60 protein-coding genes and 1 tRNA gene (2 of these 61 only partly in view) are annotated in these 54,318 nt (G+C 65.4%); 32 read left to right on the top strand and 29 right to left on the bottom strand.

What is annotated here, in order from left to right; genetic code table 11:
• The 9 genes from FIU89_RS19185 to ttcA form a co-directional block, all read right to left on the bottom strand.
• Positions 1–127 carry the start of a histidine phosphatase family protein gene (locus FIU89_RS19185; protein ID WP_152494070.1) on the bottom strand. It extends 368 nt beyond the left edge of the window, so 127 of the gene's 495 nt are visible here — the first part of the coding sequence; its start codon is at positions 125–127; its stop codon lies off the left edge, out of view.
• Positions 124–762, bottom strand: coding sequence for a ferredoxin (locus FIU89_RS19180; protein ID WP_172978170.1), 639 nt, complete (start codon positions 760–762; stop codon positions 124–126). Before FIU89_RS19180 ends, FIU89_RS19185 begins: the two co-directional genes overlap by 4 nt.
• Positions 759–1,553: a sterol desaturase family protein gene (locus tag FIU89_RS19175; protein ID WP_152494069.1), complete on the bottom strand. Its 795-nt coding sequence runs from the start codon at positions 1,551–1,553 to the stop codon at positions 759–761. Before FIU89_RS19175 ends, FIU89_RS19180 begins: the two co-directional genes overlap by 4 nt.
• A gap of 75 nt (positions 1,554–1,628) precedes the next feature.
• Complete coding sequence (argB, locus tag FIU89_RS19170; protein WP_152494068.1) at positions 1,629–2,492, bottom strand: acetylglutamate kinase; 864 nt, start codon at positions 2,490–2,492, stop codon at positions 1,629–1,631.
• Between the two features lie 197 nt (positions 2,493–2,689).
• Positions 2,690–3,340: a ribosome biogenesis GTP-binding protein YihA/YsxC gene (gene yihA / locus FIU89_RS19165; RefSeq protein WP_152494067.1), complete on the bottom strand. Its 651-nt coding sequence runs from the start codon at positions 3,338–3,340 to the stop codon at positions 2,690–2,692.
• Complete coding sequence (locus FIU89_RS19160) at positions 3,340–4,086, bottom strand: MOSC domain-containing protein (RefSeq protein WP_172978169.1); 747 nt, start codon at positions 4,084–4,086, stop codon at positions 3,340–3,342. The genes yihA and FIU89_RS19160 overlap by 1 nt, the downstream gene beginning before the upstream one ends.
• On the bottom strand, positions 4,083–5,924 hold the full coding sequence (yidC, locus tag FIU89_RS19155) for a membrane protein insertase YidC (RefSeq protein ID WP_152494598.1): 1,842 nt from the start codon (positions 5,922–5,924) through the stop codon (positions 4,083–4,085). Before yidC ends, FIU89_RS19160 begins: the two co-directional genes overlap by 4 nt.
• A gap of 102 nt (positions 5,925–6,026) precedes the next feature.
• The gene (locus FIU89_RS19150) at positions 6,027–7,532 is read right to left on the bottom strand and encodes a putative bifunctional diguanylate cyclase/phosphodiesterase (RefSeq protein WP_368373272.1); all 1,506 of its coding nucleotides are present in this window, start codon (positions 7,530–7,532) and stop codon (positions 6,027–6,029) included.
• A 61-nt stretch (positions 7,533–7,593) separates the two neighbouring features.
• Positions 7,594–8,463 carry a tRNA 2-thiocytidine(32) synthetase TtcA gene (gene ttcA / locus FIU89_RS19145; protein WP_152494065.1) on the bottom strand — a complete coding sequence of 290 codons (870 nt, stop codon included), beginning with the start codon at positions 8,461–8,463 and terminating at the stop codon, positions 7,594–7,596.
• 153 nt (positions 8,464–8,616) lie between these two features.
• On the opposite strand from ttcA, the gene FIU89_RS19140 reads away from it, so the two are divergent.
• Both FIU89_RS19140 and FIU89_RS19135 read left to right on the top strand, forming a co-directional pair.
• Positions 8,617–9,651 (top strand): AraC family transcriptional regulator, encoded by a 1,035-nt coding sequence (locus FIU89_RS19140; RefSeq protein WP_152494064.1) that lies wholly within the window; start codon positions 8,617–8,619, stop codon positions 9,649–9,651.
• A gap of 104 nt (positions 9,652–9,755) precedes the next feature.
• Entirely contained in the window at positions 9,756–9,983 is a 228-nt protein-coding gene (locus tag FIU89_RS19135) for a hypothetical protein (RefSeq protein WP_152494063.1), read from the top strand.
• Here FIU89_RS19135 and FIU89_RS19130 read toward each other — a convergent pair.
• On the bottom strand, positions 9,980–10,564 hold the full coding sequence (locus FIU89_RS19130) for a TlpA disulfide reductase family protein (RefSeq protein ID WP_254701735.1): 585 nt from the start codon (positions 10,562–10,564) through the stop codon (positions 9,980–9,982). The genes FIU89_RS19135 and FIU89_RS19130 overlap by 4 nt on opposite strands.
• Here FIU89_RS19130 and argH point away from each other — a divergent pair.
• Genes argH through FIU89_RS19105 form a run of 5 tightly spaced genes read left to right on the top strand, consistent with a single transcriptional unit; the run spans position 10,563 to position 16,478 of the window.
• Positions 10,563–11,954 (top strand): argininosuccinate lyase, encoded by a 1,392-nt coding sequence (argH, locus tag FIU89_RS19125; RefSeq protein ID WP_152494061.1) that lies wholly within the window; start codon positions 10,563–10,565, stop codon positions 11,952–11,954. The genes FIU89_RS19130 and argH overlap by 2 nt on opposite strands.
• The gene (locus tag FIU89_RS19120) at positions 11,951–12,184 is read left to right on the top strand and encodes a hypothetical protein (protein WP_152494060.1); all 234 of its coding nucleotides are present in this window, start codon (positions 11,951–11,953) and stop codon (positions 12,182–12,184) included. The genes argH and FIU89_RS19120 overlap by 4 nt, the downstream gene beginning before the upstream one ends.
• Before the next feature lie 44 nt (positions 12,185–12,228).
• On the top strand, positions 12,229–12,486 hold the full coding sequence (locus FIU89_RS19115; RefSeq protein WP_368372964.1) for a DUF2834 domain-containing protein: 258 nt from the start codon (positions 12,229–12,231) through the stop codon (positions 12,484–12,486).
• A 43-nt stretch (positions 12,487–12,529) separates the two neighbouring features.
• Positions 12,530–13,795: a diaminopimelate decarboxylase gene (lysA, locus tag FIU89_RS19110; protein ID WP_152494058.1), complete on the top strand. Its 1,266-nt coding sequence runs from the start codon at positions 12,530–12,532 to the stop codon at positions 13,793–13,795.
• Positions 13,796–13,832: 37 nt separating this feature from the next.
• On the top strand, positions 13,833–16,478 hold the full coding sequence (locus tag FIU89_RS19105) for a TIGR02302 family protein (protein WP_152494057.1): 2,646 nt from the start codon (positions 13,833–13,835) through the stop codon (positions 16,476–16,478).
• A gap of 49 nt (positions 16,479–16,527) precedes the next feature.
• Here the strand turns inward: FIU89_RS19105 and FIU89_RS22640 are convergent, their stop codons facing one another.
• On the bottom strand, positions 16,528–17,463 hold the full coding sequence (locus FIU89_RS22640; RefSeq protein ID WP_254701734.1) for a zinc-ribbon domain-containing protein: 936 nt from the start codon (positions 17,461–17,463) through the stop codon (positions 16,528–16,530).
• A 163-nt stretch (positions 17,464–17,626) separates the two neighbouring features.
• On the opposite strand from FIU89_RS22640, the gene FIU89_RS19095 reads away from it, so the two are divergent.
• The 4 genes from FIU89_RS19095 to FIU89_RS19080 are packed head-to-tail and all read left to right on the top strand — an operon-like array spanning position 17,627 to position 20,532.
• Entirely contained in the window at positions 17,627–18,304 is a 678-nt protein-coding gene (locus FIU89_RS19095) for a cell division ATP-binding protein FtsE (RefSeq protein ID WP_152494597.1), read from the top strand.
• Positions 18,301–19,206, top strand: coding sequence for an ABC transporter permease (locus FIU89_RS19090; protein ID WP_152494056.1), 906 nt, complete (start codon positions 18,301–18,303; stop codon positions 19,204–19,206). The genes FIU89_RS19095 and FIU89_RS19090 overlap by 4 nt, the downstream gene beginning before the upstream one ends.
• Positions 19,203–19,943 (top strand): 1-acyl-sn-glycerol-3-phosphate acyltransferase, encoded by a 741-nt coding sequence (locus tag FIU89_RS19085; protein WP_152494055.1) that lies wholly within the window; start codon positions 19,203–19,205, stop codon positions 19,941–19,943. The genes FIU89_RS19090 and FIU89_RS19085 overlap by 4 nt, the downstream gene beginning before the upstream one ends.
• Positions 19,930–20,532: a pyridoxamine 5'-phosphate oxidase family protein gene (locus tag FIU89_RS19080; RefSeq protein ID WP_152494054.1), complete on the top strand. Its 603-nt coding sequence runs from the start codon at positions 19,930–19,932 to the stop codon at positions 20,530–20,532. Before FIU89_RS19085 ends, FIU89_RS19080 begins: the two co-directional genes overlap by 14 nt.
• A gap of 198 nt (positions 20,533–20,730) precedes the next feature.
• On the opposite strand, the gene FIU89_RS19075 is transcribed toward FIU89_RS19080, so the two are convergent.
• The 13 genes from FIU89_RS19075 to FIU89_RS19015 all read right to left on the bottom strand — a co-directional run bounded on the left by FIU89_RS19075 (position 20,731) and on the right by FIU89_RS19015 (position 33,639).
• The gene (locus FIU89_RS19075) at positions 20,731–21,336 is read right to left on the bottom strand and encodes a hypothetical protein (RefSeq protein WP_152494053.1); all 606 of its coding nucleotides are present in this window, start codon (positions 21,334–21,336) and stop codon (positions 20,731–20,733) included.
• A gap of 1 nt (position 21,337) precedes the next feature.
• Positions 21,338–22,726 carry a dihydrolipoyl dehydrogenase gene (gene lpdA / locus FIU89_RS19070; protein WP_152494052.1) on the bottom strand — a complete coding sequence of 463 codons (1,389 nt, stop codon included), beginning with the start codon at positions 22,724–22,726 and terminating at the stop codon, positions 21,338–21,340.
• A 63-nt stretch (positions 22,727–22,789) separates the two neighbouring features.
• Positions 22,790–23,179: a hypothetical protein gene (locus FIU89_RS19065; protein WP_152494051.1), complete on the bottom strand. Its 390-nt coding sequence runs from the start codon at positions 23,177–23,179 to the stop codon at positions 22,790–22,792.
• Complete coding sequence (locus tag FIU89_RS19060) at positions 23,176–23,571, bottom strand: MAPEG family protein (protein WP_152494050.1); 396 nt, start codon at positions 23,569–23,571, stop codon at positions 23,176–23,178. The genes FIU89_RS19065 and FIU89_RS19060 overlap by 4 nt, the downstream gene beginning before the upstream one ends.
• Positions 23,568–24,113 (bottom strand): hypothetical protein, encoded by a 546-nt coding sequence (locus FIU89_RS19055; protein ID WP_152494049.1) that lies wholly within the window; start codon positions 24,111–24,113, stop codon positions 23,568–23,570. The genes FIU89_RS19060 and FIU89_RS19055 overlap by 4 nt, the downstream gene beginning before the upstream one ends.
• 85 nt (positions 24,114–24,198) lie before the next feature.
• Positions 24,199–24,432, bottom strand: a complete 234-nt coding sequence (locus FIU89_RS19050; RefSeq protein ID WP_152494048.1) for a hypothetical protein — start codon at positions 24,430–24,432, stop codon at positions 24,199–24,201.
• Positions 24,433–24,524: 92 nt separating this feature from the next.
• Positions 24,525–26,132: a 2-oxoglutarate dehydrogenase complex dihydrolipoyllysine-residue succinyltransferase gene (gene odhB, locus FIU89_RS19045; protein WP_152494047.1), complete on the bottom strand. Its 1,608-nt coding sequence runs from the start codon at positions 26,130–26,132 to the stop codon at positions 24,525–24,527.
• 6 nt (positions 26,133–26,138) lie between these two features.
• Entirely contained in the window at positions 26,139–29,096 is a 2,958-nt protein-coding gene (locus FIU89_RS19040) for a 2-oxoglutarate dehydrogenase E1 component (protein WP_152494046.1), read from the bottom strand.
• Positions 29,097–29,102: 6 nt separating this feature from the next.
• A complete protein-coding gene (locus tag FIU89_RS19035; RefSeq protein WP_152494045.1) occupies positions 29,103–29,615 on the bottom strand; it encodes a hypothetical protein in 513 nt (170 codons plus the stop codon).
• On the bottom strand, positions 29,612–30,496 hold the full coding sequence (gene sucD, locus FIU89_RS19030) for a succinate--CoA ligase subunit alpha (RefSeq protein ID WP_152491346.1): 885 nt from the start codon (positions 30,494–30,496) through the stop codon (positions 29,612–29,614). The genes FIU89_RS19035 and sucD overlap by 4 nt, the downstream gene beginning before the upstream one ends.
• A 60-nt stretch (positions 30,497–30,556) precedes the next feature.
• Positions 30,557–31,750: an ADP-forming succinate--CoA ligase subunit beta gene (sucC, locus tag FIU89_RS19025; protein ID WP_152491347.1), complete on the bottom strand. Its 1,194-nt coding sequence runs from the start codon at positions 31,748–31,750 to the stop codon at positions 30,557–30,559.
• A gap of 364 nt (positions 31,751–32,114) precedes the next feature.
• Positions 32,115–33,077 carry a malate dehydrogenase gene (gene mdh, locus FIU89_RS19020; RefSeq protein WP_152494044.1) on the bottom strand — a complete coding sequence of 321 codons (963 nt, stop codon included), beginning with the start codon at positions 33,075–33,077 and terminating at the stop codon, positions 32,115–32,117.
• 274 nt (positions 33,078–33,351) lie between these two features.
• Entirely contained in the window at positions 33,352–33,639 is a 288-nt protein-coding gene (locus tag FIU89_RS19015; protein ID WP_152494596.1) for a hypothetical protein, read from the bottom strand.
• A 228-nt stretch (positions 33,640–33,867) separates the two neighbouring features.
• On the opposite strand from FIU89_RS19015, the gene FIU89_RS19010 reads away from it, so the two are divergent.
• The 14 genes from FIU89_RS19010 (at position 33,868) to FIU89_RS18950 (ending at position 43,428) form a co-directional block, all read left to right on the top strand.
• Positions 33,868–34,731, top strand: a complete 864-nt coding sequence (locus FIU89_RS19010) for a CoA ester lyase (RefSeq protein ID WP_152494043.1) — start codon at positions 33,868–33,870, stop codon at positions 34,729–34,731.
• Between the two features lie 3 nt (positions 34,732–34,734).
• The gene (locus FIU89_RS19005; protein WP_152494042.1) at positions 34,735–35,280 is read left to right on the top strand and encodes an NnrU family protein; all 546 of its coding nucleotides are present in this window, start codon (positions 34,735–34,737) and stop codon (positions 35,278–35,280) included.
• A gap of 4 nt (positions 35,281–35,284) precedes the next feature.
• Positions 35,285–35,488, top strand: a complete 204-nt coding sequence (locus FIU89_RS19000; protein WP_152494041.1) for a DUF1737 domain-containing protein — start codon at positions 35,285–35,287, stop codon at positions 35,486–35,488.
• A gap of 2 nt (positions 35,489–35,490) precedes the next feature.
• Positions 35,491–36,522: a MaoC family dehydratase gene (locus FIU89_RS18995; RefSeq protein WP_152494040.1), complete on the top strand. Its 1,032-nt coding sequence runs from the start codon at positions 35,491–35,493 to the stop codon at positions 36,520–36,522.
• Between the two features lie 71 nt (positions 36,523–36,593).
• Positions 36,594–37,037 (top strand): response regulator, encoded by a 444-nt coding sequence (locus FIU89_RS18990; protein WP_152494039.1) that lies wholly within the window; start codon positions 36,594–36,596, stop codon positions 37,035–37,037.
• 79 nt (positions 37,038–37,116) lie between these two features.
• The gene (locus FIU89_RS18985; RefSeq protein WP_152494038.1) at positions 37,117–37,818 is read left to right on the top strand and encodes a DUF1194 domain-containing protein; all 702 of its coding nucleotides are present in this window, start codon (positions 37,117–37,119) and stop codon (positions 37,816–37,818) included.
• 172 nt (positions 37,819–37,990) lie between these two features.
• Entirely contained in the window at positions 37,991–38,374 is a 384-nt protein-coding gene (gene sdhC / locus FIU89_RS18980) for a succinate dehydrogenase, cytochrome b556 subunit (RefSeq protein ID WP_152494037.1), read from the top strand.
• 14 nt (positions 38,375–38,388) lie between these two features.
• On the top strand, positions 38,389–38,760 hold the full coding sequence (gene sdhD, locus FIU89_RS18975) for a succinate dehydrogenase, hydrophobic membrane anchor protein (protein ID WP_152494036.1): 372 nt from the start codon (positions 38,389–38,391) through the stop codon (positions 38,758–38,760).
• A gap of 101 nt (positions 38,761–38,861) precedes the next feature.
• Positions 38,862–40,667, top strand: a complete 1,806-nt coding sequence (gene sdhA, locus FIU89_RS18970; protein WP_152494595.1) for a succinate dehydrogenase flavoprotein subunit — start codon at positions 38,862–38,864, stop codon at positions 40,665–40,667.
• Entirely contained in the window at positions 40,667–41,269 is a 603-nt protein-coding gene (locus FIU89_RS22380) for a hypothetical protein (RefSeq protein WP_172978168.1), read from the top strand. Before sdhA ends, FIU89_RS22380 begins: the two co-directional genes overlap by 1 nt.
• A complete protein-coding gene (locus tag FIU89_RS18965; protein WP_172978167.1) occupies positions 41,269–42,018 on the top strand; it encodes a class I SAM-dependent methyltransferase in 750 nt (249 codons plus the stop codon). Before FIU89_RS22380 ends, FIU89_RS18965 begins: the two co-directional genes overlap by 1 nt.
• A complete protein-coding gene (locus FIU89_RS18960; protein ID WP_152494034.1) occupies positions 42,015–42,335 on the top strand; it encodes a succinate dehydrogenase in 321 nt (106 codons plus the stop codon). Before FIU89_RS18965 ends, FIU89_RS18960 begins: the two co-directional genes overlap by 4 nt.
• A gap of 14 nt (positions 42,336–42,349) precedes the next feature.
• Complete coding sequence (locus FIU89_RS18955) at positions 42,350–43,129, top strand: succinate dehydrogenase iron-sulfur subunit (protein ID WP_152494033.1); 780 nt, start codon at positions 42,350–42,352, stop codon at positions 43,127–43,129.
• On the top strand, positions 43,129–43,428 hold the full coding sequence (locus FIU89_RS18950; RefSeq protein WP_152494032.1) for a hypothetical protein: 300 nt from the start codon (positions 43,129–43,131) through the stop codon (positions 43,426–43,428). Before FIU89_RS18955 ends, FIU89_RS18950 begins: the two co-directional genes overlap by 1 nt.
• On the opposite strand, the gene FIU89_RS18945 is transcribed toward FIU89_RS18950, so the two are convergent.
• Positions 43,398–43,850 carry a MarR family winged helix-turn-helix transcriptional regulator gene (locus FIU89_RS18945; protein ID WP_152494031.1) on the bottom strand — a complete coding sequence of 151 codons (453 nt, stop codon included), beginning with the start codon at positions 43,848–43,850 and terminating at the stop codon, positions 43,398–43,400. The genes FIU89_RS18950 and FIU89_RS18945 overlap by 31 nt on opposite strands.
• Before the next feature lie 144 nt (positions 43,851–43,994).
• On the opposite strand from FIU89_RS18945, the gene creD reads away from it, so the two are divergent.
• The 5 genes from creD to FIU89_RS18915 all read left to right on the top strand — a co-directional run bounded on the left by creD (position 43,995) and on the right by FIU89_RS18915 (position 50,019).
• A complete protein-coding gene (creD, locus tag FIU89_RS18940; RefSeq protein WP_152494030.1) occupies positions 43,995–45,419 on the top strand; it encodes a cell envelope integrity protein CreD in 1,425 nt (474 codons plus the stop codon).
• Positions 45,420–45,484: 65 nt separating this feature from the next.
• Positions 45,485–47,128: an FAD-binding dehydrogenase gene (locus tag FIU89_RS18935; protein WP_152494029.1), complete on the top strand. Its 1,644-nt coding sequence runs from the start codon at positions 45,485–45,487 to the stop codon at positions 47,126–47,128.
• A 215-nt stretch (positions 47,129–47,343) separates the two neighbouring features.
• Entirely contained in the window at positions 47,344–48,522 is a 1,179-nt protein-coding gene (locus tag FIU89_RS18930; protein WP_152494028.1) for a type III PLP-dependent enzyme, read from the top strand.
• Between the two features lie 278 nt (positions 48,523–48,800).
• Positions 48,801–49,643 carry a DUF1989 domain-containing protein gene (locus FIU89_RS18920; protein ID WP_152494026.1) on the top strand — a complete coding sequence of 281 codons (843 nt, stop codon included), beginning with the start codon at positions 48,801–48,803 and terminating at the stop codon, positions 49,641–49,643.
• A gap of 4 nt (positions 49,644–49,647) precedes the next feature.
• Positions 49,648–50,019: a GFA family protein gene (locus tag FIU89_RS18915; protein ID WP_152494025.1), complete on the top strand. Its 372-nt coding sequence runs from the start codon at positions 49,648–49,650 to the stop codon at positions 50,017–50,019.
• Positions 50,020–50,349: 330 nt separating this feature from the next.
• Here FIU89_RS18915 and ykgO read toward each other — a convergent pair whose 3' ends face one another.
• A complete protein-coding gene (ykgO, locus tag FIU89_RS18910; protein WP_025058716.1) occupies positions 50,350–50,475 on the bottom strand; it encodes a type B 50S ribosomal protein L36 in 126 nt (41 codons plus the stop codon).
• 69 nt (positions 50,476–50,544) lie between these two features.
• Positions 50,545–50,619 (bottom strand) — tRNA-Val (locus tag FIU89_RS18905).
• Between the two features lie 257 nt (positions 50,620–50,876).
• On the opposite strand from FIU89_RS18905, the gene FIU89_RS18900 reads away from it, so the two are divergent.
• On the top strand, positions 50,877–51,740 hold the full coding sequence (locus FIU89_RS18900; protein WP_152494024.1) for an N-formylglutamate amidohydrolase: 864 nt from the start codon (positions 50,877–50,879) through the stop codon (positions 51,738–51,740).
• 139 nt (positions 51,741–51,879) lie between these two features.
• On the opposite strand, the gene FIU89_RS18895 is transcribed toward FIU89_RS18900, so the two are convergent.
• Entirely contained in the window at positions 51,880–52,785 is a 906-nt protein-coding gene (locus FIU89_RS18895) for a hypothetical protein (protein WP_152494023.1), read from the bottom strand.
• Between the two features lie 119 nt (positions 52,786–52,904).
• Positions 52,905–54,158 (bottom strand): DNA polymerase IV, encoded by a 1,254-nt coding sequence (locus tag FIU89_RS18890; RefSeq protein ID WP_152494022.1) that lies wholly within the window; start codon positions 54,156–54,158, stop codon positions 52,905–52,907.
• 68 nt (positions 54,159–54,226) lie between these two features.
• On the opposite strand from FIU89_RS18890, the gene FIU89_RS18885 reads away from it, so the two are divergent.
• Positions 54,227–54,318, top strand: partial view of an NUDIX hydrolase gene (locus FIU89_RS18885; protein ID WP_152494021.1) — the beginning only. It continues 313 nt past the right edge of the window; the window shows 92 of its 405 coding nt (coding positions 1–92); it begins with the start codon at positions 54,227–54,229; the stop codon falls past the right edge of the window.

Raw genomic sequence — 54,318 nt, 5'->3', positions numbered from 1 at the left:
TGCGCAACCAGTCGCCAAGGGCATCGGCCGAGAGCTTGCCGCGCTTGTTCAGCGGGCGGTCATGGTCGTCGAGGCCGGGGTCGCCCCAGCTGGACTTGGCGTGACGCATCAGGACGAGACGTCTCATTTGAAGGCCCTCATGTGAAAGGCGGACTGGTAGTCCAGCCGCCCGTACGACTGGCTGACCGGGCAGGCCCGGCGCACAGCGCATCCTTTTGACATACAATCATTTTCCGGTCTGTCCAGGTCTGCCTTGCAGGCGGCGATGTCGTAGGTGCCGCTGGCGAAGGCATCGACGGGGCAGGCGGTGAGGCAGGGTTGTGCGCCGCAGCTGTTGCACGGGTTGGGCGGAGGTGCGGGCGTATCGAGCTTGTCGGCAAAGCCGAGCGCCCCGCGATACGAGACCATCAGCCCGGCGGTGTCATGCACCAAGAGCCCCACGGGAGAGGAATGCGCCCGCCCGCTGGCCTTGGCCCAGGCGATGAACGGCTGGAACGGTGGGCCGCCGAAAGGAAAGAACGCGGTCGCCTGAAGCGCGTGCGCAAGGCCGCCGATCACGCGCGACGACCAGCGATCCAGCGGGTCGGGCGCCGCGTCGGCATATTCCGGCGACGCGGTGAAGGCGGGCCAGAAGCCGGGCTCGCGCGGGCCGAGCAGCACGAGGGTGCCGATGCCCTCGGGTGTCTCTGGCCCGGTGACGGTACCGAAGACATCCAGGTGGTGCGGGGCGGCGGCCCGTGCGATGGTGTCGAGCGTCATCATTCGCGGAAGAACGGCAGGCCCAGCGACCAGCCAAGGCGCGTGGGGCGGTCATCCTGCCACTGAAGACCGATGGTCATGTCGTCGTGCCCCTTGGCCGGCTGCGCGATGTAGGTGCCGAACATACGATCCCAGATCGACAGGGCGAAGCCGTAATTGCTGTCATGTTCGCGGCGCTCGTCGGAATGGTGCACGCGGTGCATGTCGGGCGTCACCAGCACCTTGCGCAGGGCGGCGTCCAGCCCCAAGGGCAGCTTGATATTGGCGTGGTTGAACATGGCGGTGCCGTTCAGGATGATCTCGAACAGGATAATCCCCAGCGCGGGCGGGCCGAGCAGGTAGACCAGCCCGATCTTGAGCAGCATCGACAGCGCGATTTCCACCGGGTGAAACCGGATCGCGGTGGTCACGTCGATGTCGCGGTCGGCATGGTGGACCCGGTGGATGCGCCACAGGAGCGGCACCTTGTGGGTCACCAGATGTTGCGCCCATATGGCAAGGTCGAAGATCAGCACGGTCAGGACGACGGCGATCCAACCGGGCAGGTCGATGGCGTTCATCAGGCCCCAGCCGTTGGCCTCGGCATCCACGGCGGCGCCGACGGCCAGCAGGGGCAGGGCCAGCGCGAGGGCACGGAGGGTCAGCGTGTCGAGGAGGACGATGGCCCAGTTGGTGATCCAGCGCGTGTTGCGGGGCTGGGTGCGCACGCGTCGCGGCGCCCGGGCCTCGATCAGGGCCAGGACCGCGAAAAGCCCGATGAAGACGGACAGGCGGATCAGCAACTCGTTTTCCATGCGGTATATTTATTGCATCCGCATGTGTCCGCAAAGAGACGAAGGGTCACAACGCGGTGACGCGGTGTGCGGGCCTTATCCTGCCCGGATCAGCGAGCCGGAACCGTGTTCGGTGTAAAGCTCCAGCAGCACGGCGTTGTCTAGCCGCCCGTCGAGGATGACCACGCCGCGCACCCCGTAGGAGAGCGCATCGAGCGCGGTTTCGGTCTTGGGGATCATGCCACCCGAGATGATGCCTTGGTCGGTCAGGGACTTGATCTGCGAGGCGGTGAGTTCGGTCAGGATATTGCCCTCGCCATCGCGCACGCCGTCCACATCCGTCAGCAAAAGCAGGCGGTCGGCCCGAAGTGCAGAGGCGATGGCCCCGGCGGCGGTGTCGCCGTTGATGTTGAAGGTCTCGCCATGGTGGCCCGCGCCGAGCGGGGCGATCACGGGAATGGCATCGTCGTGAAAGAGCGTGTGCAGGATCGACGGGTCGACCTTGTCGGGCGTGCCGACGAAACCGAGCTTGGGGTCGGTGGGCACGCAGGTGATGAGGCCCGCATCCTTGCCAGAAAGACCCACCGCCTTGCCGCCCTGGGCGCTGATCGCCTGCACGATGCGCTTGTTGACGCGGCCCGAGAGGACCATCTCGACCACTTCCATCGTGGCCTCGTCGGTGACGCGCTTGCCATTCACGAAATCGGACTTGATGTTCAGCTTTTCCAGCATCTGGTTGATCATCGGCCCGCCGCCATGGACGATCACCGGGTTCACGCCGACCTGTCGCATCAGCACCACGTCGCGGGCAAAGGTGGCCATCGCGGCGTCGCTGCCCATGGCATGGCCGCCCAGCTTGATCACGACGATGGCGTCGTCGTAGCGCTGAAGATAAGGCAGGGCCTCGCTGAGGGTGCGGGCGGTGGTGAGGTTGTCGCGGGTCATGTCTCGGGTCTTCATCGGCAGGATCCTTGTTCGGAGGCGTTATCACCGGACCGGCGCTGGCGCGCAAGACTTTAGGTGACCCCCACCCTGGCCCTCCCCTCGGGGGAGGGAAGCGGGAGTGCGGGCCGACCGCGCCTGAAGAGCGGTGTCGCCTGTTGCGGCGGTTGTGTCGTGAGTATTTCCGGCAAGAAAAAGCCGGGGGCGATCCCGGATTATTCCAGCGTGGCGATGATGGCGCGCAGGGTGGCGATGCCGTTGCCCTTTTCCGAGGAGGTCAGGACGATCTCGGGGAATGCGGCGGCGTGGGTGGCAAGGCGGGTGCGCACCTGCGCCAGCATCCTGTCGCGCTCGGCGGGTTTGACCTTGTCGGCCTTGGTCAGCACGCATTGGAAGGTCACGGCCGAGCTGTCGAGCAGGGCCATGATCTCTTCGTCCACGGGTTTGATCCCGTGGCGGGCGTCGATCAGCACGAAGGCGCGGCGCAGGGTGGCGCGGCCCGACAGGTACTGTTTCAGCAGCGCCTGCCATTTCTCGACCTTGGCCAGGGGGGCGTTGGCGTAGCCGTAGCCGGGCAGGTCGACGAGATAGCTCTGCCCGCCGAGGTCGAAATAGTTGATTTCCTGCGTGCGGCCGGGCGTGTTGGAGGCGCGGGCCAGCGCCTTGCGCCCCGTCAGCGCATTGATCAGGCTGGACTTTCCGACATTGGACCGTCCGGCAAAGCAGACTTCGGGCCGATCGGCAGGGGGCAGTCCGGACATGGCGACCACGCCCTTGACGAAGGTGACCTCGCCGGCAAAGAGCTTGCGGCCCTGCTCGACGGAGGCCTCGCTGGCGGGCTCGGCCAGGGGGAACGGCAGCGCCATCAGACGGGCTCCACCCTGTCGCCGACACGGATGTCGCCCGAGCGCGTGACGGTGGCGTAGACGCCGAAATCCTGGTGCCCGAAGCGGGTGTTCAGCGTGCCGAGCGTGTCGGCGTCACGGTCGCCGGTCTGGGGGTTGGCGGTGGTGGCAAGGCAGCGCTTGATCGGTTCCCGTACACTCAGTTCGGCCTCGCCGATGCGCAGGGTCTGGCCGACCCAGTCGAACTCGGCCCATGCGTCCAGCCCGGACAGGTGGATATTGCCGCGCCAGCGCAGGGGGGAGATGTCCTGGTGCATCGCGTCGGTCATGGCGTCGTTGGAGCCGAGGTTGATGAGGCTGATCGAGGGGTAGTCGGTGTCGGTCATGCCGCGCCCGGGCACGCGCACGAGCCGCGCCGACTGGGCGCGGTCGGCGGGCATGAGCGGGCGCACCCAGTCGAGAAAGGCGTCCTGGTCCTGTTCGGGATCGAAGGTCAGGTCGGGCCGGTCCGGATGGGTAAGCGTAACGCTGCCCGACTGCGCGTCCACGCGCGCCGAGATGGCCATGAGCGTGCCGGTCTTCGCCCCGCGCGAGAAGTTCGCGCAAGGCGCCCATTCGGTGCCGTCGGCCCTGGACATTTCGTGGGCGACCGCCCAGCGGCGGTCCCACGGCATGGTCCGGCCTTCGGTCAGGGTGACGGTGTCCAGCGCTTCGCGGCCGTGCCCCTTGATAGGGTGACGCCAGAGCGCTGCAACCGTCGCGATCATTTCTTTCCGTCCTCGGATTTCTTCTCGGGCGGGGCCTTTTTCTTGAAGCTGGACTTGATGTTGCCGAAGACGTCCGGCTTGTAGCCTTGGCTGCGCATGATCAGGTATTGCTGGCTGAAGGTGATCACGTTGTTGGCGATCCAGTAGACCACGAGGCCCGACGCGAAGCTGCCCAGCATGAACATGAAGACCCACGGCATCCAGGCAAAGATCATCTGTTGCGTCGGGTCGGTGGGGGCCGGGTTCAGTTTCTGTTGCAGCCACATGGACACGCCGAGGCAGAGCGGCAGGATGCCGATGAAGATCAGCGCCAGGATCGAGCCCGGTTCGGGCGCGGCCCAGGGCAGCAGACCCCAGAGATTGTAGAGCGACGACGGGTCGGGCGCCGAGAGGTCGCGAATCCACCCGATCCAGGGCGCGTGGCGCAGCTCGAGCGTGACGAAGATCACCTTGTAGAGCGAGAAGAAGATCGGGATCTGCATCAGGATGGGCAAACAGCCCGAGGCCGGGTTGACCTTTTCCTTGCGATAAAGCTCCATCATCTCCTTCTGGAGCTTCTGGCGGTCGTCGCCGGCGTTTTCCTTGATCTTCTCCATCTGCGGCTGAAGTTCCTTCATCTTCGCCATGGAGACATAGGACTTGTAGGCCAGGGGCAGCAGGATCGCCTTGATGATCAGGGTCAGCGCGATGATCGCCCAGCCCATGTTGCCGATCAGTTGGTTGAGGTTGTGCAGCAGCCAGAAGATCGGCTTCGTCAGGAAGAAGAACCAGCCCCAGTCGATCGAGTCGAGGAACTTGGTCACGCCTTCCTCGTTCTGGTAGTTGCGGATGGTTTCCCATTCCTTGGCACCGGCGAAAAGGCGCGTCTGGATGGTCACTTCCTGTCCCGGCGCGACGGTTTCGGTGCGCTGCTTGATATTGGTCTGGTAGATGTTGCGATTGGTGTCCTGGAAGGTCGAGAAGGTCGATCCTTCGGCCTGGCCGGGGATCAGTGCGGTCATCCAGTAGTGGTCGGTGAAACCGGACCAGCCGGCCTCTTGCAGGGCGATGTTTTCATGTGCGCCGGCGGGTTCGAAATCATCGTAGTCGATCTCGCGCAGCTCGCCGTCGGTCAGGCTGATGCCGCCTTCGTGCAAAATGAAGAAGTTCTTGAGGTCCGGCGGCAGGCCGTGGCGGGCGAGGATGCCGTAGGGCGCGACCGAGGCGGCGCTGTCGCCGGTGTTTTCCACGGATTGCGCGACGTTGAACATCGAGCGGTCATCGACGGACATTTCGCGGCGGAACGTCAGGCCGGCGCCGTTGTCCCAGGTCAGGACCAGCGGGTTTTCGGGTGTCAGCGGACCATCGGATTCGACGTCCCAGACGGTGTTGGCGCCGGGAACCTGATCCGGGGTCAGGCCGCTGCCGGGCGCCCAGCCGAAGAGCGCGTAATAGGCCCGGTTGGTGCCGGCGGGCGACAAAAGCGTGACGATGGGCGCGTCCGGCTCGAGCGTCTCGCGATATTTCTTGAGTTGCAGGTCGTCGATGCGACCGCCGCGCAGCGAGATCGTGCCTTGCAGGGTGGGCGTGTCGATTTCGACGCGCGGCGTGTCGTCGGGCTCTGCTTCGGCCTGTTGCGCCTCGGGGGTCGCGGCGGTGTCGCCGGCCGTGCTGGGGACGGTGGCCGTATCGCCCGCAGGCTCTGACGGGGCGGTGCCGGTCTCGGTCGTGGAGGTGCTGGTGGTGGTTGCCTCGGGGGCCTCTTCCGGTTCCGGCGGTGGGAACACAAGGAACCAGACAAGGATTACCAACAGGCTGAGGCCCGTCGCCAGCAGAAGATTGCGGTTCTGTTCGTCCATCGTCGATGGCCACCCGTGCATGTTGTCTCGCTTGGGGCGTTCAACAGAGTGCGGGGGCAAAGGTCAAGGGGTCTGGAAAGATTCCTGACGCGGCGGAGCGTCCTATCCGGCGTTGCGCCCGATGGATGGAGGCGTCTGGACCCGGGCCATGTGGTCGGTGATCCAGCCGGCGGTCCGGGTGACGGGCATGGGCCGGGCGATGCCGAAGCCCTGGACTTGGCCGACACCCAGTTGGGCCAGCATCGCGTGCTCGCCGGCCGTTTCCACGCCTTCGGCGATGGTTTCCAGGTCGAGCTGTTCGGCCATCAACTGGATCGCGTTGACCAGGCGTTGCTGTTGCAGGTCGCAGTCCAGTCTCTTGACGAAGGAGCGGTCGATCTTGAGCCGATGGACCGCGAACCGGCGGATCGAGGAAATCGACGCATGGCCGGTGCCGAAATCATCGAGGTCGATCCGGCACCCGAGCTTGGCCATCTGGCTGATATTGCGCACGATCATGTCGTCGGGAGAGTAGGCGACGACCGTTTCGAGGATTTCGACGGTCAGCCGGGACGGGGCGATATCGTGGCGGTCCAGTTCCCAGGTCAGCCGGTCGACGAGTTTGGGATCGCGCAGCTCGTCCGCGCAGAAATTGACGCCGACCTGCGGGATGTCAAAGCCCGCGGCGTCCCAGGATTTGAGCGCATCGAGCGCGTCGCGCAGGATGCGCATCCCGAGAATGTCGGCCTTGCCCATCTTCTGCAGCACCGGCAGAAACTCTGCCGGGGGGATCAGGCCGCGCACGGGATGGTCCCAGCGGGCCAGCGCCTCGAACCCGGAAATGCCGCCCGTATCGGTGGAAATCTGCGGCTGGAACCAGGCGTTGATCTGTCCGTCGGCCAAGGCGGTCAGAACCTCTGTCGCGTGGGTTTCCGGCACGGCGGCAATGTGGCGCAGTTCGGGGCTGTAGGCGCGGATGGCGGATGGCGCGTGGCGTCGCGCCTCGATCAGGGCAAGGCCGGCGGCATCGGATAGCTCGCGCCCGGAGGCATCGGGCAGGAAACTGTCCAGGCAGAAGCCGACGGAGGCGGAGAGGTAGATCGTGGCGGCATCCACCGAGATCGGTTCCTCCGCCGCGGCCTGCAGGCGCGTGGCCAATTTCAGGCCGATCTCGGAATCGAGCTGCCGGATGGGGGCGAGCACGATGCCGAACTGCCCGCTGGAGAGGGCGATGAGGGTGTCGTGGTCCCGCAGAACGCTGGCAAGGCGATCCGCGATGCAGCTCTGTACCCGATCCGCCGCCGCCTGGCCGTGCCGGTCGAGCAGGGTTCCGAAATCGTCGACCTCGACGATGACGCAGCCCGTTCTGCGCAGGCAATTGCGCGCGATATCAAGGGTTTCCTGCAAAACCTGTTCAAATTGATCGGGACGGTTCGGCGGCGTTTTGCAAGGTGTCGAATGGCGCAGCCACGCCAGGCCCAGCGGCACGATCAAGGCCGTCGCCAGCAGCAGGGGTTCGCCGCCCAGCCAGAAACCGCCAAGCACCAGCGCCGGCAGGAAGGCCAGCGCCTGCGGCCCCGTCAGAACCGCGGCCAGGGAATAGCGAAGGGAGGTCACGTACTGGCGCAAGGACAGGATCCCGTGTGCGAAACAATCGCCTGGACGCTATCCCCAGTTGTTCAATAGCCCCTTAACGCAACTGCGGCATCTCTTCGTCTTCTCTGTCGAATTTTATCGATTCGCGCGTAAGACCTTTGAAGTCGAAGAGTTTCGGGTCGAGCAGATGCGACGGGCGCGCATTCATCAGGGCGCGGAACATAACCTGGCGGCGGCCGGGGCTGTTGGCTTCCCAGCCGTCGAGGATCTGCTTGACCTGCTGGCGCTGCAAGCCGTCCTGCGAGCCGCAGAGATCGCAGGGAATGATCGGGTAGTCCATCGCGCGGGCGAAGCGGTCGCAATCGGCCTCGGCCACGTGGGCGAGGGGGCGATAGACGAACAAATCGCCCTCTTCATTCACCAGCTTGGGCGGCATGGTGGCGAGGCGTCCGCCGTGAAAGAGGTTCATGAAGAAGGTTTCGAGAATATCGTCGCGGTGATGCCCCAGCACGACGGCGGAACAGCCTTCCTCGCGCGCGATGCGGTAAAGATGTCCGCGTCGCAGGCGGGAACAGAGCGCGCAATAGGTGCGTCCGGCGGGAACCTTGTCGACGACGACGGAATAGGTGTCCTGGTACTCGATCCGGTGGGGCACGCCCATGTCTTCGAGGAACTTGGGCAGGACGGTCGCCGGAAAGCCGGGCTGACCCTGGTCGAGGTTGCAGGCCAGGATGTCGACCGGCAGAAGGCCGCGCCACTTCAGCTCGTGCAGGACGGCCAGCAGGGTGTAGCTGTCCTTGCCGCCGGACAGGCAGACCAGCCAGCGGGAGTCCTTTTCAACCATGCCATATTGTTCGATCGCCTCGCGGGCCTGGCGCACGACACGTTTGCGCAGCTTGCGGAACCCCGTGGTTTTCGGAGCACCGGCAAAGAGCGGATGGATATCGTCGGCATCGTCGAGCATCGCCCGCGATGTACCCGGAACGACGCGCAGCGGCAAGCGGTGTTGCACGACCGGAAGCTGGTCGATTCCTGCAAAAGCGGATCGTTTTTCGGAATCGACCAGCCGATGCCGCGGTGAGTGGTGTAGACTGTTCATGGATTATGGAGATGGCTCATGCTGGCGGAGACCGACCTGATGATACGCGGCGCCCTGCTCGGTGTCTGTTTTCTGTGCTTCATCCTGCTGTGGTCAAACGGCAGGACACGGGCGAAATCCTATTCCCTTGGCGCCATTGCACTGTGCCTGACAGCCAGCATGGCGGTCGAACAGGGCATGGGCACGGTGTGGTCCGCAGACGCAAGGGCGGTGGCCTTTGTGCTTGGGCATTTCATGCCGCTGGCGCTGAGTTGGTTTGTGCTGGACGTGTTCATGGAGGCTGCGGAACGCAGGCGCTCGGGCCTTCCACTTTTCTGCCTTGCGGGGCTCGTGACGGCGCTCTGTTTTGCGCCGCCGCAGCTGGGCGGTGTGCAGGTCGCATTAAATCTGCTTCTCTATGCGGGGCTGCTGTGGGTGGTTGTGACGACGGCGGAAGGGGATCTGGTAGAGCACCGCAGGTCTTTCCGTGTCGTTTTCGTGAGTGCTATTGCGGTGTTTGGTGTGTCGAAAACGCTGCTGGATGTCTCCTTGGCCGACGCGCTGCGGCCTGACTGGTACGGCACGGCGCACGCGGTGGCGCTGTTGGCGTTCGCGATCGTTTTCGCGCATTGGGCCTTGCGGCCGGGCAGCGATATCTGGACCGAAGAAAAGCCTCGCCCAAAGCCGCAGACAGGGGATTTGCGGCTGGTGGACAAGCCGGCATTGGACCGGATCGAGACCGCAATGCGCGACGAGATCTGGCGACGGGAGGGGCTGACCATCGGCGCGATGGCCGAGGAGTTAGGCCTGCCCGAGCACCGGCTGCGCAAGGCGATCAATCGGGACCTTGGCTTTCGCAATTTCGCCAGTTTCGTGAATGGCTACCGGATAGATGCGGCGAAGGCCGCGCTGGCCGCGCCCGAACGATCGGGTCAGACCGTGCTGGAAATCGCCTATGAGTGCGGCTTTGCTTCGCTGGCACCGTTCAACAAGGCGTTTCGGACGGTGACGGGCCAGACGCCGACCGATTACCGGCGGACCTGCCTGAAGGAATACGCCTCGATTTCGGCCTAGGCCGCATCGATTCCGGATTTTCCATCGCGATTTCGAAACGAGGAAGAATGCCAAGCCCATTGGGCGCAACTTGCGGGGCAGTCATACCAGCAAGGAGATATCCGATGATCAAAATGACCCTGAATGCTGCTGCGATTCTGGCGGCACTGGCGTGCGACCCTGTTCATGCGATGGGGTTCGGCAATCCAGCCAGCGTCCCGACCCAATGGCCGGAGAAAGGTGCGTTCACCTGCAAATCACGCGGCAAACCCATCGCATCGACAAGGGGTTCGGCAGGTGCGTCGGTTCAATTTCTGCCGCAGCTTGAAGATGACGGCAAGCGCGGGCGTTAAGCGCCGGCGTCGATCAGCGCTTGCAGGATGGACTTGGCGCTGTCGGAACTCCAGTCGGCATCGCCCTGAAGGCGTGCAATTTCGCGGCCTTCGCGGTCGAGGATGACGGTGACGGGCAGGCCCAGCACCCCCATCTGGCGCGACAGCCCCATTTTCGGGTCGGCGTGCAGCGGCAGGTTGTCCACCTCAATCTCGTCGAAGAATTTCTTCATCGCCGCAGGCGCGTTGCGGCCCGAGGCGATGGTGACGACCTCGAAATCGTCGCCGCCTAACTGGGCCTGAAGGTCCGAGAGCATCGGCATCTCGTGGCGGCAGGGGGCGCACCAGGTGGCCCAGAAATTGACCAGGGTGATCTTGCCCTGGAAGTCCGCCAGGGTCAGGTCGCCGCCGTCTTCGGATTTGAAGGCCTCGGCGGGCACCGGCTTGGCCTCGGAATGGACGACCAGTTTCTTCATGTCGCCGTCGCGCAGGTCTATGATGTCGGCGGATTGCGCCATTGCGGCGTTTGCACCGAGTGCGAGGGCCATATAAAGGACGATGGACTTCAGAGATTTCACAGCGCCTCCGACGAGTTCAGACATGACAGAGAAGACCTCCAACAAGATGTGGGGCGGCCGGTTCGCCGCCGGGCCCGATGCGATCATGGAGGCAATTAATGCCTCGATAGATTTCGACAAGCGCCTCGCGGCGCAGGATATCGCCGGGTCGCGCGCCCATGCGGCCATGCTGGCCGCGACGGGTATTGTCAGTGATAGCGATGCCGACGCGATGCGGGAAGGCCTGCTCACGGTGTTGTCAGAGATCGAAAGCGGGGAGTTCCCGTTCTCGAAGGCGCTGGAGGACATTCACATGAATGTCGAGGCACGGCTGAAAGAGGTGATCGGCGAGCCGGCGGGACGTTTGCACACCGGTCGCAGCCGGAATGACCAGGTGGCGACGGATTTCAAGCTGTGGGTGCGCGATCAACTGGACGCGGCGGACGCGGCACTGGTGGCGCTGATGCAAGCGTGCCTGACGCAGGCCGAGGCCGGTGCGGATTGGGTGATGCCGGGCTTTACCCATTTGCAGGTGGCGCAGCCGGTTACGTGGGGCCATCACATGATGGCCTATGTCGAGATGTTCGGGCGTGATCTGAGCCGGGTGCGCGATGCGCGCAAGCGCATGAACGAATGCCCGCTGGGCGCGGCTGCTCTTGCAGGCACGTCCTTTCCCATCGACCGGGAGATGACGGCGAAGAAGCTTGGATTTGACCGGCCCGCGGCCAACAGCCTGGATGCGGTCAGCGACCGGGATTTCGCGCTGGAATTCCTGAGCGTGGCCAGCATCTGCGCCATGCATCTCAGCCGGATGGCCGAGGAGCTGGTGATCTGGTCCTCGGCGCAGTTCCGCTTCGTGACGCTGAGCGACCGGTTCTCGACCGGGTCGAGCATCATGCCGCAGAAGAAGAACCCCGATGCGGCCGAATTGATCCGCGCAAAAATTGGGCGCATCTTCGGGGCGAACGTGGCGCTGACGTTGGTGATGAAGGGCCTGCCGCTGGCCTATTCGAAGGACATGCAGGAGGACAAGGAACAGGTGTTCGACGCCGCCGACAACCTGATGCTGGCACTGGCCGCCATGGACGGGATGGTGCGCGACATGACCGCCAACCGGGAGCCGCTGGAAGCGGCGGCGGGGGCCGGGTTCTCGACCGCGACGGACCTGGCGGACTGGCTGGTGCGGGTCTTGGGCCTGCCCTTCCGCGATGCGCATCACGTCACCGGCGCGCTGGTGGCCAAGGCGGAGGCCAAGGGGTGCGACTTGCCGGAGCTGAGCCTGGAGGAGATGCAATCTGTGCATGGCGAAATCGACGAAACGGTCTATGATGTGCTGGGCGTGCACAACTCTGTCGCCTCGCGCATGAGCTATGGCGGGACCGCGCCGGAGCAGGTGCGCCTTCAGGTCGGTCGCTGGAAGGAGATTCTGGGATGAAGCGTGTGATTGCATGTCTGGCCATCATGGTGCTTGCCGGCTGCGGCGTGGATGGCGAGCCGATACCACCGGGCAGCGAAGCCGACGATACCGTGGCGCGGAACGATCCCACACAGGTGCGGCCAAACCTGAACGGGTCCCTGACCGTGGGCACCAACGGATCGCGGGCCAGTGTGGGCACGTCCGTCGTCAGCGGTAACGTGTCGGTTCACGTGGGCACGGTGTTTTGAAGTACGTCTTCCTGGCTCTGGCCGTCTGGGGAGCGATTCACCCGATGGCCTGGTTCGTGGCGTGGTTCAACGCGAACGGATACAGCCTGATGGGCATGGTCGAGGCCTGGCACGCCAATGCCGCGACCAGCGGGCTGGTCTGGGATCTGACGATTGCGGCCGTGGCGCTGACGCTCTGGGTGATCTGGGAAGCGTCGCAGGCGCAGGACTGGCTGCGCCTCATTGCGATTCCGGCGACCTTTTGCATCGGGGTCAGTTGCGGTTTGCCGCTTTATCTGTTTCTGAGGATGCGGCGCGGGTAAGACCCGTGGACCCTTAAGTATTTTCAGCAAGAAAAAGCGCGCGATGGATCATTTTCTTTACCGGGACGGCGAGCTTCATGCCGAGGATGTGCCCGTGGCCGAGATCGCCGCGGAGGTGGGCACGCCATTCTATTGCTACTCGACCGCCACGCTGACGCGGCATTTCCGGCTGTTCGACGAGGCGCTGGACGGGATACCGCACCTGGTGTGCTACGCGATGAAGGCGGCCAGCAACCAGGCGATCCTGAAGACGCTGGCGCAGCTTGGCGCGGGGATGGACGTGGTCTCGGGCGGGGAATACCGGCGGGCGCGGGCGGCCGGCGTGCCGGGCGAGAAGATCGTGTTCTCCGGCGTCGGCAAGACCCGCGAGGAAATGCGCATCGCGCTGGAAGGCGGCGTGCGGCAGTTCAACGTGGAAAGCGAGCCGGAAATGGCGGCGCTTTCGGAGGTGGCGGTGTCGCTGGGCGTGGAGGTGCCGATCACGGTGCGGGTCAACCCGGACGTGGACGCCAAGACCCATGCCAAGATCGCCACCGGCAAGAGCGAGAACAAGTTCGGCATCCCGATTGCGCGGGCGCGCGAGGTCTATGCCGAGGCGGCACGGCTTCCGGGCCTCAAGGTGATCGGGATCGACGTGCATATCGGCAGCCAACTGACCGAGTTGGAGCCGTTCCGGCTGGCCTACCGCAAGGTGGCGGAGCTGACCGAAGCGCTGCGCTCCGACGGTCACGAGATCACCCGGCTGGACCTTGGCGGCGGCTTGGGCATCCCCTATGAGCGGTCCAACATGGCGCCCCCGCTGCCCACGGATTACGGGGCGCTGATCAAGGAAACCGTCGGGCATCTGGGCTGCGAGATCGAGATCGAGCCAGGACGGCTGATCGCGGGCAATGCGGGCCTTCTTGTCAGCAAGGTGATCTATGTGAAGTCGGGCGAGGGGCGCGATTTCCTGATCCTCGATGGCGCGATGAACGATCTGATCCGCCCGGCGATGTACGACGCCTATCACGACATCGTGCCGGTGCGCGAGCCCGCGCCGGGCGCGGAGCCTGCCAAGTACGACATTGTCGGCCCGGTCTGCGAGTCGGGAGACACGTTTGCCAGGGAACGGGCGATGCCGCCGGTGGGCGAGGGCGACCTTGTGGCGTTTCGCAGTGCCGGTGCCTATGGCGCCGTCATGAGCAGCGAATACAACACGCGGCCGTTGGTGCCGGAAGTTCTGGTGCATGAGCATCAATTTGCCGTCATCAGGCCAAGGCCGACCTTTGACGAGATGATAAATCGCGATACCATCCCTCAATGGTTGTGATGCGGCTGTCGCGTCGACAACCCACGCGCAGGGATGCATGTCACAGGCAAGGAACACCACTTTCGACACGGTGATCAAGCGGTTGAAACGCCCGCTGATGCTGACGTGGGCGGGGTTGATTGCGGAGCGTCTGGTGCGGGCGTTCTGGCCGCTGTGGTGCGTGATCATCGCGGTCTGCGCGGCGCTGATGCTGGGCCTGCACGATATCGCGCCGGTGGAGCTTGTGTGGATCGTGGCGGTGCTGTCGGGCGTCGCGGCGCTGGGTTTTGCCGCGATCGGCGCGCGGCGCTTCGCCTGGCCGTCGCGGGACGAGGCGATTCGCCGGATGGACGGCGTGCTGCCGGGGCATCCCCTGGCGGCCCTGGCCGACCGGCAGGCCATCGGCGGCGGCGACACGGGGTCGCAGGCGTTGTGGCGGGCGCATATTCAGCGCATGGAGACCCGCGCGGCGCTGGCCAGGGCCGTCGAGCCGGACTTGCGCCTGGCGCGGCGCGATCCGTTCGGACTGCGTTATGTGGCGCTTTTGGGCCTGGTCGTGGCGCTGCTGTTCGGGTCGATCTGGCGGGCCGGCACGGTGACGCAGATGACGCCCGGTGGCGGTGCGGCGCTGGCCAGCGGACCGACCTGGGAAGGCTGGATCGAACCGCCGGCCTATACCGGCCTGCCGAGCCTTTACCTTAACGACCAGGACGGCGCGTTCAGCGCCCCGGAAGGCAGCCTTGTGACCTTGCGGTTCTACGGCGAGGTCGGCGCGCTCAGCATGACCGAGACGGTGTCGGGCCGGACGGAGGACGTTCCACCGGCCACGGATATCGAACAGAGTTTCGAGATCGTGAAGGACGGGACCCTGCGGATCGACGGGCCGGGGGGCGAGGAATGGAAGATCACGGCGCTGCCCGATGCGCCGCCGGAAGCGTCGGTGTCCGAAGGGCTGGACGTCACCTTTGACGGGCAGATGAGCCAGCCGTTCGCGGCCAGCGACGACTATGGCGTCGTGGGCGGCACGGCGACCTTCGAGCTGGCGCTTGACGAGGTGGACCGGCGTCATGGCCTGAGTGCCGAGCCGGATGCGCGCGACCCGATCGTGCTGGACCTGCCGCTGCCGATCACCGGGGACCGCGCGGACTTTGCCGAGACGCTGATCGAGAACCTGTCGGAGCATCCCTGGGCGCACCTGCCGGTGCGCCTGACGCTGAACGTGCGCGACGAGCGCGACCAGGCGGGGCAAAGCGAGCCGGTCGTTATGGATCTGCCCGCGCGTCGGTTTTTCGACCCGATGGCGGCGTCGGTGATCGAACAGCGGCGCGACCTTCTGTGGGCCAAGTCCAATGCCCGGCGCGTGAGCCAGATGTTGCGCGCGGTGTCGCACAACCCTGAACCGGGCCTGTTCAAATCGGAAACCGCCTATCTGAAACTGCGCGTCATCCTGAGGCGGCTGGAGACCTTCGTCGACCATGCCAGCCTGACCGACGAGAACCGCGACGAACTGGCGCAGGCGCTATGGGACCTGGCCGTCCTGTTGGAAGACGGCGATATCGGCGACGCGCTGGAGCGGATGCGTGCGGCGCAGGAGCGCCTGAGCGAGGCGATGCGGAACGGCGCGAGCGAGGACGAGATCGCGCGGCTGATGCAGGAACTGCGCGACGCGACCCAAGATTACCTGCGCCAGAAATCGCAGCAGGCGCAGCGCGAGGGAGATCAGACCGACGAGCCCGACCGGGGCCAGTCGGGTGACATGCAGATGCTGACCGATCAGGACCTGCAGGACATGATGGATCGCATCCAGGAGCTGATGGAACAGGGCCGCTTTGCCGAGGCGCAGCAGGCGCTGGAAGAATTCCAGCAGATGATGGAGAACCTGCGGATGGCCGAAGGCCAGCAAGGGCAGGGCGGCGACAATCCCGGTCAGCAGGCCATGGAAGGCCTGGCCGAGACGCTGCGAGATCAGCAGGGCCTGTCGGACGAGGCGTTCCGGGATCTGCAGGAACAGTTCAATCCCGGCGCACAGGCCGGCGAGTCACAGGGCAACGAAGGCCGCAATGGCGGCCAGGGCCAGGGCCAGCAGCATTCGCAGCAAGGCCAGGGGCAACAGCCGGGTCAGCAGCAAGGTCAGGGTCAGGGCCGGCAGGAGGGTCAGCAACCCGGCCAGGGCCAGGGCGACCAATCCGCCGAGGGCCAGCAGGGCGATCAGGCCGGCGCCCTTTCGGACCGGCAGGAGGCGCTGCGCCGCGAACTAGAACGCCAGCGGCAGAGCCTGCCCAATGTCGGCGGTCAGGCGGGCGAGGATGCCCGCGACGCGCTGGACCGGGCCGGTCGCGCCATGGAGGGTGCGGAAGAAGCGTTGCGCGGCGACGATCTGGCCGAGGCGATCGACCGGCAGGCCGAGGCCATGGATGCCTTGCGGGACGGGATGCGCAGCCTGGGCGAGGCGCTGGCCGAGAACAGCCAGTCGCAGCCCGGCCAGGGACAGGCGCAAAGCCAGACACCCGGCCAGTTCGGCGAGCAGGACCCGCTGGGCCGGTCGCAGCGTGGCCTGGCCGGCGACCAGGGCGAGTTCACCGCGCGCGAGGATATCTATCGCAGGGCCGGGGAGCTTCTGGACGAGATCCGCCGCCGCTCTGGCGAGACGGCGCGACCCGAGGTCGAGCTCGACTATCTGCGTCGGTTGCTGGACAGGTTCTGAGACCGCGTGACCGATCCGCATGACCGAGCCGCGTGGCCCGGTCGCCGGATCAGCCGCCGCTCGCGTCGGTTTCGGAAAGCGAGCTTGCCATGTTCTGGATCAGGTCGTTGAGCCCCGCACGCCACCCGTTCACGGTGTCGACATAGCCGGACAGGAGCCCTGCCATTTGCGGAACAGCCTCCGCCAGTTGCGGCGCGAAGACGTAAAGCACCAGCGCCAGCACCGCCAGAACGATGGCCAGCCGAAAGCCGGCGCGGAAGCCGCTCTTGCCGGGAACTGCCGTGACGTCCTGCGTCGGAGATACCGACCGGCTCTCTTCCTTTTTGCCGTCGGAGTCGAGTGACGAGTTGATCTCGTCGATATCGGGCAGAAGATTGCTGCGCGAGGACGGGTCGATATCGTCGACCTGGGCCTCGGTCTTTTGCGCCTCGGGTTCGCCGCGAAGGCGCGCCATGCGGGCGCGGGCCTCTTCCGAGCGCCTTTGCGCGTCGTTGTCGGTGTCCTGCAGGCCCAGTTCCTGCTGCGTCTCGACCGTGCCGCGATTGTCCATCTCGCGCGCGCGGTATTCGCGTTCGGCTTCTTGGCGCAGGACGTCGGCCACGGCGGGGTCTATCTCGCGGCGTTTCGGTTCCGCAGGCGGGTCATCGTGGTCTGCGGCCGGGAAATACTCTTCTTCGCCGGAGGCATCGTCCCCGTCATCTTCGGCGCTGTCGGAGTCATAGCTGTCGGGGGCATAATGCTCCGCGTCGTCCGGCTCGGCGCCATAGTCGTCCGCATCGTCCTGCCAGGGAGGGTCGCTGCTCGGCACCGTGTCGGTTGCGGGAGCGGCGGTTTCCTCTTCGACAAGGTCCTCGGGCGCGTGATCCGGATGATGCTGAAACCATGTCGAGCCGCAGTCGGAACACTGCACGTCGCGACCTGTTTCGGGAATGACTTCCGTGGGAACTTCGTATTGCGCCCCGCAATTTGGGCATATCAACCGCATCTTGCCACCCGCTGCCTTCGCCTGACCGGCATATCCGTGCTTTTTGTTCCGCAAACCTTACGCAGAAATACCCGACCGGAAAAGAGGCAATAGGGTAAGTGCCGTAGTCGTTGCACAAGTGTGTCCTGTGGGGCATGAAGGGCAAAATGCATTGGGGGCCGAAGTGATCGAGCTGGAAAACGTCGCCTACAGCTATGGCGGGGGGGAACTGCTGAGTGACATCTCGCTCAAGCTCCAGGCCGGGTCGTTTCACTTTCTGACCGGCCCGTCGGGCGCGGGCAAGACGACCTTGCTGAAACTCTGTTACGGGGCGCTGATGCCCACCGCGGGCGAGGTGCGCCTGTTCGACACAGACGTGCGCGCGATGGAACGCGACGACATCGCCTATGCCCGCCGCCGGATCGGGGTGGTGCACCAGGATTGCCAGTTCCTGGATCACCTGAGCGTAGCCGACAACATCTCGTTGCCCCTGATGGTGTCCGGGCGCGACCTGCTGAACGAGTCCGCGAACCTCAAGGAACTGATCGGCTGGGTCGGGCTGAAATCGCGGGCCGACGCGCTGCCGCCGGAGCTGTCGGGGGGCGAGCGGCAACGGGCGGCGCTGGCGCGCGCCATCATCATGTCGCCCGATGCCGTGCTGGCGGACGAGCCCACGGGCAACGTCGACTGGGAGATGTCCCAGCGCCTGCTGCGGCTGCTGATCGAACTTAACCGCATGGGCAAGACGATCATGGTCGCGACCCATGACCTTGCGCTGATCCGCGCCGCCAAGAGCCACGTGCAGGCGCGTGTCCTGCGCATCTCGAACCGGCGGCTGCAACTGGCGGGGGCGGACCTGTGAAGGTGGATTTCACCCGAGTGACCGAGTTCATCGTCGGCGACACGCAGGCCGACCGGGTTGTGCCGCCGACTGGCTTTACCGCGTCGCTGACGCTGTTCAGCGCGGCGGCGATGGCGTTCCTGGCCGTCTTCGCCCTGGCGCTTTCGATGGCGACCGGGCGGCTGGCCGATCGCTGGGGCTCGGAACTGGCACGGTCCTCGACGATCCGCATTTCCGCGCCCGAAGGACAGATGGCGGCGCAGACGGCGGCGACATTGAAGATATTGGAAACGACCAAGGGCGTCGCTTCGGCCCGGGCGCTGGAGCCCGATGAACAGCGCGCCCTGCTGGAGCCCTGGTTCGGACCCGACCTGCCGGTGGACACGCTGCCCATTCCGCAACTGATCGAAGTGATCGAGGAGGGCGAGGGCTTTGACGCCGGCGGGCTGCGTCTGCGTCTGGCGGCCGACGTTCCGGGGGCGGTGCTGGATGATCACACGCGCTGGCGCAGGCCGCTTGTCAGCGCGGCCACGCGGCTGCGGATGCTGGGCTACATCTCGATCCTTCTGATCGGGGCGGCGACGGCGGCGATGATCACGCTGGCGGCCAATGCCGCGCTGGCGGCGAACACGCAGGTGATCGGCGTGCTGCGCCTCGTGGGCGCGCGCGACACCTATATCGCCCAGGCCTTCGTGCGGCGCTTTACCCTTAGGGCCCTGACCGGGGCGGCGGTGGGCACCGCGCTGGCGGGGCTGGCTGTTTTCCTGTTGCCCGCCGCGCAGGACGAAGGCGGGTTCCTGACCGGACTGGGCTTTCGCGGCTGGCAATGGGTGTGGCTGTTGCTGATACCGCCGCTGGCGGCCGGAGTGGCCTTTTCCGCGACCCAGGCGGCGGCGCGCAAGACGCTGAAGGACACGCCATGAGACACGCGTTGCAATGGGTCAGATCGGCGATCTTCGTGGGCCAGATCTATTTCATGATGCTGCCCATCGGGATCGTGTTCCTGCCCTGGGCGCTGGTGTCCTCGCGGGGCGCGAACGCCGCCTGCAAGGCGTGGTGCGCCTGGGTCCGCTGGACCGCGCGCTGGATGGTGGGGCTGAAGACCGAAGTGCGCGGCACACCGCCCACGCAGGAATGCCTGATCGTCGCCAAGCACCAGTCTTTCTTGGATATTATCCTGATATTCGCCAGTGTTCCGACCGGCAAGTTCATCATGAAACGCGAGCTGATGTATGCCCCGATCATCGGGCAATACGCGCTGAAACTGGGCTGCGTGCCCGTGGACCGGGGCAAGCGCAGCCAGGCGATCAAGAAGATGATTGCCGATGTCGGCCGGGGGCGTCTGCGGCCAGGGCAGCTGATCATCTACCCGCAGGGCACGCGCATCGCGCCCGGGGTGAAGGCGCCCTACAAGATCGGCTCGGCAATCCTGTATCAGGAGATGGCGCAGGACTGCGTTCCCGTGGCGACGAATGTCGGGCTGGTCTGGCCACGCAAGGGCGTGATGCGGCGGCCCGGAACGGGGGTGGTGGAGTTCCTGCCGGCGATCGAGGCGGGGTTGCCCAAGGAGGAATTCATGGCGCGGCTGGAGCAGACGATCGAGACCAATTCCAACCGGCTGATGCGCGAAGCGGGGTTCGATCCGGATGAAGTTCATTAACGATATCAAGGCGCTGGAGGCGCTTTACGGAACGCCTGCCGTCGCCAGCACGCGCAAGGTGGTGCATCGGCTGACGCCGCTTTACCGGAAATGGATCATGACCTCGCGCTATTGCGTGCTGACTACGGTCGGCCCGGACGGCACCGATGGCAGCCCGCGCGGCGACGATGGCCCGGTGGTGCTGGACTTGGACGAGACGACCCTGGCGATGCCCGACTGGCGCGGAAACAACCGTCTGGATTCACTGAGGAATATCGTGTCGGACGGGCGTGTGTCATGCATGTTCATGGTGCCCGGATCAAACACTGTGGTGCGGGTGAACGGCACCGCGAAGCTGACCGCCGACGAAGGGTTGCGCGCCCGGTTCGAGCGACAGGGCAAGCATCCGGCGACGGTGATCGTGATCGCGATTTCCGAGATCTACAGCCAGTGCGCCCGCGCCACCGTCCGGGCCGGTCTGTGGAGCCGGGACGACAGCGAGGGACTGCCGACAGTGGGCGAGTTGCTGGCTGAGGCCTCGGGCGGAGACGAGGGCGGCGCGGAGTATGACGCCGGCTGGAGCGCCCGGGCGGCGAAGACGATGTGGTAGGTGAGGTGTGAAGGGTTAACGGGCGAAAATCCACGTCGGTATCGCGTCGGTATTCGGGTGGCATCGCGTCGGTATTTTTTCGAGGCGGCAAAGGTTTACAGACCGTGCGATCGGAATGGGCGGACGTGGGTTTTCACCCACCCTACGAGGTCCCGGATCAGGTCCGGGACGGGTAAGCACCAGGTGGCGCGGTCAGGCTTAGTATTCGTTGATCGTGACGCCTCGGGCCCTCAACGTGGCCAAGACTTCATCCGCCTCTGGCGCGTGGTCCGTCGTGAAGTACCGGAACTTTCGCAGCTTGGGCAGTTGCAGAAGTGCGTCCCAGTTGCGCCAGGGTCTGCCGATCAGCCCGAGGTCCAGCACCTCGAGCTTGGGGGCGCGGAGATAGGCGGCCAGATCATTGGCGTCGTGCATCGCGGAAAATCCGAACACCCGCAGATTGGGCAGAAGCGCCAGGTCGGCGAGGCTGTCGATGTCGAAATCTTCGGTTTCGCCGCCCCAGAAGGTGAAGATCCAGCCGTAAATATCCAAGCCGCCGTCGAACCAGAGTTCCTCGACCGCGGCCAGATGCGCGGCGGTCAGGGGGTACTGGCGGAAGTAGCTGAGGAACGCGCGGTTCAGGGTGTAGCCGTCGCGTTCGTAATCGTACTGGCCCTTGCTGAGCCGGTCCTGAAACGTCCACTCGTCGCCCAGATCGAGCGTGCCATTCGACATCAGGGCGTCGATCACAGCCAGCTTGAAGTTGGGATCTGCAAAAGGCGCGTGGTCCTTTTGCAGATCCGCGACGGGAACCCAATCGCGCATGTCAGCTGTGGATCGGGCCGTCGCCGCAGGCCAGAGCCGCTTCGCGCACGGCTTCGGAATAGGTCGGATGGGCGTGGCAGGTCAGGGCCAGGTCCTCGGCCGCGGCGCCGAATTCCATGGCGACGCAGATCTCGTGGATCAAATCGCCGGCCATCGGGCCGATGATATGCGCGCCGAGGATGCGGTCGGTTTCCTTGTCCACGAGGATCTTGACGAACCCGTCGGCGGCAAAATTCGCCTTGGCCCGTCCATTGCCCATGAAGGAGAACTTGCCGGCCTTGTATGCGCGGCCTTCTTCCTTCAGTTCCTCCTCGGTCTTGCCGACGGCGGCGACCTCGGGGTGGGTGTAGATCACGCTGGGAATGACGCCGTAGTTCACGTGGCCATGCTGGCCCGCGATGACGCAAGCGGCGGCCATGCCCTCGTCTTCGGCCTTGTGGGCCAGCATCGGGCCCGAGATACAGTCGCCGATGGCGTAGACGCCCTTGACGTTGGTCTGCCAGTGGTCGTCGGTCTTGATCTGGCCGCGCTCGGTCATTTCGACTCCAAGGCTGTCCAGTCCTAGCCCGTCGGTGAACGGCTTGCGCCCCGTGGAGACCAGCACGACGTCGGCATCGAGCGTCTCCTCGCTGTCGTCCTTGCGCAGCTTGTAGGTGACCTTGGCCTTGGTCTTCATCGCCTCGACGCCTTGCACGGCGGCGCCCATGATGAAGTTCAGCCCCTGCTTTTTCAGCAGCTTGTGGAAGTTCTTCTGTACCTCGCCATCCATGCCGGGGGTGACATGGTCGAGATATTCCACGACCGTCACCTCGGAGCCGAGGCGGGAATAAACCGAGCCAAGCTCCAGCCCGATGACGCCGGCGCCGATGACGACCAGCTTTTTCGGCACCTTGGGCAGTTCCAGCGCGCCGGTCGAGGAGACCACGGTTTTCTCGTCGATCTCGACGCCCGGAAGCGTGCTGACCTCGGAGCCGGTGGCGATGATGATGTTCTTGGCCTCGTGCGTGTCGTCGCCGACCTTGACCTTGCCCGCCTCGGGGATGGAGCCCCAGCCCTTGAGCCAGTCGATCTTGTTCTTCTTGAACAGGAACTCGATGCCCTTGGTGTTCTGGCCGATGGTTTCGTCCTTGTAGGACAGCATCTGTTTCCAGTCGACAGACGGGCTTTTGCCCTTGAGGCCCATGGCGGCGAAGTTGTGCTCGGCCTCGTGCAGCATGTGCGACGCGTGCAGGAGCGCCTTGGAGGGAATGCAGCCCACATTCAGGCAGGTGCCGCCCAGGGTTTCGCGGCCCTCGACGCAGGCGGTTTTCAGGCCAAGCTGGGCGCAGCGGATCGCGGCGACATAGCCGCCGGGGCCGGAGCCGATTACGATGACGTCATAGGATGCCATTTGATATTCTCCTTCGCGTGTCGGGCGTGTTGGTCCCGAACCTATGCTTTTTGTGGTGCGGTGTCACGACGCGGGCGGGGCGCAGTCGGGCACGGTTTTGAGGATTTCGTGCAGAAGGTCCGTCCACTCGGCGTCGGGGTTGTTCTCCATGAAGCCGATGGCGGGGATGAAAGCGTTCTGGAAACCGGGGTGGAAGGTTTCGCCATCCGACCACCAGGGCGTGATGGTGCCGCTGACCAGGGTGAAGTCGATGGTCTTGCCCGGCAGGTCGACGCGGGTGATCTGGAAACAGCCGTCGGCTTCGCCTTTGGGGGCGCCGTCGGTGAAGGTGTTGGTCTTGCTGTCGTAGTCGCGGTGCATGACGAAGAATGAGCCTTCCTCGATGACGAACTCGGCGGCGGCGGGCGTGGCGGCAAGTGCGAGGGCGAGGGCGAGGGACAGGGGACGGATCATAGCAGCGCGGCCAGGAACATGAGGGCGGTCGCGGCGAAGCCCACCAGCCAGATCAGCGACCGCCAGGGGCGCAGGCCCAGGTAATAGGCCGGGATATAGGCGATGCGGGCAATGAGGTACGCCCAGGCGCAGGCGGTGGTGACCCAGGTGGACTGGCCCGAGACGGCGATCACGACGCAGGCGATGGTGAAGAGGATCAGCCCTTCGAAATGGTTGTCCATCGCGCGGCCCAGCCGGGCGGTGCGGTCGGACATCTGCCGCGAGGGTTCGCGGTCGCGCGCCGAGGTGGTGTAGCCGGGGCCGAGCTCCATGTTGGCGGGCACGGCGTAGAGGGCGAATTGCACCACCTGTAGAAGGGCGGCGAGCGTGAGGACAGTCAGTTCGGGGGTCATGCGGTTTGGATCGCCTCTGCTATGGCCTCGGCCTTGGCGTCGAACGTGCCTGTGCGGGCCGAGGGGTGGGGCGCGCGGATATGCGGCACGTTGAAATGGTTCAGCACCCGGGCGGCATCGTGGCCGAGCGCGATGGGGCGGCGGCCGAGACGCTCAAACTGGCCGATGGCCTCCCAGCTTGCGCGGGCATGGGCCGGGGGGATGGTGGAGGAGCGCTGCGGCGTGAGCAGGTGGAAGACCGGGGTGATGTAGATATCGGCGCGGGTGAGGTCCAGTAGCGCCAACACCTTGTCGATCACGCGGTTGAAGGGGTTGGTGGAGAGGTAGCCTTGCCGCGTGAGTTCCGCGCGGTGGCGGCGGACGGAGGGCGCGTCGAGCCAGTCCTTGGACACCAGCATGGGGCCGGTTAGGCTGCCGGAGGTCATCTGGATGGGCGAGACGTACTCGCCGTCGAAGCCTTCCTCGGCCAGCGTCGGGTAGTCCGGCAGGCGGAAGGCGCGGCGTGCGGCGACGGCGCGGGCGTATCCGGCGGCGTGGGTCATCCGTGGGTCGCGTCCCGGGCTTGACCCGGGACCTCTGCGTGGGCGAGAGGCCCCGGCTCGGGGGCCGGGGCGGGTCGCTCTTGGTTCATGCCGTCTCCAGCATGTGGGAGGCCGCGGGGCCATGGCCCAGCCCGGTTTCCTTGTCGACCCAGGCCTTGGCGCGGGCGACGTCGTTGACGTCGAAGAGGACCCAGCGGGTGCCCGTGCCCTCGCGCCACATCTGAAGCTGGGTGAGACCGGCATTGGCCCGATCCTCGGCATGGGAGTCGTGGGCGCCTTGGTCGAAGCTGTCGTAGCGGAGGAGGAGTTGGGTGGTCATGGAAGTCCCCTTTGCGCCTCATGTTTGGGAATGGTGGGGTGAAACCCCACCCTACGCGGACCCGTAGGGTGGGTGAAAACCCACGCGGGCCTTTACAAATCCATCAGCAACCGCCGCGGATCCTCCAGCGCGTCTTTCACACGCACCAGGAAGGTCACGGCGCCCTTGCCGTCGACGATGCGGTGGTCGTAGCTGAGGGCGAGATACATCATCGGCCGGGCCTTGATCTCGCCGTTGACCACCATGGGGCGTTCCTGGATCTTGTGCATCCCCAGGATACCCGATTGCGGGGGGTTGAGGATGGGCGAGGACATCAGCGAGCCGTAGACGCCGCCGTTGGAGATGGTGAAGGTGCCGCCCTGCATTTCGGCCATGCTGAGCTTGCCGTCGCGGGCGCGGGCGCCTTTTTCGGCGATGGCTTTCTCGATATCGGCGAACCCGAGCGCATCGGCGTCGCGGATCACGGGGACCACGAGGCCGGTGGGCGTGCCGGTGGCGATGCCCATGTGCACGAAGTTCTTGTAGACGATATCGGTGCCGTCGATTTCGGCGTTGACCTCTGGCACCTCTTTCAGCGCGTGGCAGCAGGCCTTGGTGAAGAAGGACATGAAGCCCAGTTTCACGCCGTGCTTCTTGGCGAACTCGTCCTTGTACTGGTTCCGCAGGGCCATCACTTCGGTCATGTCCACCTCGTTATAGGTGGTGAGCATGGCGGCGGTGTTCTGGCTGTCCTTGAGGCGGCGGGCGATGGTCTGGCGCAGACGGGTCATCTTGACCCGTTCCTCGCGGCTGGCATCTTCGGCCGACACGGGCGCGCGGGGCGCCTGTGCGGGCGCCGACGAGGCGGCGGGCGCGGCGCTGCTGGCGGCGGACACCGCCTTGGCGACATCCTCCTTCATCACGCGGCCGTCGCGGCCCGAGCCCTGTACCTGGTCGCGGCTGACGCCCTTTTCGGCCATCGCCTTTTTCGCCGAGGGCGCATCCTCGATATCGCGGCCCGGAGGCGGGGCGGTATATTGCCCGCCATTGGCGGTGGCCGGGTCATCGCCCTTCGCCTCGTCCGCGTCGCCGTCGGGGCGCTCAGCCGGTTCCACGGCACCGTCGGCACCGCCCGACAGGACGGCGAGCTTGCCGTTGGCCTGAACGGTGTCGCCTTCATTCGCGAGAATCTCGGTCAGCGTGCCGGCGGCGGGCGAGGGGACCTCGACCGAGACCTTGTCGGTTTCAAGCTCGCACAGCATCTCGTCCTGGCTGACATTGTCGCCGACCTTCTTGAACCAGGTCGAGACGGTGGCCTCGGACACGGATTCTCCCAGCGTGGGCACCATCACGTCGATGTTGCCGCCGCCGCCCGAGTCGCCGTCCTTGTCGCCACTGTCGCCGCCGGATTTGGCGGGTGCGGGCTCGGGTTTCTTCTCTTCCTTCTTCTCGGCCTTCTTGGGCGCGCTGTCGGATCCGCTGTCGCCTTCGGACAGGGTGGCCAGCAGGGCGTCGACGCCCACGGTCTCGCCCTCTTGCGCGACGATCTCGGCCAGTGTGCCGGCGGCGGGCGAGGGCACCTCGACGGTGACCTTGTCGGTTTCCAGCTCGCACAGCATCTCGTCGGCCTCGACCGTGTCGCCGGCCTTTTTGAACCAGGTGGCGACGGTGGCTTCGGTCACGGATTCGCCCAGCGTGGGCACGCGTACTTCGGTGGTCATTACGTGTTATCCTTCGATCGTCAGCGCGGAATCGACCAGCGCTTCTTGTTGGGCCTTGTGTTGGCTTGCGAGGCCCGTTGCGGGCGAGGCGGAGGCCTGTCGCCCGACATAGACGGGCCGGGTGTGCTTGGCCTTGATGCGTTGCAGCACCCATTCGATGTTGGGCTCGATGAAGCTCCAGGCGCCCTGGTTCTTGGGCTCTTCCTGGCACCAGACCATCTCGGCCTTCTTGAAGCGCTCGAGCTCCTTGACCATCGAGATGGCCGGGAACGGGTAGAACTGTTCGACACGCATCAGGTAGACATCGTCGAGGCCGCGCTTGTCGCGTTCTTCCAAAAGGTCGAAATAGACCTTGCCCGAGCACATGACGACGCGCTTGATCTTGTCGTCCGATTTCAGCTTGAGCTCGGAATTGCCGTATTCGGCATCGTCCCACAGAACCCGGTGGAAGCTGCTGCCCGAGGTGAACTCCTCGGCCTTGGAGATGCACATCTTGTGACGCAGAAGCGATTTCGGCGTCATCAGGATGAGCGGCTTGCGGTAGGTGCGGTGCAGCTGCCGGCGCAGGATGTGGAAATAGTTCGCCGGGGTCGAGCAGTTGGCGACGATCCAGTTGTCCTGTCCGCACATCTGCAGGAAGCGTTCGAGCCGCGCCGAGGAGTGCTCGGGCCCCTGGCCTTCGTAGCCGTGGGGCAGAAGGCAGACGAGGCCCGACATGCGCAGCCACTTCGATTCGCCCGAAGAGATGAACTGGTCGAACATGATCTGGGCGCCGTTGGCGAAATCGCCGAACTGCGCTTCCCACAGGGTCAGCGCGTTGGGCTCGGACAGGGTATAGCCATACTCGAAGCCCAGGACGGCGTACTCGGAGAGCATCGAGTCGATGACCTCGTACTGCGCCTGGCCTTCGCGGATGTGGTTGAGCGGGTAGTAGCGCTCTTCCGAGTCCTGGTCGACGAGGCCGGAATGCCGCTGGCTGAACGTGCCGCGGGTGCTGTCCTGCCCGGCCAGCCGCACGCGGTAGCCTTCGGTCAGCAGCGAGCCGAACGCGATTGCCTCGGCGGTGGCCCAGTCGAAGCCTTCGCCGGTCTCGAACATCCTGGCCTTCGTCTCCAAGAGGCGCGACACGGTCTTGTGCAGCGGCGTGCCCTCGGGCGGGGTGGTCAGGGCGCGGCCGATCTCGGCCAGGGTCTTTTTCTTGATGGCGGTTTCGCCGCGCTGGTAATCCTCGTCCTTGCTGTCGAGATGGGACCACTTGCCGTCCAGCCAGTCGGCCTTGTTCGGGCGGTATTCCTTGCCGGCCTCGAACTCGTCGGCAAGGTAGGACTGGAACGCGGCCTTCATGTCGTCGATCTCGCCCTCGGGGATGAGCCCGTCCTTGACCAGCCGCTCGGTGTAGAGCGAGAGCGTGGTCTTCTGCGACTTGATCTTCTTGTACATGATCGGGTTGGTGAACATCGGCTCGTCGCCTTCGTTGTGACCGAAGCGGCGGTAGCAGATGATGTCGATCACCACGTCCTTGCGGAACTTCTGGCGGAACTCGGTGGCGACCTTGGCGGCGTGCACGACCGCCTCGGGATCGTCGCCGTTGACGTGGAAAATGGGCGCCTCGACCATCAGGGCGATATCCGTGGGATAGGGCGAGGAGCGCGAGAAGTGCGGCGCGGTGGTGAACCCGATCTGGTTGTTCACGACGAGGTGCATGGTGCCGCCGGTCTTGTGGCCCTTCAGCCCCGAGAGGCCGAAGCATTCGGCGACGACGCCCTGGCCCGCGAAGGCCGCGTCGCCATGCAGCAGGAGCGGCATGACGGCGGTGCGTTCCTTGTCGGCCAGCTGGTCCTGCTTGGCGCGGGATTTGCCCAGCACCACCGGGTTCACCGCCTCGAGGTGGCTGGGGTTGGCGGTGAGGGAAAGGTGCACGGTGTTGCCGTCGAATTCGCGGTCCGACGAGGCGCCGAGGTGGTATTTCACGTCGCCCGAGCCGTCCACGTCCTCGGGCTTGAACGATCCGCCCTGGAACTCGTTGAAGATGGCGCGGTAGGGCTTGCCCATGACGTTGGCCAGCACGCTGAGGCGGCCCCGGTGGGGCATCCCGATGACGATCTCCTTCAGGCCCAGCTGACCGCCGCGCTTGATGATCTGTTCCATCGCGGGGATCACCGCCTCGCCGCCATCGAGGCCGAAGCGCTTGGTGCCCATGTATTTCACATGCAGGTATTTCTCGAAGCCCTCGGCCTCGACCAGCTTGTTCAGGATCGCCTTGCGGCCCTCGCGGGTGAAGGTGATTTCCTTGTCGTAGCCCTCGATGCGTTCCTTCAGCCAGGCGCTCTCTTCGGGGTCGGAAATGTGCATGTACTGCAGGGCGAAGGTGCCGCAATAGGTGCGCTTGACGATCTCGAGGATCTCGCGGATCGAGGCGACCTGCAGGCCCAGCACGTTGTCGATGAAGATGGGCCGGTCCATGTCGGCATCGGTGAAGCCGTAGGATTTCGGGTCAAGCTCGGGGCGGTCGGGGCTCTCGCGCAGGCCCAGCGGGTCGAGATCGGCCGCCAGGTGGCCCCGGATGCGGTACGCGCGGATCAGCATGAGGGCGCGGACGGAATCGAGCACGGCGCGTTTCACGGCGTCGTCCGAGACCTCGATGCCTTTCTCGGCGGCCTTCGACTTGATCTTGTCGCCGGCCTGGCGCGCCTCGACTTCGGTCGGGTAGTCGCCGGTCAGCGCGCTGGTGAGATCGTCTGCGGGCTGCGGCGGCCAGTCGGGGCGCGCCCAGCTTGGCCCGGCGGCCTCTTTCTTGACGTCCGTATCCCCGTCGCCCAGTTCCCGGAAGAAGGCCTGCCAGGCCTCGTCGACCGCATTGGGGTCGTTGGCGTATCGCGCGTAAAGCTGTTCGAGATACTCCGCGTTATGCCCCTGCATGAAGCTGGAGGCGTGGAACTGGTCGTTGGGGGATTGGTCGGTCATTGGAATCTACTCCGGATTGCTGTTCGCGCAGCGAAAGAACACTGTGTTCCCTTTGGCTTCGGCTACGGTGCCCTCGGCACCAACATGGACGCAGATCTGGCCCAGAAAATTTGCCAATTTGTTTTCGGTAACATGGTCACGGACCCTTACCTTGTACCATGGAGTCACACCATCACTTGGACGCGCGCTGCGAGAAATCCAGCCCACGCCTTCGGGATGGGGAATCTCAATGATGGCGCAATCAATAGTCTGTATGATCGGTTCTCTTACGCCGCCGAGCCAGCCTATTCCAGCTCGGCAGGTCTTGTCGCCCTGGCCTTCGTGTAGGACCGGCCAGGGATCCTCGCCGGCCCAAGAGGTGACAGGCGAAAGTGAAGCCAAAGCAAGACAGGCACACAGGATGCGGAATGCACCAAGCACGTTCGATACAGTCTTCGCCAACACCTGCGGACAATGGGCTTCCATCCCTTGCCCCAGATTGGAGGCGACTGCCTGCGCGTGTGCCTGCCCGCTGATCACTTCCCGATCGCCTTCAGCACGGCTTCGCCCAGTCCCGCGGGGGATTCGGCGACGGTGATGCCGGCGGATTTCATGGCTTCGATCTTGTCGTCGGCGCCGCCCTTGCCGCCGGCGACGATGGCGCCGGCGTGGCCCATGCGGCGGCCCGGAGGGGCGGTGCGGCCCGCGATGAAGCCGGCGCAGGGCTTGGAGCGGCCTTTCTTGGCCTCGTCCTTGAGGAACTGCGCGGCGTCTTCCTCGGCGCTGCCGCCGATCTCGCCGATCATGATGATCGATTCCGTCTCGTCATCGGCAAGGAACCATTCCAGCACGTCGATATGCTCGGTCCCCTTGATCGGGTCGCCGCCGATGCCGACGCAGGTGGACTGGCCGAGGCCCACATCCGACGTCTGCTTCACGGCCTCGTATGTGAGCGTGCCGGAGCGCGAGACCACGCCGACCGAGCCGCGCTTGTGGATGTGGCCGGGCATGATGCCGATCTTGCAGGCGTCGGGCGTGATGATGCCGGGGCAGTTGGGGCCGATGAGGACAGAGCTGCTGCCTTCGAGTGCGCGTTTGACGCGCATCATGTCCAGAACCGGGATGCCTTCGGTGATGCAGACGATGAGGGGGATCTCGGCGTCGATGGCCTCGAGGATCGAATCCGCGGCGAAGGGCGGCGGCACGTAGATGACCGAGGCGTTGGCGCCGGTCTCGTGCATCGCTTCGTGGACCGAGTTGAAGACCGGCAGGTCGAGATGCGTCTGGCCGCCCTTGCCGGGGGTGACGCCCCCGACCATTTGCGTGCCATAGGCGATCGCCTGCTCGGTGTGGAAGGTGCCTTGCGACCCGGTCAGGCCCTGGCAGATGACTTTGGTGTTCTTGTCGACGAGGACGGCCATTGTGGCGTTCTCCTTAATTCAATCTTGGGAAAGGTGGGTTAAAAACCCACCCTACGAGGCTCAGCCCTTGACGGCTTTGACGATCTTCTGGGCGCCGTCCTTGAGGTCGTCGGCGGCGATCACGTCGAGGCCGGAGGTGTTGATGATCTCCTTGCCTTTCTCCACGTTCGTGCCTTCGAGCCGGACCACCAGCGGGACCTGAAGCCCGACTTCCTTGACGGCGGCGACCACGCCCTCGGCGATCACGTCGCAGCGCATGATGCCGCCGAAGATGTTCACCAGGATGCCCTTCACCTGCGGGTCGGAGGTGATGATCTTGAACGCCTCGGTCACCTTGTCCTTGGTGGCGCCGCCGCCCACGTCGAGGAAGTTGGCGGGCTCGGCGCCGTAGAGCTTGATGATGTCCATCGTCGCCATCGCCAGCCCCGCGCCGTTGACCATGCAGCCGATCTCGCCATCCAGCGCGATGTAGTTGAGGTCGTATTTCGACGCCTCCAGCTCCTTGGGGTCTTCTTCCGTGGTGTCGCGCAGCTCGGCGATGTCGGAATGGCGGTAGACCGCGTTGGAATCGAAACCCATCTTGGCGTCGAGACACTTCAGCTCGTTGCTCTCGGTCAGGATCAGCGGGTTGATCTCGAGCATCTCCATGTCCTTTTCCAGGAACATCTGGTAAAGCGTGCCCATCAGCTTGACGCATTGCTTCACCGCCGCGCCCTCGAGCTCGAGCATGAAGGCGATGCGGCGGCCATGAAACGGCTGGTAGCCGGTGGCGGGATCGACGCTCAGGCTGAGGATCTTCTCGGGCGTCTTCTCGGCCACTTCCTCGATATCCATGCCGCCCTCGGTGGAGGCGACGAAGCTGACGCGGGAGGTCACCCGGTCGACCAGGAGCGCCAGGTAGAATTCCTTGGCGATGGCCGCGCCTTCCTCGATATAGATCCGGCCCACCTGCTTGCCGGCGTCGCCGGTCTGCTTGGTCACCAGCGTGCGGCCCAGCATCTTCTTGGCTTCCTCGGCGGCCTCGGACACCGACTTGGTGATCCGCACGCCGCCCTTGTCGCCGGCGCCTTCCTCCTTGAAGCTGCCCTTGCCGCGGCCGCCGGCATGGATCTGCGCCTTGACCACCCAGACGGGACCGTCAAGCTCGCCCGCCGCCGTCTTCGCCTCCTCCGCGCGCAACACGACACGCCCGTCCGATACAGGCGCCCCGTAAGAGCGCAGCAAGGCCTTCGCCTGGTATTCATGGATGTTCATGCAGAGTTCCCATCTTTCTGTGCGTTTGCCTCTGGTATAGCCATAGGTTGAAGCGGGACTTAACCCCTTTCGTGCCACGGCCCGCTTTTTGCGGCGAATTTCCGCCTTTTGTGATCACACGATTTTATGCTGTGATCACAAATCAGGGCGTTGATATGCAAGACGAATCGCGCGCGCGCGGGCAGAGGGGCGTCCTGGCCGTCGGCGCGAGAAGAGCGCGATACCGCCGGCCCGGGGCCGACGCAGCGGGAAGCGTGCGGTGCAATGACAGGTCCGAACGGACCGTCCCGGCGACACTTCTGCAAAGGAAAACGCGCGGGCCAGGACGGTCCGCGCGTTCGGAGTTGAAACTGTGTGCCGGGGGTCAACCGAGCGAGCTGTCGATGCCCTTGCATGCCTCGACGAGGCCTTTCACGGCCTTGACGGAGGTGTCGAACATCTCCTGCTCGTCCTTGTTGAGCTTGATGTTGACGATCTTCTCGATGCCGCCCGCGCCGATCACGGTGGGCACGCCCACATACATGCCCTTCAGCCCGAATTCGCCGTCGCAATGGGCGGCGCAGGGCAGGACGCGTTTCTGGTCCTTGAGGTAGGCTTCGGCCATTTCGATGGCAGAGGTCGCGGGGGCGTAGAAGGCCGAGCCGGTCTTCAGCAGGCCGACGATCTCGGCGCCGCCGTCGCGGGTACGCTGGACGATCGCGTCGAGTTTTTCCTGCGTGGTCCAGCCCATGTCGACAAGGTCGGGCAGGGGGATGCCGGCGACGGTGGAGTAGCGCACGCAGGGCACCATCGTGTCGCCGTGGCCGCCCAGCACGAAGGCGCTGACGTCCTTCATCGAGACGCCGAATTCCAGGCTGAGGAAGTGGCGGAAGCGGGCGCTGTCGAGCACGCCGGCCATGCCGCAGACCTTTTCGGCGGGCAGGCCGGAGAACTTCTGCAGGGCCCAGACCATCGCGTCGAGCGGGTTGGTGATGCAGATGACGAAGGCGTCGGGGGCGTTGGCGGCGATGCCTTCGCCCACGGATTTCATGACTTTGAGGTTGATGCCCAGGAGGTCGTCGCGGCTCATGCCCGGCTTGCGCGGGACACCGGCGGTGACGATGCAGACGTCGGCGCCGGCGATGTCGGCATAGTCCTGCGTGCCCTTGAGCGCGGCGTCGAAGCCCTCGGCCGGGCCGGATTCGGCGATGTCGAGCGCCTTGCCCTCGGGGGTGCCTTCGGCAATGTCGAACAGGACGACGTCGCCCAGTTCCTTGATGGCGGCGAGATGCGCAAGCGTGCCGCCGATTTGTCCCGCGCCGATGAGGGCGATCTTGGGTCTGGCCATGGAAATTGATCTCCGGTGGGTTTGATTTCGCGCTACGGGGTAGTCGCAAACCGGGGTCAATTCAAGGGTGCTGCGCCGCGGCGCGACGGCGGCGGTCGGGCAAGGCGCCACGATGGGGTCAAAAGCGACTGAAATCTCAGGTGTTTAGGGCGAGCGCCCCGAGAGGCGCGAGATGTATCGAATTGAGTGCGCCGCCATGACGGCCCGCGCTGCGGCCCGAGCGGCGAATCTGGCGCGCGGGCGACGGGCCGCCCGCGTCCGGCCAAGGCCCGGATCAGGCGTCGTCGCCGTCGATCGGCAGCCCCTCGTCCAGCGTCTCGAACGACTGGCCGCTGGCGACAAGGCAGGTGGTTCCATGCGCCGAGGTCACCGTGATCGTCCAGGTGCCGGTCGTGGTGGAGGCGAACACCTCGACCACCGCGTTGTTGGGCCCGAGCCCGATGGATTGCCGCGTTTCGCCGTATTTGGAGGCGAGCCGGTCGACGACCGTATCGCGCGGTGCGCAACTCGCGGCGATGGCGGGACCGGACAGACCCATGGCCAGAAGCGTGGCGAACATCATCAGTTTGGTCTTCATCGTCTTACCCTTTCAAAGCTGGGTCCCTGCCGTATCTGTGCCGAGAGCGTGCGGATGAGGGTATCAAGATATGGTTAACGGAGGGTTCGCAGGCCGGCGGATGCCCTTGCGCGACGGCAATTTCTGCATCGCGGCGAGAAAGGTCTTGAACTTTCGTTCCAAAAATGGCGAATTCCCGCGCAAGAAAATTTCGACCAGCCAGCGGGGCACGCCATGGACCTTTCGACCCATCCCTACCGATCCGTTCTTTATATTCCCGGCTCCAAGGAACGGGCGCTGGACAAGGCGCGCACCCTGCCCACCGACGCGATCATCTTTGACCTGGAGGATGCCGTGGCGCCCGACGCCAAGGCCGAGGCGCGCGCGACGCTGGCGCAGGCGCTGAGCGACGGCGGCTACGGCAACCGCGTGAAGGTCGTGCGGATCAACGCGCTGACCACCGAATGGGGGTTCGAGGATGCCCGCGTGCTGGGTGATGCGGGGGCGGACGTGATCCTGCAGCCCAAGGTGAACACCTATGCGGATGTCGACAACCTGTCGGATCTGATCGGCACCGAGATTCCGATCTGGACGATGATGGAGACGCCCGCCAGCGTGTTCAACGCCCGCGAGATCGCCGCGCACCGGCAGGTGACGGGGCTGGTCGCCGGTACGAACGACCTGACCAAGGAGCTGGGCTGTCGTTTCCGCGCCGACCGGATGCCGCTGCTGGCGTCGCTCCAGATGATCGTGATGGCGGCGCGGGCCGCGCGCGGCGTGGTGGCGCTGGATGGTGTCTACAACCGTTTTCGGGATGGCGACGGGCTGAAGCTGGAATGCGAGCATGGGCGCGACCTTGGGTTTGACGGCAAGACGCTGATCCACCCCGACCAGATCGACATCGCAAACACGGCGTTCGCCCCCACGCAATACGAGATCGACACGGCCATGCGTCAGATCGAGGCTTATGAAGAGAGCAAGAAGCAGGGGCAGGGGATTGCCGTGGTGGACGGCCAGATCGTGGAAAACCTGCATGTCGTCGCGGCGCAGCGGACGCTGGCGAAGGCCGAGGCGATTGCACAGATGGCGGCGGAGTAGATCATGGGATTGCTGATCGCAGGCGTGCTGCTTTGGTCGGTGGCGCATTTGTTCAAACGGATCGCGCCGGGGCCGCGGGCGGCGATGGGCAACGCGGGCAAGGCGGTGATCGCCGTGGTGCTGCTGGTCAGTATCTGGATGATGACCAAGGGCTACCAGGCGGCGGATGGCGCGTTCTTCTGGGGGCGGCACCCGATGACGGTGGGGATCAACAACCTGCTGATGCTGCTGTCGGTCTACATGTTCGCGGCCTCGGGGATGAAAACCGCGCTGGCGCGCAGGATGCGGCACCCGATGCTGGGCGCGGTCAAGGTCTGGGCGCTGGCGCACTTGCTGGTGAACGGCGACGTGCCGTCGTTCATCCTGTTCGGCGGGCTGCTGGCCTGGGCGGTGGTCGAGATGATCGTGATCAACAAGTCGCAGCCGGAGTGGGTGCGACCCGACCCGGCGCCGAAATCCAAGGAAATCGCCGCGGCGGTGGGCAGTGTCGTGGTCTACGGCCTGATCGTGGGCGTGCATTACTGGCTGGGCTATCCGGCCTTTGGGTGAGCGTATGAAACTCTATCGATTCCTCTCGGCCGATGACACGTCGGCCTTTTGCCACAAGGTGACCGAGGCGCTGAACAAGGGGTGGGAGCTCTATGGCAGTCCGACCTATGCGTTCGACGCCGCCAACGGCGTGATGCGCTGCGGTCAGGCCGTGGTGAAGGAGGCCGAGGGCACCTATACGCCCGACACCAAGCTGGGAGAGCACTGAGCATGGCCAAGACCAATCCGGGGCGGTTCTTCGAGGATTACACCGTCGGCGACGTGATCCCGCACGCGGTGCCGCGCACCGTGTCGGGGGGGGAACGGGCGCTTTACCATGCGCTTTATCCCGCGCGCCACGCGCTTTACTCCTCGGACGAGTTCGCGCGGGCCTGCGGCCTGCCCGCCAGCCCGATCGACGACCTGGCGGCGTTTCACATCGTTTTCGGCAAGAGCGTGCCGGACATCTCGCTGAACGCGGTGGCGAACCTGGGCTATGCCGAGGCGCGGTGGCTGCGGCCGGTCTATGCCGGGGACACGCTGCGCTCGGAGTCCGAGGTGATCGGGGTCAAGCAGACGTCCAGCGGCAAGACCGGGATCGTCTGGGTGCGCACGACGGGGATCAACCAGCAGGACCTGCCGGTGATGCTGTTCGTGCGCTGGGTGATGGTGCGGAAGAAGGACGTGGACGCGCCCGCACCCGAGCCGGTGGTGCCCGACACCGCGCCGCATGTGGCCCCCGACGACCTGGTCGTTCCAGCAGGGCTGGATTTTTCCAACTATGACATGACCCTGGCTGGCGAGCCGCATCGCTGGGGCGATTACGAGATCGGCGAGACGATCGATCACGTGGACGGCGTGACCATCGAGGAAGCCGAGCACATGATGGCCACGCGTCTGTGGCAGAACACCTCGAAGACCCATTTCGACATCACGCCGCGCGAGGACGGCAAGCGGCTGATCTATGGCGGGCATGTCATCTCGATGGCGCGCGCGCTGAGCTTCAACGGGCTGGCCAATGCGCAGATGATCGCGGCGATCAACGCGGGCAGCCACGCCAACCCCTGCTTTGCCGGGGATACCGTGCGGGCCTGGTCGGAGGTGCTGGACCGCGCCGAGACGGGCGTGCCGGGTGTGGGCGCGCTGCGGCTGCGGCTGGTGGCGACCAAGGGCGGCGAGCCGTTCGGCCTGCGCGGCGAGGACGGCAAGTACCTGCCGCATGTCCTGCTGGACCTGGATTACTGGGCGCTGATGCCGATCTGAGGCCCGGGCGCCGTTCTCGGTTTGTTAAGACATGGTCTGTAGCGTCCTTTCCTGTGCGAAAGGAGGTTGCCATGCCTGATCCAACGCCATTTGAAGGCCCGCAGTTGCGGTGCCTTGTTCTGGAAGACAGTGCCCATGACCAGGAAATGATCCGCCGTGCGATGCGCGGCGCGCGGGTGGAGGCCGAGATCGACTTCGTCCCGACCATCGAAACCGCGCGCAAGGCGCTGTCGCGCTCGCAATACTCGGCCATCCTGTGCGACAACAGCGTGCCCGACGGGTCCGGCAGCGAGTTTGCCGGGGAACTCGCCGGCGCGCCGGAACTGTCGGACGTGCCGATCGTGATCGTGTCGGGCTGGCCCTCGCCCTTCATGTGGGACAAGGCGCGCGCGGCGGGGCTGAGCGTGATCGACAAGACCGACGACCCGATGCGCAAGCTGCGCGATTTCTTCCGCGAGTGCGTGGGAGACATGATCACGCAGCGCGTGGCGGGGCCGATGCGGCGCAGCGCCTGAGCGCGGGTCGACGCGAATGTGAGCCGCGCGCCGAGCGGTTTTTCTGGGCAGCGGCCGCGGTCTGGCGCATGCTGTGGGCATGGTACGCGCGTTCTTGCGTCTTTGTCTTTCGGCCGTCGGGGCCTGCGGCGCGGCGGTCTCCGCCGCCGCCTGCGAGGTGGCGCTCGTGCTGGCGGTGGACGTGTCGGGCTCTGTCGACCAACGGGAATACCGCATTCAGATGCAGGGGCTGGCCGACGGGCTGCGCGACGGCGCGGTCAGCGAGGCGCTGGTCGTGGGTGAGGCGGCGGTGCTGGTGCTGCAATGGACCGGCACGTCGCGCCAGCGCGTGGTGGTGCCGTGGCAACGGATGACCGATTTCGACGCGGTCGAGGCGCTGGCGGCGCGGATCGAGACCACGCCGCGCGTCTGGCGCAACTTCTCCACCGCCATCGGCGAGGCGCTGGAGGTCGGCGCGGCGCAGTTCAGGGACGTGCCCGGATGCCGCCGCCGGGTGATCGACGTGTCGGGCGACGGGTCATCGAACGAGGGGCCGAGACCCCGCGACGTGCATGGCCTGTTGCGGCAGGAAGCGATCGTTGTCAACGCGCTGGTCATCGAAGGGGCGGAGCCGAGGGTGACCGAGTATTTCTGGGAAAACGTCATCCACGGGCCCGGTGCGTTTGTGATCACAGCCAATGATTACGCCGAGTATCCCGCCCGAATGCGCCGCAAACTGCTGCGCGAAGTCACCAAACCCATCTCGAAAGCGCCGGGTGATTCCTTTGCGCCGCATTTGTGATCACGCACCTATGTATGTGATCACGAAAACTGCTTTTGCGACGAAATGCCTGCACTATTTGAAGAATACGGGTTTGCAGAGGCCCCGGATGATTGGATAAAACGAACTCAAATCGCGGGGCAGGCTGGCCCACCCGGGTCGGCGCCACATCGCGACGAGAAAGGGAATGCCAATGGCAGACGTAAATCGCGGCAACCGGCCGCTTTCGCCCCACCTCACGATCTATCGCCCGCAGCTGACGTCGATGACCTCGATTCTGACCCGGATCACCGGCAACGCGCTGCTTGTCGCCGCGCTGTTGACGGTGTGGTGGCTTCTGGCCGCCGCGACCTCGGCCGACTATTTCGCCACTGCCGACGCGGTCGTGACCAGCTGGTTCGGTGACATCGTGATGTTCCTGTCGCTCTGGGCGCTGTGGTACCACACGCTGGCGGGGGTGCGGCACCTGATCTGGGACAACGGCATGATGTTGCAGATCGACAAGGCCGAGATGCTGGGCTGGGCGGCGATCGGCGGATCGGTCGTTCTGACCGTCCTGACCGTGCTGTTCATCTGAAGGAGGCCCCCGACATGCGTTACCTGACAGACCGCAAGCGCGCCATGGGCCTGGGCTCGGCCAAGAGCGGCGTGCATCATTTCTGGGCGATGAAGGTGCAGAGCGTTGCCTTGCTGATCCTGATCCCGCTGTTCGTCTTTACCTTCGGCGGCATCCTGGGCGCGCCGTTCGAGGAAGTCACGGCCTATTACGCGCGGCCCTTCCCGGCCATCGTCGCGGCGCTGACGCTGGTGGTCGGCTTCAAGCATTTCGCCGACGGGTGCCAGGTGCTGATCGAGGACTATGTGCATGGCACGGCGCAGAAGGTGGCGATCATCCTGGTGACCTGCCTGAGCTATGGCGCCATGGCGACGGGGCTTTTCGCCATCGCGCGCCTGGCGCTCTGAGAAACATTCCGAGGGCAGGGCGCAGGTCGCCCCGGCCCCTGTGAGACCATATCGCCGGGGCCGGCATGGCCCGAGCAGACGAACCGGAAAAGGCACGAAGCATGGCGGCTTACGAATACGAGACACATGATTATGACGTGGTTGTGGTGGGCGCGGGCGGCGCGGGGCTGCGCGCGACGCTGGGCATGGCGGAACAGGGGTTGCGCACGGCTTGCGTGACCAAGGTGTTCCCGACGCGCTCGCACACCGTGGCGGCGCAGGGCGGCATCGCGGCCAGCCTTGGCAACATGGGGCCGGACAGCTGGCAGTGGCACATGTATGACACGGTCAAGGGGTCGGACTGGCTGGGCGACACGGACGCGATGGAGTACCTGGCGCGCGAGGCGCCCAAGGCGGTTTACGAGCTGGAGCATTACGGCGTCCCGTTTTCGCGTACCGAGGAGGGGCGGATCTATCAGCGGCCCTTCGGCGGGCATACGACCGAGTTCGGCGAAGGCCCCCCGGTGCAGCGGACATGCGCCGCCGCCGACCGGACCGGCCACGCGATCCTGCATACGCTCTACGGGCAAAGCCTGAAGAACAACGCCGAGTTCTACATCGAGTATTTCGCCATCGACCTGATGATGAGCGAGGACGGTCAATGCACCGGCGTCGTCTGCTGGAAGCTGGATGACGGCACGATCCATGTGTTCAACTCCAAGATGGTGGTGCTGGCGACCGGCGGTTACGGCCGCGCCTATTTCAGTGCGACCTCGGCCCATACCTGCACCGGTGACGGCGGTGGCATGGTGGCGCGCGCGGGCCTGCCGTTGCAGGACATGGAGTTCGTGCAGTTCCACCCGACCGGCATCTACGGTTCGGGCTGCCTGATCACCGAGGGCGCGCGCGGCGAGGGCGGCTATCTGACCAACAGCGAAGGCGAGCGGTTCATGGAGCGCTACGCGCCCAACTACAAGGATCTGGCGCCGCGTGATTATGTCAGCCGCTCGATGACCATGGAGATCCGCGAAGGGCGCGGCGTGGGCGAGCACGGCGATCACATCCACCTGAACCTCAGCCACCTGCCCGCCGAGGCGCTGAACCTACGCCTGCCGGGGATTTCGGAGAGCGCCAAGATCTTTGCCGGGGTGGACGTGACCAAGGAACCGATCCCGGTGCTGCCGACCGTGCACTACAACATGGGCGGTATCCCGACGAACTATTGGGGCGAGGTTCTGAACCCCACCAAGGACGATCCGCACGCCGTGGTTCCGGGCCTGATGGCCGTGGGCGAGGCAGGCTGTGCGAGCGTGCATGGGGCGAACCGTCTGGGCTCGAACTCGCTCATTGACCTCGTGGTGTTCGGGCGGGCCGCGGCCATTCGCGCGGGCAAGGTGGTGAACCCCGAAAGCGCCGTGCCGGCGACCGACACGGGCGAGGTGGACAAGGCGCTCGACCGCTTCGACCATTTCCGCCATGCCGATGGCGGCACGCCCACCGCCGAGTTGCGGCTCGAGATGCAGCGCACCATGCAGGAGGATGCGGCCGTGTTCCGCACGTCCAAGACCCTGTCCGAGGGCGTCAAGAAGATGGATGCGATCGCGGCCAAGCTGGACGACCTGAAGGTCACCGACCGCAGCCTGGTGTGGAACAGCGACCTGATGGAAACGCTGGAGTTGACCAACCTGATGCCCAACGCGCTGGCCACCATCGCCGGGGCCGAGGCGCGCAAGGAAAGCCGCGGCGCCCACGCGCACGAGGATTTCTCGAAGCGCGACGACGAGAACTGGCGCGTGCACACGGTTGCGCGGGTGGATGGCAAGTCCGTGGATCTGAGCTATCGTCCTATCATCGAGGACCCGCTCACGACCGAATCCGAGGGTGGGATCAATTTGAAGAAGATTGCACCCAAGGAAAGGACATTCTGATGAAAGCCATACTGAGAACCGCCGCCGCGATTGGCGGCCTGACCGTGCTGGCAGGCGCGGCGCAGGCCGTCGACACGACGCCCGCGAACGTGGATCGCGTCGTGCAGGCGTGCTTTGCCGAGGTTAGCCCCGAGGGGTCCTACGTGACGAACGTCCGGGGCGACGACGTGATCATGACGCCCGTGCGCGGGTCTGGCGCGTCGCATTACGAGGCGCAGGCGCTGACCAGCTGCATCGCCTATCGTTTCGGGGCGTCGACGGTCACCGCGGCGGCGAATCCGAACCGCTATATCTCGGTCAGCGAACAGCGCAGTGCGATCCTTGACTGCAAGCACAAGTTCGGCATTGGCGGCGGTGTCCGCCTGGGCGGGCAATGGCAGGAGATCCCGATCGGTCAGCAGACGCGCATCTGGATCGTGCCGCATGGCCGCGTCACCGCCGAGGCAGCGAACCGGATCAATGCCTGTGCCGACCAGGCGCTGGGCCGGGGTGGCAGCCCGGTGGTCAAGGTGACCGGCGTCGCGCGCAAGGCGGGGCCGTGCCCGAAACATGCGCCTGTCATGTACGGCGGCTCGCAGTACTGCATCGGCAACCCCTACTGATGCCCAAGGCCGCCACGCATATCACGGCAAAGCCTGCCCGTCCGGCGGGCTGGCCGCGTGCGCGGGGGCGGCATTACCTGGAAGTGCTGGAAGTTCTGCACCTGACGCGCGCGCCGGAATGGTACCTGGAGATCGGCGCGGGGCGGGGGCATTCGCTGATGCGGTGCCCGGGCAAGGCCATCGCGGTGGACCCGGATTTTCGCCTGGGGGGCGACGTGATGGGCGACAAGCCCGCGCTGCATCTGATCCGACAGACCAGCGGCGACTTCTTTGCCAGCGGGCAGGCGCATCAGATTGCGCCGCGCATCGACATGGCGTTCATCGACGGGATGCACCTGTTCGAATACGTGCTGGACGATTTCATCGCCACGGAAAAGCTGTGCCATCCCGAGGCGGCGATTCTGCTGCATGACCTTGTGCCGTTCTCGCCCGCCGCCGCCGAGCGCGAGTGGGACCCAGAGCGCACCAAGGGCTGGTCGGGTGACGTTTGGAAGATGACGCTGATCCTGCGCGAATACCGCCCCGAGTTGGCGTTTGATGTACTGAACCCGCGGCCCTGCGGGCTGGGCATGGTGACCGGGCTGGACCCCGAGAACCGGGTGCTGGAAGACGCGCGGGACGAGATCGTGGCGAAGTTCATGGACCTGACCATCGAGGAATTCGGGCCGAAGAACCTCAAGCAGGTCATGCAGATGCGAAAGGTCGAGGATGTCCTGCCCGAGCTGACGAAACTGGAGGCGGCGGAATGAGGTGGCTTGCCATTCTTGCGCTGCCCCTGCTGCTGGCGGGCTGCGACGCGGCCAATGACGCCGCCGACGCCATCGCGCGGGAACGGGCAAAGGCCGTGGTCAACGGCATCGTCGCGCGGCGCTTTCCGGGTGTCACCGTGGCGCCGCTCACCGACTGCATCATCGACGCGGCCTCGGCCGGGGAAATCATCACCATCGCGCGCGATTCCGTCGGCGGGGTCCAACCCGCGACGGTCGAGCTGGTGGTGGACATCGCGAGCCGGCCCGAGTCGGTTCAATGCATTGCTGAAAACGGTCTGGTCCTGCTGGGCCGCTGAGAGAGGACACGTAAATGGTACAGCTGACGCTACCGAAGAATTCCCGGATCACCAAGGGGAAGACGTGGCCCAAGCCTGAAGGCGCCAAGAACGTGCGCAAGTTCCAGATCTATCGCTGGAACCCGGATGACGGGAAGAACCCGCAGGTCGACACCTATTTCCTCGACATGGACAAGTGCGGGCCGATGGTTCTGGACGCGCTGATCAAGATCAAGAACGAGGTCGACCCGACGCTGACCTTCCGCCGGTCCTGCCGCGAGGGGATCTGCGGGTCGTGTGCGATGAATATCGACGGGATCAACACGCTCGCCTGTATCTACGGGCTGGACGAGGTGAAGGGCGACGTGAAGATCTATCCCCTGCCGCACATGCCGGTGGTCAAGGACCTGATCCCGGACCTGACGCATTTCTATGCCCAGCACGCCAGCATCATGCCGTGGCTGGAGACCAAGACGAACCGCCCCGCCAAGGAGTGGAAGCAGTCCATCGAGGACCGCGAAAAGCTGGACGGCCTGTATGAATGCGTGATGTGCGCCTCCTGCTCGGCGGCCTGCCCGAGCTATTGGTGGAACGGTGACAAGTATCTTGGGCCGGCCGCCCTGCTGCATGCCTATCGCTGGATCATCGACAGCCGGGACGAGGCGACCGGCGAGCGGCTGGACGATCTGGAGGATCCGTTCAAGCTCTATCGCTGTCACACGATCATGAACTGCGCCAAGACGTGCCCGAAGGGGCTGAACCCCGCCAAGGCGATTGCCGAGATCAAGAAGATGATGCTCGAGCGGGCCATGTGATGAGCAAGCCGCGTCCCGATCTCGATTTCAAGTCGAAGGAAGAGTTTCGGGACGTGTGCCGCCACTTGTCGGGGCGGCTGCATTACCTGAACCGGACGGCGATCGGGGAAAGCAAGTTCGTCAGCGAACTGGCCGGGCTTGTCGAACGCGCGGGCAAGGTTTTCGACGACCATTACGACGACGAGGATGTCTTCGCCGCGTTTGGCGATGGCTGGGAACAGGGGACCTTGTCGCGCGACGAGCGGCGCCTGGCGCTGTTCGGGTTGCTTTATCCAGAGGTCGGCTCGGACAGGTCCTGATCGAGCAGGGACAGCAGATCGGTGATCCGGTCCAGCTGTCCCGGCTTGGCGCGGGGGGCGAGAAACGCATCGAGCGCGGCATCGCGGGTCTGGACCATGGCGGCCAGCGTGGCGCGGCCCGTCTCTGTCAGGTGCACATGCTTGAGCCGCTTGTCGCTGGCATCCGCGACACGGCGGATCAGGCCGTCTTTCTCCATCCGGTCGAGCAGGCGTGACACGCCGTATTGCGGCAGCATCAGGCGGCCTTCCAAAGATTTCGCGGTCTGGCCGTCTGTCCCTGCGTCAAGTGCGGCCAGCGCATCCAGAACGTCGAGCGGCGGCAGGCCTTCGGCCTTGAGCGCCGAGTCCAGGTGGCTCTGAAGGCGGCGATGGGTGCGCGACAGGACCTGCCACGCGGAAAGGTTCTGGGGTGTTCTGCTCATGGCCCGAGCCTAAATGCAGGTGCATCTGGGGGGCAAGGGGGCGCAGGCGCCATTGCACGAAATCTGCGCAACCGGGGCGGGGGCGTCTGCACGGGGGCCTGCGCAAAAGGGGGGCATCGGAATATGAAATGAGAGGACATTCCAATGCTGCGTTCCCCCGGATTGCGGTTCATCATCGTGGGCCTGCTGGTCTTGCTGATGACCATCCCCGTGTTTTTCGTCGGTGCGATCATCGACAGCCGTGCGGATTACAACCGCCAGACCATCGCCTCGGTCGGTCAGGAGTGGGGCGGGCAACAGTTGCTGTCCGGCCCCGTCCTGATCATCCCGGTCGAGGAGACGGTGATGGTGCGCGAGCGCGAGGAGGTGATCGACCCCCTGACCGGCGAGCAGAAGCTGGATGGCGACGACCAGCCTGTGTTTCGCTTCAAACAGGTGGAGCGGACGCTGCGGCGCGATCCGGTTTATGTCTATCCCGACACGTTGGACCTGGAGATGTACAAGACCACGCAGGAACGCAGCCGGGGAATTTTCTCGGTCCCGGTCTATACCGCCAAGGCGGAAGGCGCGTTCGATTTCAACGCCGAGGAGGCCGAGGCGGCGTTGCGCGGAGAGGAGGTTCTGCTGTGGGACGAGGCGGAGGTGCGGATTTACGTGAGCAGTAACCGCGCGCTGCGGGGTGAGACGCGTTTGATGGCCGATGGCCGCGCGCTGGAGATGGAGCCGGTGGCGAGCGAGAACCGCTATATTGGCGGGCTGCGTGCGCCGACGGGGGACCCGCGAGAGATCGGGGCGTTCGATCTGAAGATGGGGCTGAACGGGGCCGAGGCGCTGTCGTTCACGCCGGTGGGGCGCGAGACGCGCGTGACGCTGACCTCGGACTGGCCGCATCCCGAGTTTCAGGGCGCGTTCCTGCCTGACAGCCACGAGGTGCGCGAGGACGGGTTTCAGGCCAATTGGGTGATCCCGCATCTGGCGCGCCCCTTGCCGCAGGTCAGCCGCGAGAACCAGAACGAGGTCGCGCGGAGCACGTCGAGCTTTGGCGTCGGGCTGTATCAGCCGAATGATTTCTACCAGAAGGCCTATCGCGCGGCGCGGTATGGCATCCTGTTCATCGGTCTGACATTCCTGACGATCTTCCTGGTCGAGGGGCAGACCAAGCGGCCGACGCACCCGGTGCAGTATATCCTGATCGGGTTGGCGCAATCGGCGTTCTTCCTGCTGATGCTGGCGCTGTCCGAGCAGGTGGGCTTCGGCATGGCCTATCTGGTGTCGGGCGCGGCGACGGTCGGGTTGGTGACGGCGTTCGCCGCGACGGCGCTGAAGCTCGGTAGGCGAACCCTGGTGGTGTGCGCAATGCTGGCAGTGCTGTACGGTGTACTCTACCTCATTCTGCGCAGCGCGGATTACGCCCTGCTGGCCGGGTCGATCCTTCTGTTCGCGGCGATTGCGGGTACGATGTTCGCCACGCGGAACGAGAACTGGTACGGCGAGCCGCGCACCGGGCCGCGCCGCGGGTGGTTCCGCAAGGCAGAGCCGCAGCCGGAAGCGCCGCAGCCCGCAAGCTGACGCGACGTTTCCTTCCATGAGGCGGGGCGGCCGGGTTAGGCTGCCCCGCAAATGTGGGAGGGATCATGGTGAAGACCGATATCGCGATCGTGGGCGGCGGGCTGGCCGGCCTCGTGGCCGCGTATGAGGCGGTGAAGCGCGGGCGTAAGGTAGTCCTGCTGGACCAGGAAGGCCCGCAATCCCTGGGCGGGCAGGCGTTCTGGTCACTGGGCGGGCTGATGATGATCGACACGCCGGAGCAGCGGCGCATGGGTATTCGGGATAGCCGGGATCTGGCGGCGCAGGACTGGATGGGCAGCGCCGGGTTCGACCGGCCCGAGGATGCGAACCCCCGCCGCGTGGCCGAGGCGTATCTGGATTTCGCCGCCGGGCCGATGCGGGGGTATCTGCACGGCTTGGGGATGCGCTGGTTTCCGGTGGTGGGCTGGGCCGAGAGGGGCGGGGGCAAGGCGGACGGGCATGGCAATTCGGTGCCACGCTTTCATGTGACATGGGGCACTGGGACGGGCGTTGTCGCGCCGTTCGTGCGGCTGGTGCAGGAGGCTGAGAAGGCGGGCAAGCTGCGCTTCGCGTTTCGGCACCGGGTGACGGGGCTGGACGTGAGTGATGGGCGCGTGACGGGGCTGCGCGGCGACGTGCTGGCCGAGGATGACGCGGTGCGTGGCGCGTCCACCAATCGCGAGGTGACGGGGCAGTTTCAGGTGCAGGCCGAGAGCGTGATCGTCGCCTCGGGCGGGATCGGTGGGGATCATGAGAAGGTGCGCAAACTGTGGCCCGTGGACCGGCTGGGTCCCGCGCCCACGATGATGGTCGCGGGCGTGCCCGACTACGTCGATGGCCAGATGCAGGCCGTGGCCAAGGCCGCAGGCGCGGGCGCGATCAACGAGGACCGGATGTGGCATTACTGCGAGGGGCTGAGGAACTGGGACCCGATCTGGCCCAACCACGGGATTCGCATCCTGCCCGGGCCGTCCTCGATGTGGTTCGACGCCAAGGGGGTGCGGATGGAGGCGCCGTGCCTGCCGGGGTTCGACACGCTGAGCACGCTGAAGCGTATCCTCGGCACAGGGCATGAGCATTCGTGGTTCATCCTGACGCAGAAGATCATCGAGAAGGAGTTCGCGCTGTCCGGCAGCGAGCAGAACCCGGACCTGACCTCGGGCAAGTGGCGTGAGGTTTTGAAAGAGCGGCTGGGCAAGGGCGCGACGGGCGCGGTGGAGGCGTTCAAGGACCACGGCGAGGATTTCGTCGTGGCACAGGATTTTGAAACGCTCGTCGAAGGCATGAACCGGATCACGCCCAACGCACCTCTGGACACCGCGCATTTGCGCGCGCAGGTGGCGGCGCGGGATGCGCAGCTGACCAATCCGTTTGCCAAGGACGCGCAGGTGATCGCCATCAGGCAGGCGCGGGCATATCGGGGCGACAGGCTGATCCGTACCGCGAAGCCGCACGCCATTCTGGATCCTGCCAACGGCCCACTGATTGCCGTGCGGCTGAACATCCTGACGCGCAAATCGCTGGGCGGGCTGCACACCGATCTGGAAGCAAAAGTGCTGCGCCCGGACGGTAGCGTGCTGGACGGGCTTTATGCCGCCGGAGAGGTCGCGGGGTTCGGCGGCGGAGGGTACCACGGATACAACGCGCTGGAAGGGACCTTCCTTGGCGGGTGCATTTTCTCGGGGCGTGCGGCGGGGCGAAGCGCCTGAAACTGATGTAGTGAAAACACAGTTCGAATCGTGCGGAAAAAATATTCGGCCGGCTCGCAAAAACTCTTGCGCGACTCAGGGTTTGGCCCCATGTGCACGCTAAGACGCCAACGCACGCGCCTCTGTCCCGAAGGCCATGACCAAAGCGGTTACGTAGCGACGGTAACGTCTCTGAACTGAACCTCGCGGCCCTTGCCGCAATGTGCCTTTTGGAGATGTCCATGACCGCTTTCGTCACCGACCTGTCGGGTGATTTCCGCCATGCTTGCGCCGCCCGTATCGAGGGCTTTCTGCGTACCACCACCTTTGACCGCCCGACGCTGGTGATCGACACCGACGTCGTGTTGCAGAACTATCGCGCGCTGGTGCAGGGGCTGGGCGACGCGCATATCCACTATGCCGTCAAAGCCAACCCCGAGCCGCAGGTGATCGAGGCGCTGGTCAACGAGGGCAGCCATTTCGACGCCGCCAGCCGCGGCGAGATCGAACTGTGCCTGTCGCAAGGCGCGCGTCCCGAGGACATCTCGTTTGGCAACACCGTGAAAAAACCGGGCGACATTGCGTTCGCGTACAACGTGGGCGTGACGCTCTTTGCCGCCGACGCAGAGGAAGAGCTGGACAAGATCGCCGAGCACGCGCCGGGCGCCGAGGTTTATATCCGCCTGATCGTCGAGGCGTCGGGCGCCGACTGGCCGCTGACCCGCAAGTTCGGCTGTGCGCCGGATCACGCCGTGGCGCTGATGGATTACGCCGCTGCGCTGGGCCTGCGCCCGGTGGGCGTGTCGTTCCACGTCGGCAGCCAGACCCGCCAGACCGCCATGTGGGCGCCGGTGCTTGACCGGATCGCGGACGTGTGGCGTGCGGCACATGAGGCCGGCCACGCGCTGGACCTGCTGAACATCGGCGGCGGCTTTCCGGCCTTCTATGGCGAGGACATCGCGGCGCCGGCGATCTATGCAGCCCAAGTGCGCGAGATGGTGGCCGAGCGGTTCGGCGACGTGCCGCGCGTGATGGCAGAGCCGGGCCGTGGCCTGGTGGCCGAGGCCGGCATGATCGCGGCCGAGGTTGTGCTGGTGTCGCGCAAGTCGCCCGACGACCTGCACCGCTGGGTGTACCTGGATATCGGCATGTTCTCGGGCCTCGCTGAAACCATGGACGAGGCGATCCGCTATCAGTTCGTGACCGCCCGTGACGGCGAGCGCACAGGCCCCTGCATCCTGGCCGGGCCGTCCTGTGATTCGGCGGATGTGCTGTATGAAAAACGCATGATCGACCTGCCCCTGGGCCTGAAATCGGGCGACCGGGTGTTCATCCGCAGCTGCGGTGCCTACACCTCGTCCTATTCCAGCGTCGGCTTCAACGGCTTCCCGCCGCTGGACGTGGTCGTGCTCTGAACTGCCCCCCGATCCGGGGCGGGCCGGTTGGCCTTGCCCCGCGGGACAGTGTAAGACCCACGACATGTTCATTGTCGTGGGTCTTGTCATTGCGTTCATACTGGTGGCGATCTATGCGCGCCCAGCGATGCGCAACTGCCGCTGGCGCGAGGATCGTGGCGCATCGACCCCGTCGCAGACGGCGTTTCGCTGTGCGTTCTGCGGGGCGCGGGCCTTTACATCGGATGGCAAACCGCCTTTGGATTGCATGAGGAACACGCCGCAATCCTGAGGACCCCATGCCGGAACCCACCGATGCCGATGTGCGCCGGGCCGTCGCGCCTGTCGTCTGTTATCCCAACGACACTCTGCCCGTGCCGGATCTGGACCTGTACCGCGCCGCGCGGGAGGGGGCGGAGAAAGTGAGCGAGGTGATCGCCCCGCCGCGCGAGGCCGCCTGCTTTCGCGTGGCGGCGGGGCAATTCTTTCGCATCACCAGCGTGGAGGGGCCCCAGGTTGGGGATTTGAACCTGTGGAACGCGAATGACCTTGGCGAGCGGTTCTATTCCGGCAAGTCGCGGGCGCTGCATGGCACGCACCTGACGACGGGCGAGCGTATGTGGTCGAGTTTTCCTTATTTGCGGCCCATGGCGACGATCGTCGAGGATACGCTGGGCTGGTACGGGATCGACGAATTTGGCGGGTCGGTGCATGACGTGATCGGCACGCGCTGCGATCCCTATACTGGCAACCTGCTGGCTGGGTCGCAGTATCACCACTGCTGTCATTCCAACCTGATCCGGGCGGTGGCCGACGAACTGGAGGTGTCGCTGGAGGAGGCGGAGCCGCTGGTGCATGACGTGCTGAACGTGTTCATGTGCACCGGGTTCACGCGGGACACGGGCCAGTATTTCATGAAGGCCAGCCCGGTGCGGCCGGGCGATTACCTGGAGTTCTTTGCCGAGATCGACCTGCTGGGGGCGCTGAGCGCCTGTCCGGGCGGGGATTGCTCGGCCCAGCATTCCAGCGATGCGGCGGCGTGCTATCCGCTGAAGGTGGAGGTCTTCGCGCCGGCGGAGGGCGCGTTGGGCGATTGGGTCAGCCCGCCTGTGAACGGGTATGACCGGACCCACGGGAGGTAGCGAAATGGACCGGGTCGAGGGCGGGTGCCTGTGCGGGGCCGTGCGGATCACGGCGGAAGGTCAGCCCGATAGGGTGGGACTGTGCCATTGCCTGGACTGCCGTAAGCATCACGGCGCGGTCTTCTTTGCCGCCGCGATCTTCCCGGCGGCGGCGGTGACGATTCGGGGCGAGACGCGCGACTGGGAAGGCCGGCATTTCTGCCCGCGCTGCGGCGGGTCGGTGTTTTCCGTCAGCGACGGCGAGGTGGAGGTCCACCTTGGGGCGCTGGATGAACCAAACGTGTTTAAGCCGACCTATGAGCTTTGGACCGTGAGGCGGGAAAAGTGGTTGCCGGAGGTGCCGGGCATGGCGCGGTTCGAGCGGGATGAGACGTAGTTTCGTTTGAATTTATAACCAAGGCGTTAACGGTGCGCTCCGCGCGGAATCGAGGCGCGCTTGCGCGCCGCCGCGCGATCGCCAGACCGCCCCCCGGGCTGGCGATTGAGTGACGTCGGTGCGCCTATCTGATGTATTGCGGCTGTGGCAGAGATAAAGTGCCTTGAATGACCGTCGGATCGCCAGCCCGCGGTCTGGCAATCGCGCGGCTCCCTACCGTGGGGTCGCCTGCCCGCGGTCTGGCGTTCGCGCGTCTCCCTAAACGTCGGCTCGGCCAAACGAAAAAACCCCGCCGAGGCGGGGTTCGTTCAGCAGAACCGGATCGCGGTCTCAGCCCTGGCGGGCCTTGAAACGCTTCTGGGTCTTGTTGATCACGTAGACGCGGCCTTTGCGGCGCACGACGCGGCAATCGCGATGGCGGTTCTTGAGCGAACGCAGCGAGTTCCGGACTTTCATCACTCGTCTCCAATGTCGTGGCGCGGGGCGCCGGGTTGCGGGTGCACCGGCACGGCCGGGCAGTGAATATGGTGGGCGATACAAGGATCGAACTTGTGACCCCTTCGATGTCAACGAAGTGCTCTACCGCTGAGCTAATCGCCCTGATACCGGAATGGCATGGCCCCCAACGAATAGGGGCGCGGGAAACCGCGCCGGTGAGGCGTGTCTATAAAAGGAGTCGGGAAGGGGATCAAGGGCTTTTAGAACCTGATTTTCAGACTATGATACTTTGACAAGGCGTTTCGCGGTAAGCCTGCTTTGCATAGTGTCGCGAAACGCAGCACGACAGCCAAGCGTTGCGCGCGTTTCGCCTTTTGCCGATGGCTTGGGGTCAATGGCGAAACGCTTTGGGAGAGAGAATGCCGAAAGCCGCGTTTACCCTTTCACATCCCGAGCGTCGCACGACCTCGGTGGTGTTCGCGTCGCCCCATAGCGGGCGGGATTACCCGTGGTCTTTCGTGCGGCGCACGAACCTGAATGAGTTGAGCGTGCGCAGCTCCGAGGATGCTTTTGTCGACGATTTATTCGAGGCCGCCCCGCGCAACGGGGCGCCGTTCATCAAGGCGGGCGCGCCGCGGGCGTTCGTGGACCTCAACCGTTCGACCGAGGAACTGGACCCGGCGCTGATCGAAGGGGCGCGGCGGACGGGGCACAACCCGCGCGTGGCCTCGGGCTTGGGGGTGATCCCGCGCGTGGTGGCCAATGGCAAGGCAATCTATTCCGGCAAGATCACGATGGACGAGGCGCAAAGGCGCATCGACGCCTATTGGCGGCCCTACCATGCGGCGCTGAAAACCCAGCTGGATCAGGCGCTTGGACTGTTCGGGCAGGCGATACTGGTCGATTGCCACTCGATGCCGCACGAGGCGATGGATGCCGTCGCCCGCAGCGGCGCGCGGCGCCCCGAGGTGGTGCTGGGCGACCGCTTTGGCGCGGCGGCGAGCGACGAGGTGGTGGACCGGATCGAGGCGGCGTTTGCTGCCGCCGGGCTGAAGGTGGCGCGCAACGCGCCCTTTGCCGGGGCCTATATCACGCAGCATTACGGCCGCCCGCAGGAGAACCGGCACGCGGTGCAGGTCGAGATCGACCGGGCGCTTTACATGAACGAGCGGCTGATCCGGCCCAACGGCAATTTCAAGGCGTTCAAGGCGCTGCTGGAGGGCGTTATCGCCGAGATAGCCGAGGTCGGGCGGCCCGAGCCGCAGCAGCTGGCGGCGGAGTAGGCGAATCAAGGGTCAACGCCTTGGGACGCGGAAAACGGACCGCCGGTATCGCGTCGGTATCCGGGTGGTATGGCGACGGTGCGGTTTTCGCGGGAGGCCGGGTTGACGCGCCGGACGGTGCCGGACCCGGCGAAACGTTTCAGTAACGTCTCGTATAGGTGAAATGCACCTCTTCGTCGGTCGTGGTGTCGGTGACGGCGAAACTCACGTCCGAGCGATCCGCGAAATCGTAACGGGCGGCGAGCCCGTAGGCGGAGGTCGTGCTGTCGCGCGTGACCTCGCCGAATCCCGAGAGGGTCAGGTCGCGCCAGACATTGTAATTCACGTCGAACGCCACCGCGTCGGGGCGCTGGTTGGCGTCGGGGTGCAGGAAGGCCGCGCCGATGTCGAGCCGCCCTTCCTGCCAGCGGGCGCCGATCTTGGCGTTGATGCCGTCGAAATGATCCTTGGGGTCCCAGACGCCCTCGATCGCGGCGGCGAAGGTCATGGCCTGCGCCCGCCATTCGGCGGAGCCGGCGGCGGAGCGGAAATTGCCGTCGCTGGCATCGAGCAGCGAGACGGCCCAGGACGTGTCGCCGGTGGTGTCGCCATAGGACACGCCCACGGGCACGGAGTTGAAGCGCAGCGCCTCGGTCGTGGCGCGGGCGCGGGTGTATTCGGCGCGGGTCTCGGCGATGGAGGCTGCGGTGAAATCGAAGGGCGAGATCAGCACCCGGTCATAGGCCGGTTTCACCACGCCCAGCCGGAAACGGTCGTCATAGACGAAGGCGGCGTAGGTCTCGTGCGGGCGGTCGCCCTTGTAGTAATAGCCGAAGGTGCCGAATTCGAACGCCACGGGGCTGTCGGCGACGTCGAAGAGCGTGAAGGTCAGCATCGCGTCGACGCGGGACATGAAGGCGTTGTCCTGGATGCTGTTGGCGCCGACCGAGATGTCGCCGGAGAAATCCACCCAATCGGCGGCAGCGGCGGCATCGGGGCGCAGGCCGGTGGCGCAGAGCGCGAGCGCGGCAAGGCGGGGCAGGGAGCGGGTCAAAGTACGTTTCATGGCCGAAGCAACGTGGCACGGGCCGGAAAGTTGCACGAGCGACAACGCGCGGCGTCGATGTGATTTTCCGGCCACAGGGGGTTGCCGGTAACACTCTGCTTTAAATAGAGAAACTCTGCTCAGCGCAGGGAGCGGCCCTTGAGGATGGCGTCGGCGCCGAAGCGGGCGCGGATTTCGTCCGTGGCGCGTTCGGCGCGGCCGCGCTGGCGGGCCTGCGGGTCGAGCAGGTCGCCCGACGCCTCGGCGGCGGTTTCGGGCACGAGGTCCGACAGGCCCACGCCCAGCAGGCGGTAGGGCTTGGTGTGATCGACCTGGTCGAAAAGCGCCCGGGCGGTGCGGTAGAGCGTGTCGGCCAGTTGCGCCGGGTCGCGCAGCGAGACGCGGCGGGTGAGCAGTGAATGGTCGGAGCGCTTGAGCTTCAGCGTCACCACGCGGCCCGCAAGATGCTTGGCCTTGGCGCGGTCGGCGACCTTTTCGGCCATGCGCCAGAGATGGCCATCGAGGATGTCGGCGCTGGCGGTGTCCTCGCGGAAGGTGGTTTCGTTCGAGATCGACTTCATCGGGCTGTGGGCCGAGACGCGGCGGTGATCCTGCCCACGGGCGAGGTTCCAGAGCCGGTCGCCCATGGAGCCGAAGCGGGCGACGAGATCGGTCTTCTCCCAGCGCAGGAGGTCGGCGAAGGTGCGGATGCCCGCCGCATCCAGCGAGGCGCGCGCCGCCTGGCCCACGCCCCAGATCAGGCTGACGGGTTTGTCGCGCAGGAAATCGGCGGTCTCGGCGCGGCCGATGATGGAAAACCCGCGCGGCTTGTCGAGGTCCGAGGCGATCTTGGCGAGGAACTTGTTGTGGGAAAGGCCGATGGAGCCGGTAAGACCAAGCTCGTCCTTCATCCGCTTGGTCAGGCGGGCCAGCATCACGGCGGGGGGCGCACCATGCAGGCGGGCGGTGCCGGTCAGGTCGAGAAACGCCTCGTCCAGCGACAAGGGTTCGATATCCGGCGTCAGGTCCTGCATCATGGCGCGGATCTGGCGCGAGACCTGGGCGTAAAGCTCCATCCTGGGCTTGATGATGACGGCGTCGGGGCAGAGTTTCAGCGCCTGGAACATCGGCATGGCCGAGCGCACGCCGCGGATGCGGGCGACATAGCAGGCGGTGGAGACCACGCCGCGCCGGCCGCCGCCGATGATGACGGGCTTGTGCGCCAGTTCGGGGTTGTCGCGTTTCTCGACCGAGGCGTAGAACGCGTCGCAATCCATGTGCGCGATGCTGAGCTCGAAGAGTTCCGGATGCGACAGCACGCGCGGGCTGCGGCAGGCGGGGCAGCGCGCGCCGGTGTCAAACCGGGTCAGGCAGTCGCGGCAGAAGGCGGGCATGGGCGGGGCTGCGTCCGGGGTTGCGATGTGGTTATTGTAAGGCCGCGGCGCGTGAGGGAAAAGACGGTATGAGCGAACAGAGGTTCGAGGGCACCAAGCTGGCGCTGTTTCTGGGCAAGCGGCTGGCGGTAATCGAGCGCGACCATGCGCCCGACATCCC

This window comes from Roseovarius sp. THAF27 (assembly GCF_009363655.1).
Lineage (GTDB): Bacteria > Pseudomonadota > Alphaproteobacteria > Rhodobacterales > Rhodobacteraceae > Roseovarius.
The sequence above is the reverse complement of the archived record's forward strand: the minus strand, read 5'-3'. Positions and strand labels throughout refer to the sequence as shown.

Excerpts from the sequence above, each read along its gene's own strand:
- yidC (WP_152494598.1), bottom strand. The coding sequence starts at position 5,924 with ATGGACGAACAGAACCGCAATCTTCTGCTGGCGACGGGCCTCAGCCTG.
- creD (WP_152494030.1), top strand. The coding sequence starts at position 43,995 with ATGCTGCGTTCCCCCGGATTGCGGTTCATCATCGTGGGCCTGCTGGTC.
- FIU89_RS18930 (WP_152494028.1), top strand. The coding sequence starts at position 47,344 with ATGTCCATGACCGCTTTCGTCACCGACCTGTCGGGTGATTTCCGCCAT.
- sdhA (WP_152494595.1), top strand. The coding sequence starts at position 38,862 with ATGGCGGCTTACGAATACGAGACACATGATTATGACGTGGTTGTGGTG.
- odhB (WP_152494047.1), bottom strand. The coding sequence starts at position 26,132 with ATGACCACCGAAGTACGCGTGCCCACGCTGGGCGAATCCGTGACCGAA.
- FIU89_RS18945 (WP_152494031.1), bottom strand. The coding sequence starts at position 43,850 with ATGAGCAGAACACCCCAGAACCTTTCCGCGTGGCAGGTCCTGTCGCGC.
- FIU89_RS19140 (WP_152494064.1), top strand. The coding sequence starts at position 8,617 with ATGCTGGCGGAGACCGACCTGATGATACGCGGCGCCCTGCTCGGTGTC.
- FIU89_RS19130 (WP_254701735.1), bottom strand. The coding sequence starts at position 10,564 with ATGTCTGAACTCGTCGGAGGCGCTGTGAAATCTCTGAAGTCCATCGTC.
- ykgO (WP_025058716.1), bottom strand. The coding sequence starts at position 50,475 with ATGAAAGTCCGGAACTCGCTGCGTTCGCTCAAGAACCGCCATCGCGAT.
- FIU89_RS22640 (WP_254701734.1), bottom strand. The coding sequence starts at position 17,463 with ATGCGGTTGATATGCCCAAATTGCGGGGCGCAATACGAAGTTCCCACG.
- FIU89_RS18960 (WP_152494034.1), top strand. The coding sequence starts at position 42,015 with ATGAGGTGGCTTGCCATTCTTGCGCTGCCCCTGCTGCTGGCGGGCTGC.
- FIU89_RS18890 (WP_152494022.1), bottom strand. The coding sequence starts at position 54,158 with ATGCCCGCCTTCTGCCGCGACTGCCTGACCCGGTTTGACACCGGCGCG.
- argB (WP_152494068.1), bottom strand. The coding sequence starts at position 2,492 with ATGAAGACCCGAGACATGACCCGCGACAACCTCACCACCGCCCGCACC.
- FIU89_RS18895 (WP_152494023.1), bottom strand. The coding sequence starts at position 52,785 with ATGAAACGTACTTTGACCCGCTCCCTGCCCCGCCTTGCCGCGCTCGCG.
- FIU89_RS19075 (WP_152494053.1), bottom strand. The coding sequence starts at position 21,336 with ATGCGCGATTGGGTTCCCGTCGCGGATCTGCAAAAGGACCACGCGCCT.
- FIU89_RS19065 (WP_152494051.1), bottom strand. The coding sequence starts at position 23,179 with ATGATCCGTCCCCTGTCCCTCGCCCTCGCCCTCGCACTTGCCGCCACG.
- FIU89_RS18935 (WP_152494029.1), top strand. The coding sequence starts at position 45,485 with ATGGTGAAGACCGATATCGCGATCGTGGGCGGCGGGCTGGCCGGCCTC.
- FIU89_RS19055 (WP_152494049.1), bottom strand. The coding sequence starts at position 24,113 with ATGACCCACGCCGCCGGATACGCCCGCGCCGTCGCCGCACGCCGCGCC.
- sucD (WP_152491346.1), bottom strand. The coding sequence starts at position 30,496 with ATGGCCGTCCTCGTCGACAAGAACACCAAAGTCATCTGCCAGGGCCTG.
- FIU89_RS19060 (WP_152494050.1), bottom strand. The coding sequence starts at position 23,571 with ATGACCCCCGAACTGACTGTCCTCACGCTCGCCGCCCTTCTACAGGTG.
- lpdA (WP_152494052.1), bottom strand. The coding sequence starts at position 22,726 with ATGGCATCCTATGACGTCATCGTAATCGGCTCCGGCCCCGGCGGCTAT.
- ttcA (WP_152494065.1), bottom strand. The coding sequence starts at position 8,463 with ATGCTCGACGATGCCGACGATATCCATCCGCTCTTTGCCGGTGCTCCG.
- FIU89_RS18990 (WP_152494039.1), top strand. The coding sequence starts at position 36,594 with ATGCCTGATCCAACGCCATTTGAAGGCCCGCAGTTGCGGTGCCTTGTT.
- FIU89_RS19105 (WP_152494057.1), top strand. The coding sequence starts at position 13,833 with ATGTCACAGGCAAGGAACACCACTTTCGACACGGTGATCAAGCGGTTG.
- FIU89_RS18900 (WP_152494024.1), top strand. The coding sequence starts at position 50,877 with ATGCCGAAAGCCGCGTTTACCCTTTCACATCCCGAGCGTCGCACGACC.
- FIU89_RS19085 (WP_152494055.1), top strand. The coding sequence starts at position 19,203 with ATGAGACACGCGTTGCAATGGGTCAGATCGGCGATCTTCGTGGGCCAG.
- FIU89_RS18995 (WP_152494040.1), top strand. The coding sequence starts at position 35,491 with ATGGCCAAGACCAATCCGGGGCGGTTCTTCGAGGATTACACCGTCGGC.
- FIU89_RS18920 (WP_152494026.1), top strand. The coding sequence starts at position 48,801 with ATGCCGGAACCCACCGATGCCGATGTGCGCCGGGCCGTCGCGCCTGTC.
- FIU89_RS19080 (WP_152494054.1), top strand. The coding sequence starts at position 19,930 with ATGAAGTTCATTAACGATATCAAGGCGCTGGAGGCGCTTTACGGAACG.
- FIU89_RS19160 (WP_172978169.1), bottom strand. The coding sequence starts at position 4,086 with ATGATCGCGACGGTTGCAGCGCTCTGGCGTCACCCTATCAAGGGGCAC.
- FIU89_RS18950 (WP_152494032.1), top strand. The coding sequence starts at position 43,129 with ATGAGCAAGCCGCGTCCCGATCTCGATTTCAAGTCGAAGGAAGAGTTT.
- FIU89_RS19135 (WP_152494063.1), top strand. The coding sequence starts at position 9,756 with ATGATCAAAATGACCCTGAATGCTGCTGCGATTCTGGCGGCACTGGCG.
- FIU89_RS19040 (WP_152494046.1), bottom strand. The coding sequence starts at position 29,096 with ATGACCGACCAATCCCCCAACGACCAGTTCCACGCCTCCAGCTTCATG.
- FIU89_RS19015 (WP_152494596.1), bottom strand. The coding sequence starts at position 33,639 with ATGATGTTCGCCACGCTTCTGGCCATGGGTCTGTCCGGTCCCGCCATC.
- FIU89_RS19050 (WP_152494048.1), bottom strand. The coding sequence starts at position 24,432 with ATGACCACCCAACTCCTCCTCCGCTACGACAGCTTCGACCAAGGCGCC.
- FIU89_RS18955 (WP_152494033.1), top strand. The coding sequence starts at position 42,350 with ATGGTACAGCTGACGCTACCGAAGAATTCCCGGATCACCAAGGGGAAG.
- sdhD (WP_152494036.1), top strand. The coding sequence starts at position 38,389 with ATGCGTTACCTGACAGACCGCAAGCGCGCCATGGGCCTGGGCTCGGCC.
- sdhC (WP_152494037.1), top strand. The coding sequence starts at position 37,991 with ATGGCAGACGTAAATCGCGGCAACCGGCCGCTTTCGCCCCACCTCACG.
- FIU89_RS19000 (WP_152494041.1), top strand. The coding sequence starts at position 35,285 with ATGAAACTCTATCGATTCCTCTCGGCCGATGACACGTCGGCCTTTTGC.
- FIU89_RS18915 (WP_152494025.1), top strand. The coding sequence starts at position 49,648 with ATGGACCGGGTCGAGGGCGGGTGCCTGTGCGGGGCCGTGCGGATCACG.
- mdh (WP_152494044.1), bottom strand. The coding sequence starts at position 33,077 with ATGGCCAGACCCAAGATCGCCCTCATCGGCGCGGGACAAATCGGCGGC.
- sucC (WP_152491347.1), bottom strand. The coding sequence starts at position 31,750 with ATGAACATCCATGAATACCAGGCGAAGGCCTTGCTGCGCTCTTACGGG.
- yihA (WP_152494067.1), bottom strand. The coding sequence starts at position 3,340 with ATGGCGCTGCCGTTCCCCCTGGCCGAGCCCGCCAGCGAGGCCTCCGTC.
- argH (WP_152494061.1), top strand. The coding sequence starts at position 10,563 with ATGACAGAGAAGACCTCCAACAAGATGTGGGGCGGCCGGTTCGCCGCC.
- FIU89_RS18985 (WP_152494038.1), top strand. The coding sequence starts at position 37,117 with ATGGTACGCGCGTTCTTGCGTCTTTGTCTTTCGGCCGTCGGGGCCTGC.
- FIU89_RS22380 (WP_172978168.1), top strand. The coding sequence starts at position 40,667 with ATGAAAGCCATACTGAGAACCGCCGCCGCGATTGGCGGCCTGACCGTG.
- FIU89_RS19175 (WP_152494069.1), bottom strand. The coding sequence starts at position 1,553 with ATGGAAAACGAGTTGCTGATCCGCCTGTCCGTCTTCATCGGGCTTTTC.
- lysA (WP_152494058.1), top strand. The coding sequence starts at position 12,530 with ATGGATCATTTTCTTTACCGGGACGGCGAGCTTCATGCCGAGGATGTG.
- FIU89_RS19010 (WP_152494043.1), top strand. The coding sequence starts at position 33,868 with ATGGACCTTTCGACCCATCCCTACCGATCCGTTCTTTATATTCCCGGC.
- FIU89_RS19120 (WP_152494060.1), top strand. The coding sequence starts at position 11,951 with ATGAAGCGTGTGATTGCATGTCTGGCCATCATGGTGCTTGCCGGCTGC.
- FIU89_RS19115 (WP_368372964.1), top strand. The coding sequence starts at position 12,229 with ATGGCCTGGTTCGTGGCGTGGTTCAACGCGAACGGATACAGCCTGATG.
- FIU89_RS19005 (WP_152494042.1), top strand. The coding sequence starts at position 34,735 with ATGGGATTGCTGATCGCAGGCGTGCTGCTTTGGTCGGTGGCGCATTTG.
- FIU89_RS19180 (WP_172978170.1), bottom strand. The coding sequence starts at position 762 with ATGATGACGCTCGACACCATCGCACGGGCCGCCGCCCCGCACCACCTG.
- FIU89_RS18965 (WP_172978167.1), top strand. The coding sequence starts at position 41,269 with ATGCCCAAGGCCGCCACGCATATCACGGCAAAGCCTGCCCGTCCGGCG.